Genomic DNA, 56,121 nt, shown 5'->3' with positions numbered 1-56,121 from the left:
CGCCGTCCCGCCGATGGTCGTGAAGCTCCAGCTGGCCAGCCTCGCCGAGACCGGCGCGGTCGTCGGCCGGCTGTCCGGCATCGGGACCCTCGGCGCCATCGCGGCCACCTTCGCCACCGGCTTCGTGCTCATCGCCGTGCTGCCCAGCAGCGTCATCCTGGTCGGCGCGGGCCTGCTCGTGGTCGTCGCCGGCGTCGGCCTGGCGCTGCTGCTGCGGCGCCGCACCCCCGCGGCGAAGCCGCCGGTCGCGCTGATCGTCGCCGCGGTGGGGGTGTCCGCGCTGGCCGCCGTCGCGCCCAGCCGGTGCGAGGAGGAGACCGCCTACCACTGCGCCCGCGTCGTGGCCGACCCGCAGCGGGAGACCGGCCGGGTGCTCATGCTCGACACCCTGCGGCACTCCTACGTCGACCTGGCCGACCCGACGTACCTGGAGTTCCAGTACGTGCGCGCGATCGCCGCGGTGGCCGACGTGGTGGCGCCGCCCGGGCAGCCGGTGTCGGCGCTGCACCTCGGCGGCGGCGGGCTCACGGTCCCGCGGTACCTCGCCGAGACCCGGCCCGGCTCCGACAGCCTCGTGCTGGAGGTCGATCCCGGCGTGGTGGCCATCGACCGGGAGCAGCTGGGTCTGCAGACCTCCGACCGGCTGCGGGTGCGGGTCGTGGACGCCCGGGTCGGGCTGGCCGACGAGCCGGCGGGGGAGCGCGACCTCGTGGTCGGCGACGCCTTCGGCGGCCTGTCGGTGCCCTGGCAGCTCACCACGGTCGAGGCCCTCGAACTGGTCGACGCCGCCCTGACCGACGACGGCATCTACGCCGCGAACCTCATCGACCGCCCGCCGCTCGGGTTCGCCCGCGCCGAGCTGGCGACGCTGCGGGAGGTGTTCCCGCACGTGGCGCTGCTCGCCCGCGCGCCGGTCCTCGCCGGGGAGGACGGCGGCAACGTCGTCGTCCTCGCCTCGCGCTCGCCGTTGCCGCTGGACGCGGTCGAGCGGGCCATGGCCGCCCAGGGCGTCGGGTGGGAGGTGGCCGAGGGCGATGAGCTGAGCCGCTTCATCGGGGACGCCGAGGTGCTCACCGACGACCACGCCCCGGTCGACCAGCTGCTCACCACCACCGCCCGGCCCTGAGGGGGCGTCGGCACCCGGCCTCGGTGGCCTCCGCCGTCGCCAGATCGGGGAAGCGGGGTCCCGGGCGGGCGCGCAGACCCCGAGAACCCCGGTCTCGCGCTCGACCGCTCAGCGGCCGATCGACGCCGTCCGCGCGCGGGTGAGGCTCACCAGCTCCGCGGGCGGCAGCTCCACCTGCAGGCCGCGCCTGCCCGCGCTGACGTAGACGGTCGCGAAGCCCAGCGCCGAGTCGTCGACCACCGTGGGCAGGGCCTTGCGCTGGCCGAGCGGGCTGATGCCGCCGACGACGTAGCCGCTGCTGCGCTCGGCGTCGGCCGGGTCGGCCATGACCGCCTTGCGGCCGCCCACGGCGGCGGCCAGGGCCTTGAGGTCCAGCGACCCGGCGACGGGCACCACCGCCACCGTCAGCGCGCCGTCCACCCGGGCCACGAGGGTCTTGAACACCCGCCGCGGGTCGGCGCCCAGCGCGGCGACGGCCGCCTCCCCGTGCCCCTGGCCGGCGGGGTGCTCGGGGTCGTAGGGGTGGAGGGTGTGCGGCACCCGCGCCTTCTGCAGCACCGTCACCGCCGGGGTTCCCGCCACGGCGGGAAAGCGTAGCGATCACCCGGACGGGGAATCGGTCCCGAGTCGGCGCGGTTGAAGGAGCCGTGAGCAGCACCGTCTCCACCGCCCGTCAGCGGTCCGCAAGCAATCGGCCCCCGGGCCGCCCGGATGCCCCGCGACTAGGATCGACCGACGTGGTCTCCCGCATGCGGGGGTCGCAGAGAGGACGGTCGGTGCCCGAGGAGCCCACCAGCAGCAATCCGGTCGACGAGCAGCACGGTGCCCCGGTCGTGGGCGCCCCGGTGGAGGTCCCGGAGGCCCGGGAGGGCGGCAGCCGCACGCAGGTCGCCGAGACCCGCGAGCAGCGCGACGCCCGCTTCGAGCGCGACGCGCTGCCCTACCTGGACCAGCTCTACCCGGCCGCCCTGCGGATGACCCGCAACCCGGCCGACGCCGAGGACCTGGTCCAGGAGACGTTCGTCAAGGCCTACTCGGCCTTCCACCAGTTCGCCGAGGGCACGAACCTCAAGGCCTGGCTGTACCGGATCCTGACCAACACCTACATCAACAGCTACCGCAAGAAGCAGCGGCAGCCGCAGCAGTACCCCACCGACCAGGTGCAGGACTGGCAGCTGTACGCCGCCGAGGAGCACAGTTCCAGCGGGCTGCGCTCGGCCGAGATCGAGGCGCTGGACCACCTGCCGGACTCCGACATCAAGGAGGCCCTGCAGCAGCTGCCCGAGGACTTCCGGCTCGCGGTCTACCTCGCCGACGTCGAGGGGTTCGCCTACAAGGAGATCGCCGAGATCATGGGCACGCCCATCGGCACGGTGATGTCCCGGCTGCACCGCGGCCGGCGGGGTCTGCAGAAGCTGCTGGCCGACTACGCCCGCGAGCGCGGCTTCGTCCGCGCCGGGGCCGGGGAGGAGGCGAGTTCCAAGTGACCGACGACGCTCACGTGGGCGAGCCGATCGAGATCCACTCCTGCGACGACGTCCTGTCGCACGTGTTCGAGTTCCTGGACCACGAGACCGCCGACTCCCGCCGGGCGGTGATCGCCGAGCACCTCGAGGAGTGCTCGAGCTGCCTGCGCCAGTTCGGCATCGAGCAGGAGTTCAAGGCGCTGGTCCGCCGCCGCTGCGGCGGCGACGTCCCGCCCCCCGGGCTGCGGGAGCGGATCAAGCTGCAGCTGACGACCGTCGCCTTCGAGGAGGACGGCACCCAGGTCACCGTCGAGAAGGTGACCACCGAGGTGGTCCGCGAGCCGGGGGAGCGACCCACGCCCGCCTGAGCGGGGATGAACGCGGAGGGCCCGGCTCCCAGGGGGAGCCGGGCCCTTCTCGGTCCCGTCCGGGTGGACGGGGCCCCCGGTCAGGCGTTGGGCCGCTTGCCGTGGTTGGCCTTGCTGTTCTTGCGGCTGCGACGCTTGCGTCCACGCTTGGACATGGCTGCCTCCTCGGAGTGGGGGTGGTCTCGGCCCGGGTGGACCGCTTCGTCGGTGCGGCCGGGACAATGGCGCCCACGGGGTGTGTGCGGGCGGCCGACCGGCCAAGCTGACAGGACAAGCCTCTCACGGGGAGGTCCGGCGCCGAGCCGGACGGGGCGGCGTTGCGGGGAGCTGGGCGGAGAGATGGACCTGGGGATCGAGAGCGTGCTCGTCGCCGGACGCGGCCCCGCGGCGTGCGCGGCCGTCGCCGCGTGCACCCGGCTCGGGGTCAAGGCGATCGCCGTCCACTCGGAGGCCGAGCGCGGCGCGCGGCACGTCCGGCTGGCCGACGACGCGGTGCTGCTGGGCCCCGCGCCGGCGGCGCAGTCCTACCTCGCGGTCGACCGCATCGTGGAGGCCGCCCTGCGCAGCGGCGCCGCCGCGGTGCTGCCGGTGCCCCCCGCCCTGGCCGGCAACGCCCGCCTCGCCACCGCGGTGCGCCGCGCCGGGCTGATCTGGGTCGGCCCCGACCCCGAGGTCCTCGAGCGGATCGGCGGCGACGGCGTCGAGCCGGCCAGCGAGCGCGGCTTCCTCGCCTGGGTCACCGACGAGGGCTTGCGCTACGTCACGCCGGTGTCCCGCGACCGCGCCGCCGGGATCGCCCGCGTCTCGTGGACGCCGGAGCCGGTCGAGGCGCCGCCCGCCGCCCGCCGCCTCAAGGACGTCGGCTGGCGCGGCCTGGTCACCGTCGGCATCGCCCCGGACGGCGAGCTGGCAGAGGTGGCGGCCGGGTTCTCCCTCGACATGGCGGTGCTCGAGCGGGCGCACGCGGTCGACGCCGTCGAACTGGCGCTGCGCAGCGCCTCCGGCCGCCGGGCGCGGGCGGCCGACCCGCACCCGGGCACGCCGCGGGCGGCGGTGGCCGTGCAGCTGCGGTCCACGCTCCCGCCCGGCACCGCGGGGCGGATCACCGGCCGGCTGCCGGCCAGCGGGCGCACCTCGGTGGCCGGCGCCGACGTCGTCGCGGTCAGCGGCTACGACCCCCGCGACCGGCTCGACGGGTGGTACGACGCGCTGCTGGCCACGGTCAGCGCCGGCGCCGCGGACACCCCGACTGCCGCTCGCGCCGTCAGCGAGGTGCTCTCCGGGCTGCCGGAGACGGGGGTGCCGCACGACGGCGAGGAGATCTGCGCCGTCCTCGAGCGGCTCGCCGCCGGGGCGCCGTCGCCCGCCGGCTGACCCTCGCCGGCCGCCCGGCGTGCCAGGATGTGCTCGACAGCGGACGGCAACTGCGGAGGAGGTCCGGCGTGGCGGTGGAGGAGATCCACGCGGAGATGGTCTCCAGCGTCTGGAAGGTCCTCGTCACCCCGGGCACCGAGGTCGCCGCCGGTGACACGCTGGTCATCCTCGAGTCCATGAAGATGGAGATCCCGGTGCTCACCGAGCGCGCCGGGACGGTCAAGGAGCTGCACGTCAGCGAGGGCGAGGTCCTGCAGGAGGGCGACCTCATCGCCACCGTCGAGGGGTGAGGACCGCCTGCCCCCCTCCGCTCTCACGCTCGGGGCGGGCCCCCGGCAGGGGGCCTCAGAGCTCCAGCGCGTAGGCCATCAGGTGCACGCCGGGCAGCGGTGACCAGTCCCGCTCGGGCAGCCGGGTGAAGCCCAGCCGCTCGTAGAGCCGGTGGGCGGACACCATCTTGGGGTCGGTGGAGAGCACCATGCGCCGCTTGCCGGCCGCCCGCGCCTTGGTCAGGCAGGTGTGCACGAGCAGCTCCCCGACACCGCGGCCCCGCGCGGCCGGGTCGACCACGAGCATGCGGAACGCCGCCTCGTCGGCCGAGTCGGTGATCTCGCCGAAGTCGCCGTCGAGCACCAGCGCCACGCTGCCCACGACCGCGTCGCCGTCGCGGGCGACGAGCAGCTCGGCGCGCTGCGCCCGGCCGGCGACGTCGCGCAGCTCGGCCAGGTACTCCTCGGGCGCGAGCCCCTCGTCGCGGTAGATCCCGGCGGTCAGCTCGGCGATGCGCGGGAAGTCGGCGGGCGTCGCCGCCGCCACGCGCAGGGAGGACGTCTCGACCACGGCTGGCAGCCTAGAGGCGAGCCCCCGGGCGACGCCGCCGGCGGCCCCACCTCCCGCGGCGGGCCGCCCGAGCCCGCTGACCGGAGGGGCGGCCACCTACGCTCGGGGCACCATGAGCAGCCTGTCCGAGCGCCTGCACCGCGGGTCGGCCTCCCACCCCTCCCAGGTCGACCACGCCCGCCGGCTGGTCGCCGACTGGCAGCTGCTGGCCGACCTCGCCTTCGCCGACCTCACGCTGTGGGTGCCGCTGCGGACCGGGAACTGGTGGTGCGTCGCGCAGGTCCGGCCGCTGACCGCGCCGACCAGCCAGCCCGACGACCTGGTCGGCGCCGAGGCCTCGGGGCCGGCCGCCGAGCCGTTCGTCGTCGCCTACCGCGAGGGCCGGCCGGTCACCGAGGGGGAGCCCGACTGGTCGGGCGCCAGCCCCCGCCGGCGCGAGGTGATCCCGGTGCGCCACGACGGCGTCGTCGTCGCCGTCCTGGCCAAGGACACCAACCTCGCCGTCACCCGCTCGCCGTCCACGCTGGAGCTGACCTACCTCGACATCGCCGCCGACCTGTGCCTGATGGTGTCGGCCGGCACGTTCCCGCCGCAGAAGCTGCAGGACGCCGAGATGAGCCCCCGGGTCGGCGACGGCCTGGTGCGCCTCGACGGCGAGGGGCGAGCCACCTACGCCAGCCCCAACGCGCTCTCGGCCTACCGGCGGATGGGCCTGACCGGCGACCTCGTCGGCGCCGACCTGGGCGAGCTCACGCGGTCGGCGGCGGCCGACCGGGTGGCCGGCGAGGCGGTCGCCGCCGGCATCGCCGCGGCGGTCGCCGGCCGCTTCCCCGACCCCATGGACGTCGAGGGCCCCGCCGCCACGATGCTGGTGCGCGCGCTGCCGCTGCAGGCGCCCGGCGCCGAGGCCGGGGCCCTGGTGCTGGTGCGCGACGTGACCGACGTCCGGCGCCGCGACCGGGCGCTCATGACGAAGGACGCCACCATCCGGGAGATCCACCACCGGGTGAAGAACAACCTGCAGACCGTCGCGGCCCTGCTCCGGCTGCAGGCCCGGCGGATGACCGAGCCGGCGGCGCGGGCCGCGCTGGAGGAGTCGGTGCGGCGGGTGGCGTCGATCGCCCTCGTCCACGAGACCCTGGCCGGCAGCCGGGAGGACGTCGTCGAGGTGGACGACGTGCTCGACCGGGTGCTGCCCATGCTCGGCGACCTCACGGTGGTGGGCCCGGCGGCCCGGGCCCGCCGCGTCGGCTCGTTCGGCGAGATGCCCGCCGCCGCCGCGACGCCGCTGGTCATGGCGGTCACCGAGCTGCTGCAGAACGCCGCCGAGCACGCCTTCGGCGACGGCGAGCCGGGCACGATCGAGCTGGTCGCCGAGCGCGACGGCGCTGACCTCGTCGTCCGGGTGCGCGACGACGGGCTGGGCCTGCCCGAGGACTTCGACCCGGCGGCCAGCGACGGGCTGGGGCTGCAGATCGTGCGCACCCTGGTGACCGGCGAGCTCGGCGGCAGCCTGGAGATGGGGCCGCCGGCGGGGAGCGGCCGGGGGACCGAGGTGGTCCTCTCGCTGCCCGGCGCCGGGCTGCCGCGCCGCTGAGGCCGTGTCCCGGCTCGTCCCGGCTCGTCCCGGAACGCCGCGAGGCCGGTCCGGGGATCCGGACCGGCCTCGCGGCGTGGTGCGCGGTGCTGCCGCGCCAGTGGTGCTCGGGTCGGGTGGTACCCGTCAGGCGCTGTAGGCGCGGGTGCGGGCCTGGCGGCGCTTGAGCGCGCGGCGCTCGTCCTCCGACAGTCCGCCCCACACGCCCGAGTCCTGGCCCGAGCGCAGCGCCCAGTCGAGGCACGACTGGACGACCGGGCAGCGCCGGCACACCGCCTTCGCCTGCTCGATCTGCACGAGCGCCGGACCCGTCGTCCCGATGGGGAAGAACAGCTCCGGGTCCTCGTCGCGGCACAGGGCGCGGTGGCGCCAGTCCATGGCGGTGTACTCCTCGGTGTCATCTACGGTTGCGACTAGTCGCACGGCCTCGGTCCGCTCCGCGGGCCGACACCGGTTGCCCAGCGCCGTGGCTCAGCGACTACCTGCTCTTGTTACCGGCAGGTTGCGTTCCTCTCGCGATGTTTTCACGAGCCGGACGCCTGTCAAGCGAATCGAGGTCGTCGTGGACCCCCTCGTGAGCAACCTCACCACGGGCGTGATAGGCGCGCCACTCGACGTGTCCACCACTCCGGCGAAGGCCTTGACCGCAAGGGCCGGTTCTGTGCTAGGAGCCCAGGTCAGAGGCTGTGCGCGGGCTGCGGGAGAACTGTGCGGGACAGGCGTCAGGCGATGACGCGGAGGGCTGCCGGCACGGTGCGCACCCGCAGTCCCGTGGCGGTGCCCAGGTGGTCACCGTCGACCTGCCAGCCCTGCGGGCGGGACGCCGAGACCTCCACCTCCGGCAGGTCGTGCCAGCGGTGCACGCCGCGGCCCCGCGCGTCCGGACGGCGGGCCATGACCTGCCGCAGCGTGTGCAGCATGCGCAGCGGTCCCGTGCGGCCCATGGCGAAGACGTCCAGGCCGGTGTCGAAGGAGGCCTCGGGGCTGGGGTTGACCGGCCGAGCGCCCAGGTAGGTCCACGGGCTGACGTTGGAGAACAGGCAGAGGAACAGGCCGTCGACCGGCGGTTCGCCGTCCACCCGGAGCGTCATCGCGGGCCGCCGGCGCTCCGTGCCGAGCAGGAACGCGCCGGTGGCCTCCCGGACGTACAGCGCGCCCGTGGACCGCCGGCCCCGCGCCCGCTGCGCCTCCACCCGGGCGATGACGTCGGCGTCGAAGCCGAACCCGGCGGCGAAGACGAACCAGCGCGGCGCCGCCCAGCCCGGGTCGGCGGCGGCGTCGGCGGCCGCGACGGCCGGCGCGCTGGCCTCGTCGTGCTGCGTCACCGGTGCGGCGCTCGTGCCGGTCGCGCTCACCGTCCCCAGGGAGACCAGCCGGCTGCGCCCGGCGCGCAGGGCCTCGAGGATCTGCGCGGTGGCCTCGATCGGGCGCCGGGGCAGCCCGAGGGCCCGCGCGAACACGTTGGTCGAGCCGCCGGGCACGACGGCGAGGTCGGGCAGGTGCGGCGCCGGGCCGTGCTCGAGCAGGCCGTTGACCACCTCGTTGACCGTGCCGTCGCCGCCCAGGGTCACCACGACGTCGAACCCGTCGGCGACGGCGCGGGCGCCGAGCTCCCGGCCGTGCCCGCGCCGCTCGGTCTCGACCACGTCGACCTTGAGCTCGCTGGCGAGCGCGCGCACGAGGACGTCGCGGCCCCGCGCGGTCGTGGCGGTCGCCGCCGGGTTGACCACCACGAGCGCACGCATGCCGTCAGGCTAACCAGCGCACCGCCGTCCCACCGGCCGCACGCGCGAGGCGGGGGACAGGTGGGGCGCGCGTAGTCTCGCCGCCGTGACGACCGACCAGCCGCGCGGGCGCAGCCGCGCCGATCGGCTGCTGGGCGCCGCGGCCGAGCCGTCGGCGCCCAAGCCGCCCCGGGAGGAGCCGGAGACCCCGCGCAGCGTCCGCTGGGCGGCCCTGGTGGTGGGGCTCGAGGCGGCGGCCCTCGTCGCCGCGGCCGCCTACATGGCGGTGCGGACCCTCACCGGCGACGCCGACCAGGCGCAGGGCGCCTGGGGCCTGGTGGCGTTCGCGCTGCTCGGCGCGGTCCTGCTCGCGGCGTGCGCGCTGGGGCTGTGGCGGCTGGCCGCCTGGTCCCGCGGGCCGGTGGTCGCCGTGCAGCTGCTGCTCGGCGCCATCGGGCTCACGGCGGCGTTCGAGTACGAGCAGCAGCAGGTCGGCATCCCGATGCTGGTGCCGGTCGCCGTCACGCTCTACCTGCTGGCCACGCCCGAGGCCAGGCTGGCGTACTTCCAGCGCCGCGGCGACTGAGGGACCCGTCCGCCCCCACCGCTCGCAGCGGGCCTAGACGAGGTCGATGACGTCGGCGATCGAGTCGCAGACGCGGCTCGGGCGGAACGGGAAGCGGGAGACGTCGGTGGCGCGGGTGGAGCCCGACAGCACCAGGATCGTCTCCAGCCCGGCCTCGATGCCGGCCACGACGTCGGTGTCCATGCGGTCACCGATCATCACCGTCGACTCCGAGTGCGCCTCGATCCGGTTCATCGCGCTCCGGAACATCATCGGGTTGGGCTTGCCGACGAAGTAGGGCTCGGCGCCGGTGGCCTTGGTGATCATCGCGGCCACCGAGCCGGTGGCCGGCAGCGGGCCCTCGGGGGAGGGGCCGGTGACGTCGGGGTTGGTGGCGATGAACCGCGCCCCGTCGCCGATCAGCCGGATCGCGCGGGTGATGGCCTCGAAGGAGTACGTCCGGGTCTCGCCGAGGACGACGAAGTCCGGGTCGGTGTCGGTGAGCGTGTAGCCGGCCTCGTAGAGGGCGGTGGTCAGCCCGGCCTCGCCGATGACGTAGGCCGAGCCGCCCGGCAGCTGGCTGGACAGGAAGTCCGCCGTGGCCAGCGCCGAGGTCCAGATCGACTCCTCGGGCACGTGCAGCCCCGACCGCGACAGGCGGGCGGCGAGGTCGCGCGGGGTGAAGATCGAGTTGTTGGTCAGCACGAGGAACCGGCGCTCGCACTCCACCAGCCGCTGGAGGAAGTCGGCGGCCCCCGGGAGGGCGTTGCCCTCGTGCACCAGCACGCCGTCCATGTCGGTGAGCCAGCAGTCGGCCTTCTTGCGGTCGGTGGTCACGGGCGTCGAGCCTAGCCGTGGCCGCCGCCGCCCCTGATCAGCCGCAGGTGCGGCCCGGTCTCGACGTCGACCCGCGGATCCGGGACCTCCGCCAGCCCGGCCAGGCGGCGCACGCGGTTCTCGGGGACGCCGAGCGCGCGGGCGAGGGCGACGGCCAGCCGCTCGCTCACCGGGCCGCGGTGCCGGCCGGCGGCCAGCCGCGCGATCGTCTGCGGGGCCACGGCCCAGTGGGCCTGCCGCGAGGCCTGCTCGGGGGTGAGGTCCAGCTCGGTCAGCCGGCGCCGCACGAGCGCCGGCAGGTCCGCGTCCGCCACCCCCGGAAGGCTAGGCCCGCCGGCCGCGGTGCGCCTCCCAGGGCGGCAGGGGGTCGAACCCCGCGCCGCGGTAGGTCCACCACCCCGTCGGGTGCGGCTCCCGGGTGGCCACCGACTCGTCGAGCCAGACGGAGAGGAGCCGCGCCGCGCCCTCCTCCGCCGACAGCGGCTCGCCCCACGCCGCGGACGCGTCCTCGGCCGCGGTCGCCAGGAGCGCGAGCGCCTCCGCCTCGGGGAGGTGCAGCCGCGCGACCCGCGTGCCGTGCCGGACCGCCAGCACGCCGGCCTCGGGGCGCAGCTCGGTCACCTCCGCGTGCGGGCGGCGCACGGTCTCGCGGCGGCCCCCGCCGAGGACCGTCGTCGCGATTTCCTCGCCGCTCTCGATCTCCGCGAGGCGGCGCAGCAGGCCGACGACCCGCGGATCCACGTCAGCGCGGGACGCGGGCGAAGGTGCGCAGGGCGTCGTCGGTGAGCCGGAAGACGGTCCACTCGTCCATCGGGACCGCGCCCTGGGCCCGGTAGAAGTCGATCGAGGGCGTGTTCCAGTCGAGCACTGCCCACTCGAGCCGGTCGTAGCCGCGCTGCACGCAGGTCTCGGCCAGCGTGCGCAGCAGCTCCTTGCCGAGGCCGGAGCCGCGGTGCTCCGGCTGCACGTAGAGGTCCTCGAGGTAGATGCCGTGCGTGCCGCGCCAGGTGGAGAAGTTGAGGAACCACAGCGCCATGCCGACGACGGCGCCGCCGAGGTCGGCGACGTGGCCGAAGAGGGCCGGCCGCTCGCCGAACAGCGACGCGGTCAGCTGCTCCTCGGTCAGCCGGACCTCGTGCAGCGCCTTCTCGTACTCGGCCAGCTCCCGCACCAGGCCCACGACGGCCGGGACGTCGCCCGGCCGGATCGGCCGCACGCTCACGTGAGCACCTCCTTGACCCGGGCCGGTACCAGCCGGCCCAGCGGCGAGAGGAGCGGCACCAGCACCGGTGCCAGCAGGTAGCCGTAGGCGAGGACGACGCCGGTGACCACCGGGACCGTGGCGAAGCCGACGACGAGCAGGACCGCGGTGGCGATCAGGCCGTAGGGCCGCCGGCTCTTGGGGCTGACCAGCGACCGGAACGAGCGGAACCGGATGCGGCTGATCATGAGCAGCGCCGGGACGGCGACGATCAGGAGAACCCACAGCCGGTCACGGCCCTGCATCTCGTCGCCGAAGGCGAAGACCGAGGCCAGCACCACGCCGGCCGCGCCGGGACTGGGCATGCCGACGAAGTACCGCTTGTCGGCGGTCGGGTCGATCGTGGTGTTGAACCGGGCGAGCCGGATCGCCGCGCACGCCACCCACAGCCCGCAGGCGATCCAGCCCAGCGGGTCGAAGGCGTCGTCGCCCTCGGAGAACAGGGTGAACGCCAGCAGCGCGGGGGCCATGCCGAAGGAGACGAGGTCGGCCAGCGAGTCGAACTGCAGCCCGAACGGCGTCACCGCGCCGACCAGCCGGGCCACCGCGCCGTCGGTGATGTCGAAGACCACGGAGAGGCCGACCAGCACGGCCGCCAGGGTGTACTGGCCGCGGATCGACACGAGGATGGCGACGAAGCCGCACATCATGTTGGCCAGCGTGAACAGGCTGGGCAGCGTGGCCAGGGCCCGGCGGCGGGCCCGCCGGCCGGAGCCGCGGACGAACTCGACGGTGGCCGTGCGCCTGGTGGGTGGCATCGGCTCCGCGCCCCCTCAGCGGGTTCCGGGCCAGCGCGCGATGACGGTCTCCCCGCCCCGCACCCGCTGGCCCTTCTGCACCGTGATGGTGCACTCCCGGGGCACGAAGACGTCCATGCGGGAGCCGAACTTCATCAGCCCCATGCGCTCGCCGGTGGCCAGGTGCCGACCCGGCCCAGTGCGGGTGACGATGCGGCGGGCGAGCACGCCCACGATCTGCCGGAAGACCACCGTGCGGTCGCCCTCGCGCAGCCAGATCTCGCTGCGCTCGTTGCGGTGGGCCGACTCCTTGCGGTAGGCGGCCAGGAAGCTGCCCCGGCGGTAGGAGCTCTCGACGACCTCGCCCCGGTACGGCGAGCGGTTCACGTGCACGTCGATCACGGACAGGAACACGCTGACCTGCTGCCAGCCGCCCTCCGGTGCCGGTTCGGGGGCCACGCCCTCCTGCGGCTCGCCGGCGACCATCACGACGCCGTCGGCGGGGGAGAGGACGTCGTCGGGGGGCGGGGGCACGACGTCGCACCGCCGGTCGGGGTCGCGGAAGAACAGCGCCATGTAGGCGGACAGCAGGACGAACGGCCAGCTCAGCAGCCGGGTCCGGCGCCGGCCGGCGACCGCCAGGACGGCGGCGGGGGCGAGCGGCCCGGTGATGAAGGGCCACCCGGCCCGGTCGATGCGCATCGTGGGCAAACGGTACCGGGCGGGACTGCCGCGCACCGCAGCACGCGGCGGGCGGCGACGGCGCCGGCCGACGGGGAGGTCGACCGGCGCCGTCGAGCGCCTCACCGGCCCCGTCCCGGGCCCGCGCCGAGCGGGCGAGGGCGAGGAGGACGGGGTCCCTGCTCAGGCGGCGGCCTTGGTCTCCCAGAAGATCTTGTCGATCTCGGCGATGTAGTCGAGCAGCTTCTGGCCCTCGGCCGGGTCCATGCTGCCCTTGCCGCCGGCCGCACCGGCCTGCTTGGTGGCCTTGTTGAACAGCTCGTGCAGCTGCGGGTACTTCTCGAAGTGCGGCGGCTTGAAGTAGTCGGTCCACAGCACCCACAGGTGGTGCTTGACCAGGTCGGACCGCTGTTCCTTGATCAGGATCGCGCGGGTGCGGAAGGCGGGGTCCTCGTTGGCCTGGTACTTCTCCTGGATGGCCTTGACCGACTCCGCCTCGATGCGGGCCTGGGCCGGGTCGTACACGCCGCAGGGGAGGTCGCAGTGCGCGCTGGCCTCGACGGCGGAGAACATGCGGAAACGCATGGGTGTGCCTCCGGATGACGTGAGATCGGGTCGTCTGCGACCCTACTCGCGGTGATCGGGAGCGACAGCGGGAACGGCGCCGGCCGGCTCCCCTCCGCCTGGGTGTTCGCCCGGGTCAGCGGCCCGTCCATGTCACCCACGGTGCGCCACGGCGACCGGTTGCTGGTGCGCCGGCTGCCCGTCGGCGCCGCGGTGGCGCCCGGCACCGTCGTCCTGGCCCGGTTCCCCGCCCGGCCCGACCTGCTCGTGGTGAAGCGGGTGCTGCGCACCGACCCCGACGGCGCCTGGGTGGTCGGCGACAACCCGCTGGTCACCGACGACAGCCGGGCCTTCGGACCCGCCGTGCCGGTGGGCCGGGTCGTCGCCCGGCTGTGGCCGCGGCCCGGCCGCCTGCCGTCCGCCCCCTAGGACGCCTGCTCGCCGCCGGACCGGTCGGCGCCGGGCGGCTCGCCCGGGTGCATCGCGAAGAACAGCGCCCAGGGTTGCCCGTCGGGGTCGTCGGTGGCGGCGTACTCGTCGAACAGCGCGTACAGGCGGCTGACCAGCTCGCGGCGCCGCTCGTGGTTGAGCGTGGCCCGCAGCCGGATGGCCTGCTCGATCCGCTCCAGGCCGGCCTCGCGGACCTCGCTGAGGAAGGCGTCGAGCATGGCCGCGGTCGGCTTCTCCTCCTCGGTGAGCTCCAGCGCCCAGGACCGGCGGGTGGCCCGGTAGGGGATCTCCACCCCGCCGGCCGGCCGCGGTCGCGCCGGGTCGGCGGCCAGCAGCCCCACCGCCACCAGGCGGCGCACGTGGTAGAGCGCGGTGGCCGGGTCGACGCCGAGCCGGTCGGCCAGCTCGCGGTTGGTCATCGGGGCGTCGAGGGTGAGCCGCAGGATGCGCAGCCGCACCGCCGAGGCGAGCGCGCTGACCTCCTCCGGCGTGGCGCGGCGCCGGCTCGGTTGGAGATCCTCGGCCACCCGCCGGAGCGTACGGGATGCATCGGTGCTGCTCAGCCCGCGGGCGCGTGCATCTCGGTTGACAACCCCTCCAATCGAGCGGTTGCATGCCCGCACCCGACCTGGAGGTGGACGTGACGACCGTGTCACCGCAGACCAGCACCCCCGCGACGAACTCGGCGCGCGGTGCGGCGCACCGGCGCCTCGTGGAGGAGCACCGCGCGGTGCTGCTCGAGCGGCTCCTGGACTACCTGCGCCAGCCCAGCGTGAGCGCGACGGGCGAGGGCTTCCCCGAGGCCACCCACCGGGCGGTGCGCGAGATGGAGCTGGCCGGGCTGACCGCCCGCGTGGTGGACACCCCCGGGCGCCCCGCCGTGGTCGGTCACCGCGACGGGCCCCCGGGTACCCCCACGGTGCTCGTCTACGGCCACTACGACGTCCAGCCCGCGGGCCCGCGCGCACTGTGGCGCAGCGAGCCGTTCGAACCGGTGATCCGCGACGGGCGGGTCTGGGCGCGGGGCGCCGGTGACAACAAGGGCCAGCACCTCGCGCACCTCCAGGCGCTGCGGCTGCTCCTCGAGCGGGACGGCGGCCACCCGTGCGGCGTCACCGTCGTCCTCGACGGCGAGGAGGAGGTCGGCAGCCCGAACCTGGCCGCGGTGGTCGCCCGGGAGCGCGCCGCGCTGGCCTGCGACGTCGTCGTCTGGAGCGACGGGCCGGTCGACGAGTCCGGCCGCTGGCGGCTGCTGCACGGGGTCCGCGGCATCCTCGGCGTCCGGCTCTCCGTGGCCGGTCCGGACCGGGCGCTGCACTCGGGCAACTTCGGCAACGTCGCGCCCAACCCGGCGTGGGCCCTGGTGCACGCGCTGGCCTCGATGCGGGCCCCCGACGGCCGCGTCCTGGTGGAGGGCTTCACCGACGACGTCGAGCCGCTGCCCGCCGCCGACCGCGCGGCGCTGGAGCGGCTGCCGGTCGACGTCGCGGCGGCCCTGCGCGACATCGGCGTCGACGCGCTGGACGACGGGCACGACGAGCTGAGCTGGTTCGAGCGGCTGGCCGCCGTCCCCACCCTGACCATCGACGGCATCGTCACCGGCGACCTCGACCGCACGATCATCCCCGAGTCGGCCACCGCGCGGATCGACGTCCGGCTGGTGGCGGGGCAGGCGCCGGAGCGGGTCTTCGAGCGCATCGTGGAGCACCTGCGGCGGCACGCGCCGCGGGTGACCGCGACGCTCGAGCTGGCCGTGCCGCCGTCGCGCACCCCGCTGGACAACCCGTTCACCCCGGCGCTGGCGCGGGCGGTCGAGGCGGTCACCGGGGAGCCGCCGGTGCTCGTGCCGGCCCTCGGCGGGACGCTGCCCGACTTCGTCTGGACCGCCGTGCTGGGCGTCCCGAGCATCGGCCTGCCGATGGCGAACGTCGACGAGGCCAACCACGGGCCGAACGAGAACCTCGAGGTGGACCGCTACCTGGACGGCGTCGCCATCGCCATGACCGCGCTCGAGGAGCTGGCCGCGCTCGGCCGGCCCACCGGCGAGGACGCGCGGTGAGCCGGGCGCCGTGGCACGAGCGGTTCTCCGCCGAGCGGGCGATCGCCGCCCGGGTCGCCGCCGGCCGCGACCGGGGCGTGGTGACCCTGCAGCGCAGCGACCACCTGGAGCTGGCGGCGTGGGACGTCGCCGCGGGCACCGTGCGCCCGCTCGGCCTGCGCACCGACGGCTTCGACGACTCCTGGTGGCCGGCGCCCGACGGCACCGCGCTGTTCCGGCTGGCCGACGACTCCGGCGAGGAGCTGGGCCACGTGGAGCGGGTCGAGCTGGCCGACCCGGCCGCGCGCCGCGACCTCACACCGGACGAGCCCCGGTACGCCGTCCGCGGCGGGGACACCAGCCGGGACGGCCGGACGGTCGCCGTCGTCGCCGTCGACGGATCGGGCTACCGGCTGCTCGTCGGGCCCGCCGACGGCGGCGGGGCGCCCCGGACGCTGCTGCGCACGCCGCACGAGGCCTTCACCACCCGGCTGTCGGCCGACGGCCGGCTGGTCACGGTGGACACCACCGACCACCGGCCCGGTCAACGCCGGTTCGCCGTCACCGTGCTCGACACGGCCGACGGCACGACCGTCGCCACCTACGCCGACCCCGGCGGCGGCAGCGCCACCGCGGTGCGGTTCGCCCCCGGGGCCGGGGACGCGCGCCTGCTGCTCGCCGTCCGTTCCGAGCCCGACGGCTGGGTCCGGCCGGTGCTGTGGGACCCGCGCACCGGTGCGGCCCGGGTCCTGGCGGGGGCCGGCGACCCGGCCGACGTCGTCCCGCTCGACTGGTCCGACGACGGCGGCGCGGTGCTGCTCGGCCGGCAGGAGATGGCCGTGCAGACGCTGCACGTCCTCGACCTCGCCGACGGGACGGTCGAGCAGGTGCCCGTGCCCGCCGGCAGCGCCTGGCTGCCGATGGTGCGCACGTCCTCCTTCGGCCCCGGCCGGTCGGTGCTGGCCGTCACCGAGACGGCCGGCACGCCGCTGACCGTCCGTTCGTGGACCCCGGGCGCGGAGCCCGAGGTGGTGCTCGCACCCCCTGCCGTGCCCGACGGGCGGCCCGCCCGGTCGGTCACCTTCCCCTCGGCGGACGGCACGCTCGTGCAGGGCTGGCTGGTCACCCCGGCCGGCCCGGGACCCCACCCGGCCGTGGTGCACGCGCACGGCGGCCCGCACTGGCTGGTCCCGGACGCCTACAACCCGGCCGCGCAGGCGTGGGCGGACGCCGGCTACGCGTACCTGACGGTCAACTACCGCGGCTCGACCGGCCGGGGCACCGCCTTCGCCGAGCAGGTCCGCGGCGACGTCGGGCGGCTGGAGCTCGAGGACCTCGCCGCCGCGCACGCGTGGCTGGTCCGGTCGGGCACGGCGCGGGCCGACCAGGTGCTGCTGACCGGTGAGTCCTACGGCGGCTTCCTCACCCTCTACGGCCTCGGCCGGCAGCCCGCGCTGTGGGCCGGCGGCATCGCCGAGGTCGCCATCGGCGACTGGGCGCTGGCCTACCGCGACGCCTCCCCGGCGCTGCAGGGCGCGATGCGAACCTTCCTGGGCGGCGGGCCCGACGAGCGGCCCGACCTCTACCGGGACCGCTCGCCGCTCACCCACGCCGCCGCGGTGCGGGCGCCGGTGATGGTCTGGCAGGGACGGCACGACAGCCGCACCCCGCCGGCCCAGCTCGAGGCCTTCGCGGCCCGCCTCCGCGAGCTGGGCCGGGAGATCACCGTGCACTGGTTCGACTCCGGGCACGGCCTGCCCGGCGGCGAGGAGCACCGGGAGCACCAGGAGCGCTGCCTGGCCTTCGCCGCGGCGGCGCTCGGCGACCGGCGCCGGACGGCCTGACGCCGACCTCCGGTGCCTCGGGGCCCCGGCAGGCCCGGGACTCCCGCCGGCGTGACGCGGGGGTCAGCGGCAGAGCAGCCGGCGCACGGCGTCGGTCAGCACCGTCCGCGGGTCCGCCGCCGCCCGGCGGGCGCGCCAGCCGACCACGCCGTCGGGGCGGACGAGGACCGCTCCCTCGTCGCCGGTCCCGTACGACCGGGGGAAGGAGCCGTCCCGGTCCACGACCGGGCCGTCGGGTGCCAGGCGGTGGGCCCGGAGCGGCGCCGCCGACGTCTCCGCGACCGCGGTGGCCGCGTCCGCCCAGGCCTGCCCGCCCGGGCCGGTGAGCAGCGTGAGGTGGGGACCGAAGAGGTCGAGCACCGACGCCGGGGCGCCGTCGGCCTCGACCCACAGGTGCGGAGCCCGGACGCCGGGTCGTCCCGACGGCTGGCGCGGATCGGCGACGACGGCTCCGTCGTCCGCCGCCTCGTCCGGGACCACGGCCGCCGACCGGTGCACCGGTCCGAGCTCGATGGACGGGTCGTCGAGGGGAGCGGCGAGGCCGTCGCGCGGCAGCGACGGGTCGACCCGCAGCGCGTACCGCGTGTATGCCTGCTCCACGACCATGTCGGCGATCGGTCGGCGCTCGGCGTCGTAGGTCTCCAGCAGGCCCGGCCCCGCGACCCCCTGGGAGACCAGGGCGAGCTTCCAAGCCAGGTTGTGCGCGTCGGCCACGCCGGTGTTGCCGCCGAAGCCGCCGGTCGGCGGCATGACGTGGGCGGCGTCACCGGCGAGGAACACCCGCCGGTCGGCGAACCGGGCGGCATGGGCGGCCGCCGCGGTCCAGCGCTGGACGTTCTCGACCGCCACGTCGACGTCCGGCCGGCCCAGGGCCTTGCGCACGAACTGCACGCAGCGGGCGGTGTCGAGATCGTCGGCGACGTGCGTGTCCCGCGACCCGTCCGGGTTGCGCGTGGAGAACACCGCGAGGAACCCGGAGTCACCGGTGATCGAGAAGCGGAAGAAGCCGAGCAGCTCCGGGTGGTTCACGTAGACGACGCTGAGGTTCCGGTCGCCGATCAGGTCGCGGACGTCGGCCCGGAAGTAGATCGTGACGCACTCGGCGAACGCCCCCCGGCCGTCCATCCCGATGCCGAGGCGGTCCCGGACCCCGCTGTGGGTGCCGTCCGCGGCCACCAGGTACTGGGAGCGCACCGTCTCCTCGCGACCGGCGTCGCGGTCGCGGATCACCGACGTCACGCCGTCCTCGTCCTGCTCGAAGCCGACCAGCTCCGTGCCGAAGCGGTGCTCGGCCCCCTGGTCCCGCGCGCGGTCCCGCAGCAGCGGCTCCAGCCCGATCTGCGTGATGAACAGCCGCGAGGTCGGGCTGAGCTGCTCGACACCCTCGTTGAAGTGGCGGAAGAAGAACGTCATGTCCGGGCTGGCGAGGCTCTCGACCGAGACGATGGCCCCGTTCTGCTGGAACTCCTTCTCCGCCGCTGCCTCGACCGTCTCCTGCAGCCCCACGCTGCGGAAGGTCTCCATCGTGCGCTGGTGGAAGGAGGCGGCCCGCGGGTGGACCGCCGTCCCGCGGTGGCGCTCGACCAGCAGGTGCGGCACCGCCTGCGCGGACAGCAGGAGCGACGTGGTCAGCCCCACGAGGCTCCCGCCGACGACCAGCACCGGTACCTGCACGACAGCCACGACGGCCACCTCCTGGACCCGCAGGGACGACGCGCCGCGGCAGCGCCGGACAGGTGTCCGCATCGCGGTCGGTCGGCTGGGCTCACCCTGTCCCGAGGCCGGACGGTGTGTCAAGGGTCACGGCAGCCGCCGGACGGCGGCGTGCCGGGGAGCGGCGTGCGGCGACGACCCGGAGCCCCGTGGGTGAGGCGGACGGCACCGGATTAGGCTCCCCGTTCCATGGGTGAGCAGCACGGAGGCACCGGTGCGGACGGGTCCGACCGCTTCGCCGACGACCCGGCGTTCGCGGTGCACGAGGGCGGCAAGCTGCAGGTACGCCCCACCCGCTCCATCGACTCCATCGCCGACCTCGCGCTGACCTACACCCCCGGCGTCGCCCGCGTCTCCAGCGCCATCGCCGCCGAGCCGGCCCTGGCGCGCCGGTTCACCTGGGCCCCGCGCGTGGTCGCCGTGGTCTCCGACGGCACCGCCGTCCTCGGCCTGGGCGACATCGGTCCGGCCGCGTCGCTGCCGGTGATGGAGGGCAAGGCCTGCCTGTTCAGCGAGTTCGCCGGGCTCTCCGCCGTCCCGGTGGTGCTGGCCACCACCGACGTCGACGAGATCGTCGAGACGGTCGCGACGATCGCGCCGTCCTTCGGCGGGATCAACCTCGAGGACATCAGCGCGCCGCGCTGCTTCGAGATCGAGGACCGGCTGCGCGAGCGGCTGGACATCCCGGTCATGCACGACGACCAGCACGGGACGGCGATCGTCGTCCTGGCCGCCCTGCGCAACGCCGCCGAGGTCGTCGGGCGGGAGATCGGCGACCTGCGGGTGGTCGTGGCCGGCGCCGGAGCGGCCGGGGTGGCCTGCACGAAGATCCTGCTCGGGGCCGGGATCGGGGACATCTCGGTGGCCGACTCCAAGGGCGTCCTGCACGCCGGGCGCGAGGACCTCACCCCGGTCAAGCGGTGGCTGGTCGAGAACACCAACCGCGCCGGGTACGCGGGCACGATGGTCGACGCGCTCGCGGGCGCCGACGTCTACCTGGGGCTGTCCGGCGGGTCGGTGCCGGAGTCGGCGATCGCCTCGATGGCGCCGAACTGCATCGTGTTCTCGCTGGCCAACCCGATCCCCGAGGTCGACCCGGAGATGGCGGCGAGGTACGCCGCCGTCGTCGCCACCGGGCGCAGCGACCTGCCGAACCAGATCAACAACGTGCTGGCCTTCCCCGGCGTCTTCCGCGGGGCCATCGACGCCGGCGCCACGGCCATCACCGAGGAGATGAAGCTGGCCGCGGCCGCGGCGATCGCCGGCGTCGTGGGCGAGGACCTGCGGCCCGACCACGTGGTGCCCAGCCCGCTCGACCGCCGGGTGGCCGCCGCGGTGGCCGAGGCGGTCGCCGGCTGCGCCCGCGAGAGCGGGGTCACCGCCTGACGCGCAGCGGAGTGCCACGGCGCGGAAAGCGCGCCCGTGGCACTCCGCACGCGCGCGCCAGGACGACGGCGAGGGGCAGCAGCCACAGCGCGCGCGCCAGCAGCCACCCCGCGTCGTCCGGGGCACCGTGCAGCCCGGGCAGCGGACCCAGCGGCAGGGTGACCAGCCACAGCGCGACGAGCACCGGCTGGTGCAGCAGGAAGACCGGCAGCGCCGCCCGGTTGGCCGCGCGCACCAGCGGTCGCTCCCCGGCCCGCGCCAGCAGGGGCGCGGCCAGCCCGGCGAGGCCGGCCTGCGCGAGGGCGAGGCACACCGTCGCCGCCGACGGCGGGGCGAGGTTGGACCCGGCCGTCCCCGGGACCCCCACCGCGGCCGACGGGAACCCGGCGAGCCCCACCAGCAGCACCACCCCGGCGACGCCGCCCACCGCCAGGCCCGCCGCGGCGGCGCGGGGGAGCGGCCGGCGGGCCGTGGCGATCCCGAGCTGCCACGGCACCCACCACGCGGCGACCACGAGCGGGGGAGCGACGACGGCGAGGACGACGGGCAGGACGACGGCCCGGGCGCCGAACCGCCGGTCCAGCGCCACCAGCACCGGCGTCGCGGCCAGCAGGGCCAGGTGCACCCCGAGGAACCACAGCGGGCTCAGCGACAGGGTGACCACCCGCCGCACCAGGCTCTGCGGCGCCCCGCCGAGGGCCAGCGCGGCCGCGACGCAGGCCACCGCGCCGGTCAGCGCGGCGACCGGCGCGACCAGCCGGCGCACCCGACCGGTCCACCACCCCTTCCCGGTCGCGGCCGACCAGCTGCGCGCGGCGCCGAAGCCCGCGACGAGGAAGAACAGCCCCAGCGTCTGCAGCAGCCAGCTGACCGGCGCCAGCTCCGGCATGGCGCGCAGCGGGCTGTCCAGCCGCACGGCGCCGTCGGTGGGCCGCGGTGCGATCGGCGCCGTCACCAGCCAGTGACCCACCACCACGCCGGTGATCGCGATCGCCCGCAGGGCGTCCACGGCGGGATCGCGGCCGGCGGCGGGGGCGGTCACGCGGCGCCCCGGTCCCCGGTCGCGACCGCGGCGACGGCGGCCAGGGCGGCCGAGCCGGGCCGGAAGTAGCCGTCGTGCCCGCGCGCGCCGCCGGTGGGCAGCCGGCGGGCGCCGAAACCCGGATCGGCGGGGTCGGCGCCGTGGCCGAGGTCGCCGACCCGGACGGCCGGCACGCGCCCGATCCAGTCGTCGGGCGCCCGCGCCGCCCACACCCGCGCCTGCGTGCCCAGCTCCGCCGCGGTGCCCGCCCGCGCGCCGGGGCTGCCGAGGAGGACCAGGTCGTCGGCGGCGAGGTCGTCGGCCGCCAGCGCCACGACCACCGCCCCGTAGCTGTGCCCGACGACGGTGACGTGCCCGGCGGCGTCCAGGTCGTCGACGAAGCGGACGAGCGCCGCCGCCCCCGCCCGGGCCAGCCGGCCAGAGGCGGCGTCGACGCCGAGCCCGCGCGGCGTCGGGTAGCCCACCCACAGGACGACGGCGAGCCCGGGGCCGCCCGCCGCGGCCAGCGCCTGCGCCCAGCCGAACGGACGGCGCTGCGGCCGCCGGGCGTCGGCGAGCGTGGCCAGGTCGATGTCGGACCCGGGCACCAGGACCGCGACGTGCGCGGCGGTGGCCGGGTCGCCCAGCGCCACGACGGCCAGCCCCCGCCCGGCCGGGTCGCAGCCGAGCACCCGCACCGGGCCGCCGCCGTCCGGGGCGAGGCGGTCGGTCAGGGCGGCGGCGCACCCGGCGTCGCGGACCACCGGCGGCGGCACGGCCGCCTCGGCAGGCGGCGCCACGACCCCGACGGTGAGCGTGACCAGCGCGCTGACCAGCACCGGCGCGCGCCGAGGGGAGGTGATCACGCCGCCCGACGCTAGGCACGGACGGCGCCCGGGTCGTCACACCGGGGAGCCGTCCTGCACGTGCTACCCCGGTACCTCCCCGCCGGGCGTGACCAGCCCCGTCTCGTACGCCAGGACGACGGCCTGGGCGCGGTCCCGCAGCGCCAGCTTGGCGAACACCCGGCTGACGTGGGTCTTCACCGTCTGCTCGGCCACCACCAGGTGCGCGGCGATCTCCGTGTTCGACAGGCCGCGGGCGACCAGGCGCAGCACCTCGGCCTCCCGGTCGGTCAGCCCGGCCAGCCGCTCGGGCCGGCCCGGCGGCGGCACCACGGCCCGGCGCGCGGCGACGAAGTCGGCGATCAGCCGGCGGGTGACCGCGGGGGTGATCAGCGCGTCGCCGGCGGCCGCGACCCGCACGGCCTGCAGCAGCTCGGCCGCGGGCGCGTGCTTGAGCAGGAAACCGCTCGCCCCGGCCCGCAGCGCGTCGTACACGTAGTCGTCGAGGTCGAAGGTGGTGAGCACGACCACCCTGGGCCCGGGCGCGCCGTCGGCGAGCAGCGTCCGGGTGGCCTCCAGCCCGTCGAGCACCGGCATGCGGATGTCCATGAGCACGACGTCGGGGCCGGTCCCCGCGGCGGTCAGCTCGGCGACGCGGCGCAGCGCCTCCGCGCCGTCCCCGGCGGTGCCGACGACGTCGATGTCGGGCTGGGCGGCGAGCAGCGCGGCCAGCCCCTCGCGCACCATCTCCTGGTCGTCGACCATGAGCACCCGGATCACGCGGTCGCCTCCCCGTCGAGCGGCAGCTCGGCCACCACGGCGAACCCGCCGTCGCCGGTCGGCCCGGCCTCGAGGGTCCCGCCGTGCAGCTCGGCCCGCTCCCGCATGCCCAGCAGCCCCACGCCGGCCCCCGGCGTCCCGGGCGCGCGGCCCGGTCCGTTGGCCACGCGCAGCCGCAGCGCGCCGTCGTGCGGGCACAGCTCCACCCGGACGGCGGCGCCCGGGGCGTGCCGGACGGCGTTGGCCAGCGCCTGCTGCGCGATCCGGTACGCAGACAGGCCCACGCCGGCGGGCACCGGCACCGGCTCGATCTCGGCCGACACCTCGACACCGGCGGCCCGCGTCTCCTCGACCAGCCCGGTGAGGCCGTCCAGCCCGGGCTGCGGGGCGCGCGCGGCCTGCTGGTCGTCGGCGCGGAGCACCCCGAGCAGCTGCTGGAGGTCGGTGAGCGCGCGGCGGGCGGTGCCGGCCAGCTCCGCCAGCTCGGCGCCGGCGGCGGGCGGCAGCCCGGGCAGCCGGTAGGGCGCCGTCTCGCAGCGCACCGCGATCAGCGAGAGCTCGTGGGCCAGGACGTCGTGCATCTCCCGCGCGATGCGGGCGCGCTCGGCGAGGGCGCCGCGCTCGGCCTGCGCCGCCGCCGTCCGCGCCTGCTCCTCGGCCAGCGCCCGGCGGGCGTCCCACCGGGCGCCGAGGCTGGCGCCGACGACGACCGGGACCAGCGCGCCGAGCACCGAGTACACGACGGTGTCGGTCCCTCCCGGCCACGCCAGGGCCGGAGAGAGGACGACCGGCGCCAGCGCCGAGACGACGGCGAGCGCCACGGTGTCGCGGCGGGGCAGCACCCACGCGGCGGCGAAGAGCACCGGCGCCCACAGGAACCACTGCCACGGCTCGAGGAGCACGTCCCAGCGGTCGGGCCGCTCGAGGACGAACGGGACGACCAGCCACGCCGCGGTCACGACCCGCCAGGCGGGGAGCGGCCGCCAGACGGCGAGCAGGACGGCGACGGCCTCCGGGAGCATGATCAGGAACGCCAGGCCGCCGTTCATCCGGCCGACGTCGTTGATCCGGCCGGACGCGGCCGCGACGACGATGACCGCGTACAGCACCACGACGGCCACCAGCAGCCGGCGCAGCCGCCGCCCGAGCAGCAGCCACGGCGGCCGGCCCACGTCCGGGCGGCCCGCCAGCACCGCGGCGACGACCCGCAGGGCGGTCATCGTCGATCGGGCCGGTAGACCAGGTCGAGGACGCCGGCCAGCAGCCGCTCGGCGACCGGGCGGGGGAGCGCGGCGACCAGCGCGTGCACCGGCGCCATGCGCTCGGGCAGCCGTCCGCCGCCGACGCCGGCCACCTCCAGCAGGGCGTCGACCTCGGCGACGGTCAGCGCCGCGGGGTCGATCGTGGCGGCCGCGGCCACCAGGTCGGGGTCGGCCACCGGCGCGGGCAGGGCCGCGGCGGCCTTGGCGGCGTCGGCGAGGTCGGCGAGCAGGGCGTCGACCCGGCCGGCGGTCGCGCCGGTGACCGTGAGGTGCAGCGTCGCGGGCAGGTCGCCGCCGCCGGGCTGGGCGAACGGCGGTTGGGGTTGGAGCAGCCAGCCGCGGGCGGTCATCTCGTCGGCGAGGTTGAGCACGTCCACCCCGTCGGGCCCGTCCTGCGCCACCGCGACGAGGGTGGCGACCGGGCTGCCCACCACCCGCAGCCCGTCGATGCCGGCGACGCCCCCGGCCAGCGCCGTCGTCGCGGCGCGGGTGTCGCGGGCCAGCCGCCGGTAGCCGTCGTCGCCGAGGTACCGGTGCACGGCCCAGGCGGCGGCCATGGGACCGGCGGGCCGGGTGCCGGCCAGCGTCGGGTTGACCACCGGGTAGCCCGGCCAGCCCGCGGTGGAGAACCAGTGGTGCTGCCGCAGCTCGGGCTCGGCGGTGAGCAGCACCGAGACGCCCTTGGGCGCGTAGCCGTACTTGTGCAGGTCGACCGAGAGCGAGCTCACCCCGGGGACGGCGAGGTCGAACGGCTCGGGCACGTCGTCGAGGAACGGCAGCACCCAGCCGCCGATGCACGCGTCGACGTGGCACGGGACGCCGGCGGCGGCCGCCAGCGCGGCGATCGCGCCGACCGGGTCGAGCACGCCGTGCGGGTACGACGGCGCGCTGGCCACGACCAGCGCCGTCCGCTCGTCGAGCGCGGCGCGGACGGCGGCGGGCTCGGCCCGGCAGGTGACCGGGTCGACCGCGACGTCGACGACCTCGAGGCCGAACAGGTGCGCGGCCTTGCGGAAGGCGGCGTGCGCGGTGACCGGCAGCAGCAGGGTGGGGGTCCCGGCGCCGCCGCGCGAGCGCCACCGCTCCCGGGCGGCGAGCACCGCCAGCAGGCAGCTCTCGGTGCCGCCGGAGGTGAGCGTGCCGACGGCGCCCGGCGGGCCGTGCAGGAGGTCGAGCGCGGCGCCGACCAGGTCGTCCTCGATGCGGGCGACGCTGGGGAAGGCGGTCGGGTCGAGGGCGTTCGTCCACAGGAACGCCGCCTGCGCCGCGGCGGCGAGGTCGTCGAGCCCGGCCAGGCCGGAGTCGTAGACGTAGGCCATCGTCGCCCCGCCGTGCGTCGGGACGTCACCGGCCTGCAGCGCGGTGAGCTCGGCGAGCACGTCGTCAGGCGTCACGGGGGGCCTCCAGTCGGTAGCGGGCGAACACCGGCACGGCGGCCAGCACGATGACGGCCGGGAGCACGCTGAACCCGAACCGGACGGCGGTGACCGCGGCGGAGCCCTGCGCCACGTCGTCCCCGGTGGAGGAGACGTAGCCGGCGGCGCCGAGCAGCAGGCCGAGCAGCCCGGGCCCGACGGCGAGGCCGAGGGTCTCGGCGGCGGTCCAGACGCCGGTGAACACACCGGCCCGGCGCTGCCCGGAGGCGGCCTCGTCGGCGGCGATCACGTCGGGCAGCATCGCCAGCGGGAACATCTGCATGCCCGCGTAGCCGATGCCGACGAGCACCACCAGCGGCAGCACCGCGCCGGTGCCGCCCTCGTCGCCGACGGCCAGGGCCGCGGCGCCCAGGGCGAACAGCACCGAGGACATGAGCAGCCCGGCCCGCTTGCCGAGCCGCCGGCTGACCCGCAGCCACAGCGGCATGACCAGGATCGCCGGGCCGACCAGCGCCGCGAACAGCAGCGTGCCGGCGCCCTCGTCGCCGAGCACGTGCTGCGCGTAGTAGGGGACGCCGGCGAGCATCACGCCGATGCCCAGTGCCTGCACCACGAAGCCGACCAGCAGCACCCGGAACGGCCGCGAGCGCCAGGCCAGCCGCAGCGTCGTCCCCAGCCGGCCCTCGCTGCGGACCCGGGTGAGCGTCGGGGCGTCGCGGGTGCCCCAGACCGCGCCGAGCATGCCGAGCGCCAGCAGGACGGCGACGAACGCGGACATGGCCAGGTAGCCGCCCCGGTCGCCGCCGGCCGCGTCGACCACCGCGGGCGCGCCCGCCCCGGCCAGCAGGATGCCGACGGCCAGCGCGGCCACCCGCCACGACATCAGCGTGGACCGCTCGCCGGGGTCGTCGGTGATCTCGGCGGGCTGGGCGACGTAGGGCACCTGGAAGCAGCCGTAGGCGGTGGCGGCGAGCAGGAACGTGACCGCCACCCAGGCCGCCGCCACGCCGGGGGACCCACCGGGCCCGGCGAACACCAGCACGAACAGCGGCGGGAGGGTGAGCCCGCCGGCCAGCATCCACGGCCGCCGCGGGCCCCACCGGCTCTCGGTGCGGTCGGAGCGGCTGCCGATCCACGGGTTGAGCAGCACGTCCCAGGCCTTGGGCGCGAAGACGACGGCGCCGGCCACGCCGGCGGCCACCCCGAGGACGTCGGTCAGGTAGAAGAGCAGCAGCAGCCCCGGCACCGTGCCGAACGCCGCCGTCCCGATCGAGCCCAGCGCGTAGCCGACGTGCGTGCCCCGGCCGAGCCGCGCGGGGGAGGAGACGGCGGTCACGGCCGGAACCGTAACCGCTGGTGAGGGCCTAGTCGCCCTTGACGTTCACCAACTGACGCAGGGTGTGCCGGATCTCCACCAGCTCCTCCGCGTCCGCCATGACGACGTCGATGCTCTTGTAGGCGGCGGGGATCTCGTCGAGGAAGACGTCGCTGTGCCGCCACTCGATGCCCGCCATGGCGGCGTCCAGCTGTGCCCGCGTGAACGTCCGCCGGGCCGCGCCGCGCGAGTACGCCCGGCCCGCGCCGTGCGGCGCCGACTCCAGCGCCAGCGGGTTGCCCAGGCCGGTGGTCACGTAGCTCGCCGTCCCCATCGAGCCCGGGATGAGCCCCTCCTGGCCGCGCCGCGCCTGGATGGCGCCCTTGCGCGAGACCCACAGGTCGACGCCGTCGTGCGTCTCGCGCTGGGTGAAGTTGTGGTGGGCGTTGATCCGCTCGAGCTCGGGCACCTCGTCGGCCCGCATGTGCCGGGCCAGGCAGCCGGCGACCCGGTCCATCATCTCCTCGCGGTTGAGCAGGGCGAAGTGCTGCGCCCACCGCAGCTCGGCGATGTAGCGGTCGAACTCCGCCGTCCCCTCCTCGAGCCAGGCGAGGTCGCGGTCGGGCAGGTCGAGCCGCTCGCGGCGGGCGCGCTCCGCGGCGATCGCGATGTGCCGGGAGGCGATCTTGTTGCCGACGCCGCGGCTGCCCGAGTGCAGGAACAGCCACACCCGCTGCCGCTCGTCGGCGGTGACCTCGATGAAGTGGTTGCCCGAGCCGAGGCTGCCCAGCTGCAGCGGCCAGTTCGGCGCGGTCGCGGTCACCGAGCCCAGGACGCCGAGCTCCTCGCCGTGGCGCTCGAGCTCGGCCACGCGCGCCTTCGCCGTCTCGGTGAGCCGCTTGTTGTACCTGCCGGCCGAGAGCGGCACGGCCCGCTCGATGTCCCCGCGCAGCGGCGCCAGCGGGCCGCGGCCGCGGACCTCGTCGACCGACCACGGCGTGCGGACGGCGATCATGCCGCAGCCGATGTCGACCCCGACGGCGGCCGGGATGATCGCGCCGCGGGTGGGCAGCACCGAGCCGACCGTGGCGCCCTTGCCCAGGTGCGCGTCGGGCATGAGGGCGACGTGCGGGTGCACGAACGGCAGCGAGGCGGTGCGCTCGGCCTGCACCCGGGTCTGCTCGTCGAGGATGCTCGCCCAGTTGAGGAGCTTCTCGGACAGCTGTTCCACGGCGTCGGGCTACCCGCTCGCGCTCCTCGCGGAAACGATCACGGGGTTCGGGACGCGACACCCCGACGTCGGCCGGCGTGTCGCGTCCCGGACCCCGTGATCGCGGGAGAAGGGGGCTAGAAGCTCTCGGTGATCCGTTCCACCACCGGGTCGACCGCGGCCGAGACGCCGGTGTTGAGGTACAGGAAGACGAGGGTCGCCACCAGGAACGCCGGGGCCAGCAGCACCTTCTCCACCGTGGCGCCGGTGCGCAGGTGGATCGGGGAGATCCGGCACTTGCGGACCACCCAGACCACCGGCACCGGGATGCCCTCGCGGGTGAGGAAGTCGCCCACGACGTGCGCCAGCACGCCGACCGCGACCGCGTAGGGCAGCCACGTCGGCGGCGGTGAGTGGTCGAGGAACAGCCACGCCCCGCCCCAGGAGATGACCAGGTTGCCGATCACCGTGTTCTCGGCGCGGCCGGGGATGACGAAGTGCAGCGCCCGCAGCGCCAGGCCGATCGCCAGCGCCAGCACCAGCAGGCTGGTGGGGAACGTCCGCGCCGCAGCCAGCGCGAGGAACCCGAACGCCAGCGGGGCCAGGACGGCGTCGTGCGTGCCCCAGCGGTGGCCGCCGGAGACCTTGTTGATCAGCGCCGCGGGCAGGTCGGTGATCGGCCCCCACATCCGCGAGATCGTCGTCCGCTGCTGGTCGAGGTCGGGCAGCATCGCGAACCCGCCGGCGGCGGCCACCCAGGCGCCCTGGGCCACGGCGCCGTGGACGGGGGCCCAGGGCAGGGTGGCCGCGCCCGCGGCGAGGCCGGAGAGGGCATGTGAGTGACCGAGCACGCACACAGAGTGCCGCTCACCTGCGCCGACGCGTCGAAGGCGCACCGAGCGGCCCCTCCGCAGGGTCCCGCCGCGAGCGTGCGAGCGGTGGGGGGCGGAGGGGTCCTTCTACTCGTCGACGTCGTCGGTGCCGCCGCGGGCCAGCCAGGTGGCCAGCCGCTCGATCGGGACCTCGAAGTCGGGGTGCTGGTCGACGAAGGCCTGGAGCTGGTCGGCCAGCCAGGCGAGGGAGACCTGCTCCTCGCCCCGCCGGTCGACCAGCTCCTCGAGCCCGCGATCGGTGAAGTACACGTCAGCCGGCGAAGGCGGACGCGACCAGCTCGCGCTGCTCGGCGTCGTGCACCTTGGCCGAGCCCACGGCCGGGCTCGCCGACGCCTTGCGGCTGACCCGGCGCAGGGTCCGCCCGCCCAGGTGCTCCGGCAGGTTGATCGCCATGAACTGCCAGGCGCCCATGTTGGCCGGCTCCTCCTGCACCCAGACCAGGTCCTGGGCGTTCGGGTACCGGTCGAGCTCGGCGCGGACCTGCTCGGCGGGCAGCGGGTAGAGCTGCTCGACCCGGACGATCGCGGTGTCGGCCAGGCCCTCGGCCTCGCGGTGGGCGCCGAGGTCGTAGGCGACCTTGCCGCTGCACAGCAGCACCCGGCGGACCGCCGACGGGTCGAGCGGCTCGCCGCCGACACCGGGGTCGCCCAGCACCGGGGAGAAGGTGCCCTCGGTGAAGTCGGCGACCTGGCTCACCGCCGCCTTCGCGCGCAGCAGGGACTTCGGCGTGAAGACGACCAGCGGCCGGTGCACGTCGGAGAGCGCCTGCCGGCGCAGCAGGTGGAAGTAGTTCGCCGGGGTCGTGCAGTTGGCGACCGTCATGTTGTTCTCGGCGCACAGCTGCAGGAACCGCTCGATGCGGCCGCTGGAGTGGTCGGGGCCCTGGCCCTCGAGGCCGTGCGGCAGCAGCAGGACGACGCCGGAGCGCTGCCCCCACTTGGCCTCGCCGGAGCTGATGAACTCGTCGATGACCATCTGGGCGCCGTCGACGAAGTCGCCGAACTGCGCCTCCCACAGCACCAGCGCCTTCGGGTTGGCCACCGAGTAGCCGTACTCGAAGCCCAGCGCGGCGTACTCCGACAGCAGCGAGTCGTAGACGAAGAACTTCGCCTGGTCCTCGGAGAGGTGCAGCAGCGGGGTGTAGTCCCGCGCCGTCTCGCGGTCGATGAGCACCGCGTGGCGCTGCACGAAGGTGCCGCGGCGGGAGTCCTGGCCGGCCAGCCGCACCGGGACGCCCTGCATGAGCAGCGAGCCGAACGCGATGAGCTCGCCCATCGCCCAGTCGACGTTGCCCTCGCTGGCCATGGCCGCGCGCCGCTCGAGCATCCGCTTGAGCTTGGGGTGGACGGTGAAGTCCTCGGGCAGCGAGACGTGCGCGTCGCCGATGGTCTTGAGGACCTCCGGGGTGACCGCCGTCCGCACCGTCGACTCCTGCGGCGTGCGGGGGTCCATGACCGGCTCCGGCTTGGCCGAGTCCTGCGCGTCGTGGGTCTCGGCGAAGGCGCGCTCGAGCTGGCCGCGGTAGTCCTTGAGCGCCTCCTCGGCCTCCTGCAGCGTGATGTCGCCGCGGCCGACCAGCGCCTCGGTGTACAGCTTCCGGACCGAGCGCTTGCGGTCGATGATGTCGTACATCAGGGGCTGGGTCATCGACGGGTCGTCGCCCTCGTTGTGCCCGCGGCGGCGGTAGCAGATGAGGTCGATGACGACGTCCTTGCGGAACGCCTGGCGGTAGTCGACCGCCAGCCGGGCCACCCGCACGCACGCCTCGGGGTCGTCGCCGTTCACGTGGAAGATCGGCGCGCCGATCATCCGCGCCACGTCGGTCGAGTACAGGCTCGACCGGGCGGCGGCCGGGCTGGTGGTGAACCCGACCTGGTTGTTGATGACGACGTGCACGGTGCCGCCGGTGCGGTAGCCGCGCAGCTGGGAGAGGTTCAGCGTCTCGGCGACGACGCCCTGGCCGGCGAACGCCGAGTCGCCGTGCAGCAGGACCGGCAGCACGGTGAAGCCGCTCTCGCCCTTGTCGAGGATGTCCTGCTTGGCGCGGGCGATGCCCTCGAGCACCGGGTTGACGGTCTCGAGGTGGCTGGGGTTGCTGGCCAGCGAGACGTCGATCGAGGCGTCGCGGAACGGGTTGCGGAAGGTGCCCTCGGCGCCGAGGTGGTACTTCACGTCGCCGGAGCCCTGCACGGTCGAGGGATCGATGTTGCCCTCGAACTCGCCGAAGATCTTCGAGTAGCTCTTGCCGAGCACGTTGGCCAGCACGTTGAGCCGGCCGCGGTGGGCCATGCCGATCGCGACCTCGTCGAGGTCGTAGTCGGTGCCGGCGATGAGCACCTCGTCGAGGATCGGGATGACCGACTCGCCGCCCTCGAGGCTGAACCGCTTCTGCCCGACGTACTTGGTCTGCAGGAAGGTCTCGAAGGCCTCGGCGGCGTTCAGCCGGCCGAGGATGTGCTTCTGCTTCTCACGGTCGGGCTGCTCGTGCTTGACCTCGATGCGCTTCTGCAGCCACTCGCGCTCCTCGGGGTCGGTGATGTGCATGTACTCCACGCCGACCGTGCGGCAGTAGGAGTTGCGCAGCACGCCGAGGATGTCGCGCAGGGCCATCGTGCGCTCGCCGGCGAAGCCGCCGACGGGGAAGTGCCGGTCGAGGTCCCACAGGGTCAGCCCGTGCTCGACGATGTCGAGGTCGGGGTGGGTGCGGACCTTGAACTCCAGCGGGTCGGTGTCGGCCATCAGGTGGCCGTTGCGCCGGTAGGCCTCGATGACCTCGATGACCCGGGCTTCCTTGTCGATCTGCCCCTCGTGGACGACCCGCTTGTCGGGCACCCAGCGCACCGGCTCGTAGGGGATGCGCAGCGAGCGGAAGACCTCGTCGTAGAAGCCGTCCTGGCCGAGCAGGAGCTGGTGGATCCGGCGCAGGAAGTCACCGGACTCGGCGCCCTGGATGATCCGGTGGTCGTAGGTCGAGGTCAGCGTGATGATCTTGCTGACGGCGAGCTCGGCCAGCGTCTCGGGGTTCATCCCCTGGAACTCGGCCGGGTACTCCATCGCGCCGACACCGATGATCGCGCCCTGGCCGGCGGTCAGCCGCGGCACCGAGTGGTTGGTGCCGATCGTGCCGGGGTTGGTCAGGCTGATCGTGGTGCCGGAGAAGTCCTCGACGGTGAGCTTGCCCGCGCGGGCCCGCCGGATGATGTCCTCGTACCCGCCCCAGAACTGGGCGAAGTCCATCGTCTCGGCGGCCTTGATGTTGGCGACGACGAGCGAGCGGGTGCCGTCGGCCTTGGGCAGGTCGATGGCCAGGCCGAAGTTGACGTGCTCGGGCTGCACCAGGGTGGGCTTGCCGTCGACCTCGGCGAAGGCGTTGTTCATGTTGGGGAAGTCCCGCAGCGCCCGGACCAGCGCGTAGCCGATCAGGTGCGTGAACGAGACCTTCCCGCCGCGCGAGCGCGCCAGGTGGTTGTTGATGACGATGCGGTTGTCGGCGAGCAGCTTCGCCGGCACCGCGCGCACGCTGGTCGCCGTCGGGACGGTCAGCGAGGCGTTCATGTTCTTCACGACGCTGGCCGCCGCACCGCGCAGCGGGGTGCGCTGGACGCCGGCGGCCTCGCTCCTGGCGGGCGCGGGCCGGGCGGCCGCCGGCTTCGGGGCCGGGGCGGCCGGCTGCTGCTGGGCGGTGCGCTCGGCGGCGCGGTTGACCACCGTGGCCTCGGTGCGCTCGGGCACCGCCGTGGCGCGCGGCGCGGGCTCCGCGGCGCCCGGGGCGGCCGCGGGACCGCTCTGCTGGGTGGCCGAACCCTGCGTCGCCGCCGCCGCGGGGGCGCTCTTCGACGTGGCCGGCGCGGCGGCCGCAGCGGCGGCCGGCGCGGGCGCCGGGCCGTTCGACGCCGCCGGGGCGGGCTGCTCGCGGTCCAGCCCGGAGGAGACCGGGCTGCCCGGCCGGTAGTCGGCGAAGAACTCGTGCCAGGCCTGGTCCACGCTGGACGGGTCGGCGAGGTACTGCTGGTACATCTCCTCGACCAGCCACTCGTTGGTGCCGAAACCCGCCACCGAGGAGGAGTTCGTGGAGGACGGCCGGGATGAGCTCACGCTTGACACGGGGTCGAGTGCCTTCTTCGTCTGTGGACGTCTTCTGACCGGGTGCCGACTCTACGCCGGAGACGTGCCCGTCACCGGCCCGGGACGGCCCCGGTGCGCCCCTGGGGCGGCTGGGTCAGTCGGTGGCGCCGTGCGCCACGAGCAGCTCCGCGAGGGCATCGCTCCGGGTCGCCCGGCGCGCGTCGGCGCTGCGGGAACGGGCCGCCGAGACCCGGCTGATGTCGAGGGCGCTGGCGCCGTCGTTGGTGGTGGCGTTGACGTCGGCGCCGGCGGCCAGCAGGACGCGCACGACCTCGGGCGCGTCGCCGGTGTCGCCGGCGGCCACGGCCGCGTGGATCGCGGTGCGGCCGCTCTCGGGGTCGCGGCGGTCGACGTCCGCGCCGGCGTCGAGCAGCATCCGGACCAGCTCCACGTGCGCCCGGCCGGCCGCCGCGTGCAGCGCGCCGCCGTCGGCGTCGGCGCCGCGGTCGAGCAGCAGCCGGGCGGTCCCCGCGGCGCCGCCGTGGGCGGCGAAGGACAGCAGGTCCACGCCGGTCACCGGGTCGGCGAGGTGGGCACCGGCGTCCAGCTCGCGGGTGAGCTCGTCGACGTCGTCGAGGAAGGCGGCGCTGGCGGCGTCGACGGGGGCGCCGAGCGCGCGCAGGACGGCGACCAGCTGCGGCGCGAACTCCAGGGCGACGTGCAGCGGCGTCCGGTCGTGCTCGGTGACGGCGTGCAGGTCGGCGCCGGCCGCCACCAGCTCGCGGACGATCTCCTCCCGACCCTCGGCCACGGCCACGTGCAGCGGGGTCCAGCCGCTGTGCCCGGCCCGCTCGACCGTGCGCGAGAGCAGCCGCGGGTCGTCGCCGACGGCGGTGCGGACCGCCTCGGCGTCGCCGTCGGCGATCAGCCGGACCAGGCGCTGGGCCGTCATGCGGGTGGTCATGCGCGATCGCCCCGTTCCGGGTCGTCGGTGCTCGGGCGCGGCCGACCCCCGCGGGACGACACCTACACGACGTCGCGCCGGACGGCGAGGAACGTTCCCAGGACGGCCGCCACCAGACCGTAGCCGAGCAGCAGCAGGCCGCCCTGCCAGGGCTCCAGGAGGTCCGGCGCCTGGAAGTCGGAGGTCACGGCCTGCACCGCGCCGCCGGGCAGCCACTTGTAGGCGCCCTGGATGGCGCCGATCGAGGAGACGATCGGCTCGACGACGTACAGGTAGACCAGCGAGCCGACGATCGCGCCGACCTGGTTGCGCAGCAGCGCCCCGACGCCGACGCCGATGACGGTGAAGACCACCAGGACCAGCCCGGCCGCGGTGAGGGTCTGCAGGTTGTCACCGGCCAGGGACGGCGCGTCGCCCCGGGCGCCGGCGTAGAGCAGCACCACGAGCACGTTCACGGCGAGGACCAGCAGCGTGAACGGCACCGCGGCCAGCGCGTAGGCGAGCACCTTGGCCGCGACGACGCGGCCGCGGCGGGGCGTGGTGAGGAAGGTCGGCGTCGCCGTCCGGTGCCGGTACTCCTGCGTCATGCCGATGATGCCGAGGATCAGCAGCAGCACGCTGGCGTTGGCCGCGACCGAGAAGACGAGCTCCTCGTACTGCTCGGTGCCGACCGCGGGCAGCCCGGGCTGGCCGTTCTGCTCCACGCCGGCGAGCCCGGTGAACAGCGCGGCGAACCCGCCGGCCATCACGCAGGCGCCGATCAGCAGGCCGATCCAGACGCGGGTGGTGAACAGCTTGGTCCACTCGGCGCGCACCAGCCGCGTCATCGGGAGGTCTCCTGGGACGTCGTGGGGGTCGTCGTGGGTGTGGAGGCGGCGTACTGCTCCTGGCCGGCGGTGAGGCGGAAGTAGATCTCCTCGAGGCCGCTGCTCTCCGGGCGCAGCTCGTGCAGCTCGACGCCGGCGGTGAACGCCTGGTGGCCGACCGCGGCCGCGGGCAGCCCGGTCACGGTCAGCGTCGCGCCGTCGGCGGCGGTGACGGTGTGGCCGGCGGCGCGCAGCACGTCGGCCAACCGGTGCGCCTCGGGGCTGCGCACGAGCACGGTGCCGGCGCCGTCGGCGCCGGAGCGCAGCTCGGCGATGGAGCCCTCCCGGACCAGCCGGCCGGCGCCGATGATCACCACGCGGTCGGCAGTGTGCTCCATCTCCGACAGCAGGTGGCTGGAGACGAGCACGGTGCGGCCCTCGTCGTGCGCCATGTGCTGCAGGAAGCCGCGCAACCACTGGATGCCCTCGGGGTCCAGCCCGTTGGCCGGCTCGTCGAGGACGAGGACGGCGGGGTCGCCGAGCAGGGCGGTGGCCAGGGCGAGCCGCTGGCGCATGCCCAGCGAGTAGCCGCCGGCGCGCCGGTCGCCGGCGTCGGCGAGGCCCACCTGGTGCAGCGCCTCGTCGGCGCGCGACAGCGGCAGCCCGGCGGCGCGGCAGTAGACGCGCAGGTGGTTGCGGCCCGAGCGCGCGGGGTGGAAGGCGGTCTCGAGGACCGCGCCGACGGTGCGCGTCGGCTCGGGCAGCGCCGCGTACGGGACGCCGTCGAAGGTGGCCTGGCCGGAGTCGGGGGTCTCCAGCCCCAGGACCATGCGCAGCGTCGTCGTCTTGCCGGCCCCGTTGGGGCCGAGGAAGCCGGTGACCGAGCCCGGTTCGACGGAGAACGACAGGTCGTCGACGGCGCGGACGGTGCCGAACGTCTTCGTCAGCCCGCTGACCTCGACGCGCACGCGATCGGCGCGGGGGGCGGTGGCGCTGGAAATGGGGCTCTCCTCGGAATCGGTCCGGCTGGTCCGTGCCATCCAAGCGCACCGGGGGCCGGTTCCGGGGCAGCCCGGGCCGGCACCGTGTCCGCCGACGGCGAACCCTCGGGGAACGCCGGGGGAACGCCCCGTCAGGGGCAGACGTCCGGCACGAAGTGCTGGCTCGACCGGGGCGGCCGGACGTAGTCGTCGCGCACCGGCGGGCGGGGCGGCAGCACCGGCGGCTCGGGCGTCAGGTCCTCGTAGGGCACCTGGGTGAGCAGGTGGCTGATCACGTTGAGCCGGGCGCGCTTCTTGACCTCCGCCTCCACCACCCACCACGGCGCCTCGGGGATGTCGGTCGCGGCGAGCATCGCGTCCTTGGCCCGGGAGAAGTCGACCCACCGGTTGCGCGCCTCGAGGTCCATCGGGCTGAGCTTCCAGCGCTTGGTCGGGTCGTGCAGCCGTGCCTGGAAACGCCGCTCCTGCTCGGTGTCGCTGACCGAGAACCAGTACTTGATCAGCTGGATGCCGCTGCGCACGAGCATCCGCTCGAACTCCGGGCAGGACCGGAGGAACTCCCAGTACTCCTCGTCGGTGCAGAAGCCCATGACCCGCTCGACGCCGGCGCGGTTGTACCAGGAGCGGTCGAACAGGACCATCTCGCCGCGGGCGGGCAGGTGCGCCACGTAGCGCTGGAAGTACCACTGCCCCCGTTCCCGCTCGGTGGGGGCGGCGAGCGCGACGATGCGCGCGAACCGGGGGTTGAGCTGCTCGGTGATCCGCTGGATCGCCCCGCCCTTGCCGGCGGCGTCACGGCCCTCGAAGACCACGACCACCCGCAGCCCCTTCGCGCGGACGTACTCCTGCTGCTTGACCAGCTCCACCTGCAGCCGGGTCAGCTCCTGCTCGTAGTACTTCGTGCTGAGCCGAGCGGCCGGCCGCGGAGCCTCCTCCACCGACGCCTTCGGGTGAGCGGACATGGGCGGGAGCATGGTCCGGCCCCGGTCCGGCGACAACGGGTCCGGGCGTCCCCGCCACCGGCGCCCCGGCCGGTCGTCGCGCTGCGGGTCCTGCCCCGAGCGGGCGGGACGCCGTGACCCGTCCCACACGTGGTACCGCGCGTCACATATACTGCGTGCCGTGAGCGGCACCCCGTACCGGACCGTGGTCGTCGGCACCGACGGCTCCGAGTCCTCGCTGCGGGCGGTCGCGCGGGCCGGCGCCCTCGCCGGGACCTGCGGGGCCACCCTCGTCGTCGCCTGCGCCTACCTGCCCACCGACGCCGACGAGCGGGAGCTGTCGCGCGCGCAGGACGTGCTGGGCGACGAGGCCTACCAGGTCGTCGGCTCGCACCCGGCCGAGGACACCGTGCGCGCGGCGGGGGACCGCGCCCGCCAGGCCGGGGCCGGGGACGTGCGCACCGTCGCGGTGCTGGGCTCCCCGGTCGAGGCGCTGCTCGACGTGGTGCGGCGCGAGCAGGCCGACCTGCTCGTCGTCGGCAACAAGGGGCTCGACGGGATCAAGGGCCGGCTCCTCGGCTCGGTGCCGGCCGACGCCACGCGCCGCTCGGCGGTCGACGTGCTGGTCGTGCACACCACCTGAGAGGCACCATCCACCCCATGGACGATCCCGGGCCGGCCCCGGGGCCCGAGGCGCGCGAGGCGCTGGAGCGGCTGCTGCTCGGAGGCCCGCGCCGCTACACCCGGCGGCAGGTGGCCGAGCTGTCGGGCGTCCCGCTGGAGCGGACCCGGCGGCTGTGGCGCGCGCTCGGCTTCGCCGACTCGCCGGACGACGACCCCGCCTACAGCGACGCCGACGTCGCGGCGCTGGGCGTGCTGACGTCGCTGATCGACTCCGGCTTCGTGGGCCCCGAGACCGAGGCGACCATCGCCCGCGCGATGGGGCAGGCGCTGTCCCGGCTGGCCGACTGGCAGACCGACATGCTCGCCGACGTCCTGGCCGGCGCGGCCGGTCAGGAGGGGCGGGCGGCGACGCCCGAGGAGGCGGTCGAGGCGGCGCGCACGCTGCTGCCCCTGCTGCGGGACGTGCAGGACTACGTCTGGCGGCGGCACCTGGCCGCGAACGCCGACCGGCTGCTGGCGGCCGGCGCGGGCGGCGACCGGCGGGAGCTGGCGGTCGGCTTCGCCGACCTGGTCGGCTACACCTCGCGCAGCCGCGGTATGGGCGGGCGCGAGCTCGGCAGGATGGTCGAGGACTTCGAGAGCACCGCGGCCGAGGTCATCGCCCGGCACGGCGGCCGGGTGGTCAAGACGGTCGGCGACGGCGTGCTGTTCACCGCCTCCTCGGCGGTCGAGGCCGCCGACATCGGCCTCGACCTGCCCGAGCGGTGGGCCGCCCAGGACCGGCCGCCGCTGCGCGTGGGCGCGGCCTACGGGCCGGTGCTCACCCGGCTCGGCGACGTGTACTCGCCCGTGGTGAACCTGGCCAGCCGGCTCACCTCGATCGCCCACCCGCAGTCGGTGCTGGTCGACCGCGAGCTGGCCCGCCGGCTGCGCGGCCTGCCGGCCTACCGGGTGCGGCCGCTGCGCCGTGTGTCGGTGCGCGGCTACGAGCACCTGCAGCCCTGGCTGGTGCGCCGCCGCCCCGCCGACGGCGAGGACATGGCGCTGGAGGCGATGCTCGACGAGATGGCCGACGAGGTGCTGGGTCAGGAGGACGACGGAAACGGCGGGTGAGCCCGCCCCGGGCCCGCTACAGTGGTCGCGTGCTGTGACCCGGTGACCGACGTCGTCCGCCTCGATCACCCCGGGAGCACCCCCCATGAGCGCCACCCTCGTCGCGCGCGGCCTGGCCGCCGGCCACGGCGCCCGCGCCCTCTTCTCCGACCTCGACCTCGTCGTCGCCCCCGGCGACGTCGTCGGCCTGGTCGGGGTCAACGGCGCCGGCAAGTCCACGCTGCTGCGCACCCTCGCCGGCGAGCTGCCCGCCGAGTCCGGCAGCGTCGCGCTGTCCCCGCCGACGGCGACCATCGGCTACCTCCCGCAGGAGACCGAGCGGCCGGCGGGGGAGACGGTGCTGGCCACCCTGGCCCGCCGCACCGGCGTCGCGGCGGCCCAGGCGGCCCTCGACGAGGCCACCGCGGCGCTCAGCGAAGGCCGGCCGGGCGCCGACGACGCCTACGGCGACGCGCTCGAGCGCTGGTTGGCGCTCGGCGGCGCCGACCTGGAGGAGCGGGCGGCCGAGGTGGTGGCCGAGGTCGCCCCCGGGATCGCCCTCGACGCCGAGACCGCCGGCCTCTCCGGCGGGCAGGCCGCGCGCGTGGGCCTGGCCGCGCTGCTGCTGGCCCGCTACGACGTCCTGCTGCTCGACGAGCCCACCAACGACCTCGACCTCGCGGGGCTGGCGCAGCTGGAGCGCTTCGTCGAGCAGGCCCGGGCCGGCATCGTCGTGGTCAGCCACGACCGCGAGTTCCTGGCCCGCACCGTCACCCGGGTCGTCGAGCTCGACCTGGCCCAGCAGCTGGTGCGGGTGCACGACGGCGGCTACGAGAGCTACCTGCTCGAGCGCGAGGTGGCCCGGCGGCACGCGCGCGAGGAGTACGAGGAGTACGCCGAGACGAAGGCCGGGCTCGAGGCGCGGGCCCGCATGCAGCGCAACTGGATGGCCAAGGGCGTCCGCGACGCGGTCAAGAAGCAGAAGGACCCCGACAAGTTCATCAAGGCGCACAACCGCGCCAGCGCCGAGAAGCAGGCGGCCAAGGCCCGGCAGACCGAGCGGCTCCTCGAGCGGCTGGAGGTGGTCGAGGAACCGCGCAAGGAGTGGGAGCTGCGGATGCGCATCGCGGCCGCCCCCCGGGCCGGCGCGGTCGTGGCCACGCTGCGCGGCGCGGTGGTGCGCCGCGGCGCCTTCACCCTCGGCCCGGTCGACCTGCAGGTCGACTGGGGCGACCGGGTGGCGATCACCGGCGCCAACGGCTCGGGCAAGACGACACTGCTCGGCGCGCTGCTGGGGCGGGTGCGGCTGGACGAGGGGACGGCGTCGCTGGGGCCGTCGGTGCGGATCGGCGAGATCGACCAGGCCCGCGGCCGCTTCCTCGGCGGCGAACCGCTGCTGGACGCCTTCTCCGCCGAGGTGCCCGACCTGCCCACCGCGGAGGTCCGCACGCTGCTGGCCAAGTTCGGGCTGGTCGCCGACCACGTGCTGCGCCCGGCCGCCACCCTCTCGCCGGGCGAGCGCACCCGCGCCGGCCTCGCCCTGCTGCAGGCACGCGGGGTCAACGTGCTGGTGCTCGACGAGCCCACCAACCACCTCGACCTGCCGGCGATCGAGCAGCTCGAGCAGGCGCTGGCCGGCTACGAGGGCACGCTGCTGCTGGTCACCCACGACCGCCGCATGCTCGAGGCCGTGCGCACGACGCGGCGGCTGGAGGTCGACGGCGGCCGGGTCGCCGAGACGTGACCGGGGTCCCCGCCCGGGTGCGGTGGGCGGTGCAGCTGCTCGACCCGCGCCCCGACGACGTCGTCCTCGAGGTCGGCTGCGGGCCCGGCGTCGCGGCGGACCTGGTCTGCCGGCGGCTGACGACCGGCCGGGTGGTGGCCGTCGACCGGTCGGCGGTCGCCGTCGAGCGCACCGCCCGGCGCAACGCCGCGCACGTCGAGGCCGGCCGGCTGACGGTGGTGCGCGCGACGCTCGCCGGGCTGCAGCTGCCGGCGCACGGCGTCGACCGGGCCTTCTGCGTCGACGTGAACCTGTTCTGGACCGGCGACGCCGCGGCCGAGCTCGCGGTGCTGCGCCACGTCCTGCGGCCGGGCGGGCTGCTCCTGGTCCTCTACGGCGCCGGCGGCCCCACCCGCGCCGACCGGGTGACCGGCGCGGTGACCGCCGCGCTGGAGCGGCACGGGTTCACCGGCGTCGCCCGGGTGGGCTCCGCCGACGGGGTGGGCGTGCGGGCGGTCAGCCGATCGTGACGGCCTCGGAGGTGCCCACCTGCACCAGCCGCGTGACGCCGGTCAGGGGGTCGAGCACGGCCTCCTCCAGCCAGAACACGTAGACGCCGCCACGGGTCAGCCCGGTCACCGTGACGGTGACCGGCTCGCACCCGGCCGGCTGGGCCGCGGTCTGCCGGAGGGGGTCGGGTTGCGCACCGGGCACGATCGTCTGCGACACCGCCTGGACGCGGTAGCCGACGACCTCGGGCCGGCCGTCGGCCATCCAGCTGATCGTCGCCGTGCCGGGCCCGGGCGTGGCGCCGGGGTTGATCCGCACCGGGTTGGTGTAGCCGCCGCAGACCGCGGGCGGCGGCTCGTCCTCGATGCCGACTCCCCGGGGGACCACCGGCGGCACGAACTCGGGCACGGCGGGGCGGGGGACGACGGGGGAGAGGCCGACCTCGGCGGGCTCGGAGAGGTCGGGGACCGGCGGGACGACGCCTCCGGAGTCCAGGAACCAGGTCTGCCCGGCCGCCTGGCGGGTCGCCGCCGCCGGCGCCACGTCCGCGTCGGCCGCCGCGCACCCGGTGAGGGCCGCCGCGCACAGGACGAGGGCGCCGAGCCGTCGCCGTCCGCCCTCGCGCACCCGCCGCCCTCCGTTCGCACCGGGAGCCGATCCCCCCGGGAAGCGTCGGCAGCCCACGCCCCCGACTTGACCCGAGACGCGGCCAACTACGGTGCGGGCAGCGATGGCCAACGAGAGGGGACACGGGTGAGGGACCGCACGATCCTGGATCTGTTCCGGCTGGACGGCCGGGTGGCGATCGTGACGGGGGCCTCCTCGGGGCTCGGCGTCCACTTCGCGCAGGCGCTGGCCGAGGCGGGGGCCGACGTCGTCCTGGCCGCCCGCCGCGAGGACCGGCTGGGGCACGCCCGCGGCCTCGTCGAGGAGGCCGGCCGCCGGGCGCTCACGGTGCGCACCGACGTGGCGGTGCCCGAGGACTGCCAGGCGCTGGTCGACGCGGCGATGGCCGAGTTCGGCAGGGTCGACGTCCTGGTCAACAACGCGGGCATCGGCACCGCCGTCCCGGCCACCCGGGAGACGCCCGAGCAGTTCCGCCAGGTGATCGACGTGAACCTCAACGGCTGCTACTGGATGGCGCAGGCGTGCGGCCGCGTGATGCGGCCCGGCAGCTCGATCGTCAACATCTCGAGCATCCTCGGCCTCACCACCGCCGGGCTGCCGCAGGCGGCGTACGCGGCGAGCAAGGCCGGCCTGATCGGCCTGACCCGCGACCTGGCCCAGCAGTGGACCGGCCGCAAGGGCATCCGGGTGAACGCGCTGGCGCCCGGCTTCTTCGCCTCCGAGATGACCGAGCAGTACCCCGAGGGCTACATCGAGGCGCAGCTCGGCCGCGTGCTCGTCGGCCGGCCCGGCGACCCCGACGAGCTGGCGGCGGCGCTGGTGTTCCTGGTGAGCGACGCGGGCGCCTACGTCACCGGCACCACGCTGCCGGTGGAGGGCGGCCTGCTCACCAGCTGACGCGGCCCCGGCCGTCGTCGCGGATCGGGGAGTCGACGCGGATCGGGGAGTCGACGCGGCGGGGGCTACGCGCGGTCGTCGTCGGCGCCCGCCGCCATCCGGTCGGCCTCCGCGTCGGCGGTGCCCACCGCCTCGCCGCCGTCGGTGGCGCGGTCGGCGTCCACCCCGGCGTCGAGCGCGCCCTCCTCGACGGTGTCCCGCAGCGGGGTGTCGCGGTCGGCGCCCGCGCGCCGGGCGTCCTCGGCCGCGTCGGCGGCGCCGACGGTCTGGCCGTCCTCGGTGGTGCGGTCGACCAGGTCGTCCGTCCCGTCGTCGGGGGGGACGACGGGCGGGACGGAGCCGGAGCTGGACTGGATGGACATCGTCGGCCTCCTGGGGTTCAGCGGCGACCCCCGGCATACCCGGGGAGGACGGTGCTCAGAACGTGGCGTCGCGGGCGACCTGCTCGAGGCCGCGCGCGGGGTGCCCGGTGAGGTCCGGCACGGCGGTGCTGACGCCGGCCAGCTCGCCGGCGGCGATCGCCGTGTACGTCGACACCCAGGCGTCCACCTGCCAGCCCGGCGCCCCGTAGGCGGCGCGCGAGGCGTACGCCTCCTCGACGGTCTCCCGGACGTAGGAGACGGCGCGCCCGGTGGCGCGGGTGAGCACCTCGGCGACCTCCGCGAGGGTCAGCGCCTCGGGCCCGGTGAGGTCGTAGGTGCGCCCCGAGTGCGCCGCCGGGTCCCGCAGCACCGCGACGGCGGCGTCGGCGACGTCGTCCTGCGCGACCGCGGCGACGCGCCCGTCACCGGCCGGACCGCGCAGCGCGCCGTCGGCGCCGACCATCTGCGGGAAGAAGTCGGCGTACAGGTTGTCCCGCAGGAACGTCCACCGCAGGCCGCGGGCGCGGACGTGCTCCTCGGTGGCCCAGTGGTCGCGGGCGAGGGTGAACGTCGCGTCGGGCGCGGCGCCGTAGAAGGAGACGTAGACCAGGTGGCGGACCCCGGCCGCGGCCGCGGCGTCGACGAAGGTGCGGTGCTGGTCGACGCGGTCGGGGGTCTCCGACGCGGAGACCATCAGGACGGTGGGCAGCCCGGCGAGCGCCGCGCGCACCGCCGCCGCGTCGCCGTACGACGCGGGGACGACGTCCGCGCCGGGCAGCCGGGGCGCGCGGGCCGGGTCGCGCACGAGCAGGCGCTGGGACACCCCGGCCGCGGCGAGCCGGCGGGCGACCCGGCCGCCGAGCCGGCCGGTCGCCCCGGTGACGGCCACGGGAACGGTCATGCCCGGACGTTAGGCGACGGCCGCGGACGGACGGCGGACCGGTCCGCCGGCGGCTCGGACCGGGCCGTCGGGCGGCAGGGCGGCCCGGCAGCCCGCTTGTCTGAACTGCCGGGCCTGGGCCGCGCGCCTGCCGGCCGGCGCGTGACCGTGGGTCCACCCTGCCGGTCGCCGGCGCCGGGCGCAGCCCCTACCGCTGGACCTGCGGCCGCGGACCGGGCAGCGCGCCCGTCCGGCACAGCTCCTCGGCGATGTCGACCACCCGGCGGTTGGTGTGCGACGAGGCCCGGGCCAGCATGGTGAACGCCTGGTCCGCGGGGACCTTGAAGCGTTCCATGAGGATGCCCTTCGCCTGGCCGATCAGGTCGCGGCTGGCCACGGCGGCCCTGAGGTTCGCCTCCTCCCGGGCCCCGGCGAGCGCGATCGAGGCGTGGCTGGCGAAGACCAGCCCGACCGACTCGGACTCCTCGCCGAAGGCGTGCGGTTCGCCGGCGTAGAGGTTGAGCGCACCCATGTTGTCGCCGGTGACGAAGAGCTGGAACGACAGCAGGCTGCCCAGCCCGGCCTCGGCGGCCGCGCGGGGGAAGCGTGTCCAGCGCTCCTCCCGGTCGACGTCGTCGATGCGCACCGTCTGCTGCTCCCACACCGCGTCCAGGCAGGGCCCCTCGCCGAGCTCCTCCTGCAACCGGTCGATGCGGCGCGGCAGGGCGCCCGTGGGGGCGCGGGACTCGACCGTCCGGCGGCCGATCACCAGGGTGATGCCGCACGCGTCGGTGCCCGGGACCGAGGTCACCGCCGCCGCGGTGATGGCATGCAGGGTGGCCTCGACGTCGCCGTGCTCCTGCTGCAGCGCCCGGGCCACCTGCCCCATGACCTCGCCCAGGTGCGACAGCCCGGTCGCCGGGCCGGACCCGGACGCCGGACGCTGCCGCTCCTCGCTCTGGGCCGAGCGACCCGCCCGGTCGGGGATGTGGGACATGGAGCGCACGGTAGGCCACGGGGTGCGGCCCCGGAACGGGCCGACCGCGGAGGTCGGAGTGCCCCCGGCAGGATTCGAACCTGCGCACCCGCCTCCGGAGGGCGGTGCTCTATCCCCTGAGCTACGGGGGCTCGTGTCGGTGGGGCAGGGGAGAAGTTACCAGCCGCCCCCGACCGTCCTGCGCACCGCCCGTCAGGGAGCGGGCAGCGGCGTGCCGCCGAGCGCGGTCAGCATCCCGGCCATGGTCGTCGTCTCGGCGTCCTGGGTCTGGGCGATCGACCGGGCCAGGGACCGCACCGCGGGCTCCCGGGCGTGCTCGGCGGCGTACCGCGCCATGTCGAACCCGCCCTGGTGGTGCCGGATCATCAGCTGCAGGAAGCGGACGTCGAACGCCGTCCCCTCCAGCGACCGCAGCTCGGCGAGCTCGTCCTCGGTCGCCATGCCGGGCATCAGCCCGCCCGGCGCCGCGCCGTGGTCGTGACCGGAGGAGCCCATCCACGCCATGGGCTCGTCGCCGTTCTGCGGCAGACCCCACAGCGACAGCCAGCCCTGCATCCGGCCGGCCTGGTTGGTCTGGGTCGAGGAGATGTCGAACGCCAGCTGCCGGACCTCGGGGTCCGTCGCCCGGTCGAGGGCGAGGTTGGCCATCTCCACGCCCTGCAGGTGGTGGCGGGACATGTCGCGGGAGAAGCCGGCGTCGACCGAGTCGGTCGTGGGCGCCTCGTCCCGGCCGATGCCCAGGGCGACGGCGCCACCGGCACCGAGCAGCACCAGCGCGACGCCGATCACCGCGAGCAGCGCGGCCCGCAGCCGGCGGCCGCTCGGCGCGCCGGCCGGCGGCGCCCCGGCGGTCTCGACGGGCTCGGCGGTCATCGTCATCTCACGGGGTGCCGGTGCTGCCGGCGGTCGGGGTGGTGGCCATGTCGCTGGAGCCGACCGGGGCGCTCTCCTCGCCCGCGACGAGCGGGCTGGCGGCGAACTGCGGGTTCTCGCAGCTGGCGCCGATCTCGGGGTAGGCCAGCTCGTTGCGCTCGTCGTCGTCGCCGTAGGGGGTGGCGTTGAAGGTCATGAGGTCGGCGAACTGCTCGATCCGCTCGTCGCCGGCCGAGTCCACCTTGAGCTGGTGGTTCCACGACTGCAGGCTCACGGCGGAGTCGAGACCCGCGTACGGCGACAGCATCCGGCCCGCCTCGCCGTCGACCAGCTCGGCGAGCCGGTCGATGTCCTCCTGGCCCACCAGGTCGGGGTTGTAGGTGATCCAGACGGCGCCGTGCTCGAGGCTGTGCACCGCGTTCTCGTGCCGGACGTCGACGTCGTAGACGGTGCCGGTGCAGTCGGCCCAGACGCCGTCGTGCGGGCCGCCGACCGGTGGCGACTCCGTGTAGTCGACCGGGGTGGTGACGTGCTGCTGGCCGGCGGCGTACTCGGTGGCCTGCACGCCGTCGATCTGGGTGATCGAGGTGACGCGGTCCTCGTTGGCCCGGTTCACCTGCACCGTCGCGTAGGTGATGACGGCGGCGGCGAAGACGACGACGGCGATGGCGGCGGCGATCAGGCCCCAGGGCTTGCGCTGCGCGGTCACGACCTGCGTCGGCGGGCGGGTGCGGCCGCCCTTGCGCGCGGTGCCGGTGCCGGCCGACCGCGAGCCGTTCGTGCCGCCGGACCGGCTCGACCCCCCGCGGGTCTCGCCGCGCGTCGCGCGGGCGCTGTCGGGCTTGCGGTCCTTGGCCAATGCCACTCCTCGTGCTGGGCGCGTGCGCGCCGCTCCGGTCGGGCGCGGACGCCCCCTTCTCGCGCGGGAGTCTAGGTCGGCGAGCTGTGGGTGCCGCGGAACCGCAGGACCGACGGCGGGGCCGCGGGGAGCGGCTCAGTACGCTCGACGGGTGACACCCGAGCAGCTGCGCGACGTCGTCCGGACCGCTGTGGCCGCGGCCGTCGACCGCGGCGCGCTGTCGGTCGAGGTCCCCGCCGACGTCCTCGTCGAACGACCGAAGAACCCCGAGCACGGCGACTACGCCACCAACGTGGCGCTGCGCCTGGCCAAGGCCGCCGGGCGCCCGCCCCGCGAGGTGGCCGAGGTGCTGGCCGAGGAGCTGCGCGCGCACGACGGCATCGCGTCGGTCGACATCGCCGGTCCGGGCTTCCTCAACCTCGTGCTGGCCAAGGACGCCCTGGGGCAGATCGCCGTGCGCGCGGTGACGGCCGGGGAGGACTACGGCCGCACCGACGTGCTGGCCGGGCAGCGGCTGAACCTGGAGTTCGTCTCGGCCAACCCCACCGGCCCGGTGCACATCGGCGGCAGCCGGTGGGCGGCGGTCGGCGACGCCATCGGCCGGTTGCTGGAGGTCAGCGGCGCCGAGGTCACCCGCGAGTACTACATCAACGACGCCGGCGCCCAGATCGACCGGTTCGCGCGCAGCCTGCAGGCCGCGGCGCAGGGCCGGCCGGTGCCCGAGGACGGCTACGGCGGCACCTACATCGCCGACATCGCCGCGCAGGTGCAGGCCGCGGTCCCCGACGTGCTCGAGCGGGACGACGACGCGCAGCTGCGCGTGTTCCGCGACCGCGGCGTCGCGCTGATGCTCGCCGAGATCCGCCGGTCGATGGAGGACTTCGGCGTCGCCTTCGACGTGTGGTTCAGCGAGAAGTCGCTGGTCGACAGCGGCGCGCTGGAGAAGGCGCTGGCCCGGTTGCGGGAGCAGGGGCACGTCTACGAGGCCGACGGCGCGGTGTGGCTGCGCACCACCGACTTCGGCGACGACAAGGACCGCGTGCTGGTCAAGGCCGACGGCGAGACGACGTACTTCGCCTCCGACTGCGCCTACTACCTCGACAAGCGGGCCCGCGGCTTCGACAAGGCCGTGATCATGCTCGGCGCCGACCACTCCGGCTACGTCGGCCGGTACAAGGCGCTGGTGGCCGCCACCGGCGACGCCCCCGACGAGCACCTCGAGATCCTGCTCGGCCAGCTGGTCAACCTCCTGCAGGGCGGCGAGCCGGTCCGCATGAGCAAGCGGGCCGGCACGATCGTGCTGCTGTCCGACCTGGTCGACGCGATCGGCGTCGACGCCGCGCGGTACGCGCTGGCCCGGGCGTCGGTCGACCAGCAGATCGACATCGACATCGACCTGTGGAGCCGGCAGACCAACGACAACCCGGTCTTCTACGTGCAGTACGCGCACGCCCGGATCTCCTCCGTGCTGCGCAACGCCGCCGACCTGGGGCTGCCGCTCGGCGAGGCCGCCGACGTCGACCCGGCCCAGCTGTCGCACCCGCGCGAGGGCGACCTGCTGCGGGCCATCGGCGAGTTCCCGCGCGTGGTGTCGACGGCGGCCGAACTGCGGGCGCCGCACCGGGTGGCCCGCTACCTGGAGGAGCTGGCCGGCACCTACCACCGGTTCTACGACAACTGCCGGGTGCTGCCGCGCGGCGACGAGGAGGCGACCGCGCTGAACACCGCCCGGCTGTGGCTGTGCGCCGCGACCGCGGTGGTGCTGCGCAACGGCCTCGGGGTGCTGGGCGTGAGCGCGCCGGAGCGGATGTGACCATGCGACCCGCAGGACCGCTGACCGACGGCCGGCCCGCGCGACGGTGCGGGGGCGAGCGGTGAGGGCGCACCCGGCGGGGCCCCTGCACGGGAACCTGCAGCAGCCGACGCCGGCCGGCCCCCCGCCGGCCGACCTCGGCGTCGTCGACCCGCACGTCTGGCCGCGCACCGCCGAGCGGGTCGACGGCGAGCTGCACCTGGGCGGCCGCCCGGTCACCGAGCTGGCCCGCGAGCACGGCACCCCGCTGTTCGTCCTCGACGAGGCCGACTTCCGCGGCCGCGCCGCCGACTTCGCCGCGGCCTTCGCCGGCGCCGACGTGCACTACGCGTCCAAGGCCTTCCTGTGCGGGCAGGTCGCCCGCTGGATCGCCGAGGACGGCCTGCACCTCGACGCCTGCTCGGGCAACGAGCTGGCCCTGGCGCTGGCGGCCGGCTTCCCGGCCGAGCGGATCGCCCTGCACGGCAACAACAAGTCGCTGGTCGAGCTGCGCACGGCGGTCGAGGCCCGGATCGGCCGGATCGTGCTCGACTCCTTCGACGAGGTCGAGCGGCTGGTCCCGCTGGCCGCCGCGCGGGTGGCCGCGGGCGGCGCCCCGGTGCCGGTGCTGGTCCGCGCCACCGTCGGCATCGAGGCGCACACCCACGAGTTCATCGCCACCGCCCACGAGGACCAGAAGTTCGGCTTCTCCCTGGCCACGGGCGACGCCCTGACCGCCGCGGTCCGGGTGATCCGCGAGCCGGCGCTGCACCTGGCGGGCCTGCACAGCCACATCGGCTCGCAGATCTTCGACACCGCCGGGTTCGAGGCCGCCGCGCACCGGGTGGTGGGGCTGCTCGCGCAGGTGCGGCAGGCGACGGGGGAGACCCTCGGGGAGCTGAACCTCGGCGGCGGCTTCGGCATCGCCTACCTCTCCGACGACGACCCGGTGAGCCCGCACGACGTGGCGGGCAAGCTGCGCGCCGTCGTCGCGGCCGAGTGCGCGGCGCTCGACCTGCCGGTGCCGCGGCTGGCCGTGGAGCCGGGCCGCGCGATCGCCGGCCCGGGCACGGTCACGCTGTACGAGATCGGCACGATCAAGCCGGTGCGGCTGGGCGCCAGCGGCACCCCGGGCGCCCCGCTGGTGCGCAACTACGTCTCCGTCGACGGCGGGATGAGCGACAACATCCGCACCGCGCTCTACGACGCGGCCTACACCTGCGTGCTGGCGAACCGGACCTCCGACGCCCCGCCGGCGCTGTGCCGGGTGGTGGGCAAGCACTGCGAGAGCGGCGACATCCTGGTCCGCGACCTGTGGCTGCCCTCCGACGTGCAGCCCGGCGACCTGCTGGCGGTCGCCGCCACCGGCGCCTACTGCTGGTCGATGGCGAGCAACTACAACTACCTGCTGAAGCCCCCGGTGGTCGCTGTGCGGAACGGCACGGCCACGGAGGTCGTCCGGCGTCAGACACTGTCGGACGTGTTCGCCCTCGACGCCGTGCTGGCCGACGTGCCCGCGCCCTCGCCCGCCCTCGACCAGCCGGCACCGGAGCACCCCGTGGGGGTGCGGTCGTGAGGCCGCTGCGCGTGGCCCTGCTGGGCTGCGGGACGGTCGGGTCCGCGGTGCTGCGCCTGATGGAGGAGCAGGCCGAGGACCTCGCCGCCCGGATCGGCCGCCGGGCCGAGGTGGTCGGCGTCGCCGTCCGCCGTCCCGACCACCACCCCGACGTGCCGGCGCACCTGCTCACCACCGACGCCGAGGCGCTGGTCACCCGCGACGACGTCGACCTCGTCGTGGAGGTCATCGGCGGCATCGAGCCGGCGCGCACGCTGCTGCTGGCCGCCTTCGAGGCCGGCAAGTCCGTCGTCAGCGCCAACAAGGCGCTGCTCGCCGAGGACGGCGTCGCGCTGCACGCCGCCGCGGCGAAGGCCGGCGTCGACCTGTACTACGAGGCCGCGGTGGCCGGCGCGATCCCCCTCCTGCGCCCGCTGCGGGAGTCGCTCGCCGGTGACCAGCTGCGCCGGGTCGTCGGCATCGTCAACGGGACGACGAACTACATCCTCTCCCGCATGGCCGAGACCGGCGCGGGGTTCACCGAGGCGCTGGCCGAGGCCACCGAGCTGGGCTACGCCGAGGCCGACCCGACCGCCGACGTCGACGGCTTCGACGCCGCGGCCAAGGCGGCGATCCTCGCCTCGCTGGCCTTCCACACGCCGGTCGCGGCCACCGACGTCTACCGCGAGGGCATCTCCGCGGTGACCGCCAGCGACGTCGCCCGCGCCGCCGAGATCGGCTGCGTGGTCAAGCTGCTGGCCATCTGCGAGCGGGTCCCGGGCCGCGGCGCCGACGACGCGGAGGGCGACTCGGTCGCCGTGCGGGTGCACCCGGCGATGATCCCCACCAGCCACCCGCTCGCCGGCGTGAACGGGGCGTTCAACGCCGTCTACGTCGAGGCGGAGGCGGCCGGGCAGCTCATGTTCTACGGGCAGGGCGCCGGTGGCGAGCCCACCGCCAGCGCCGTCCTGGGCGACCTGGTCGCCGTGGCCCGCAACCGGCTGGCCGGCGCCCCGGGCCCGGCGGTCACCTCCTACGCCGGCCTGCCCGCGCGGCCGATCGCCGAGACGCCGACCCGCTACCACGTCAGCCTCGACGTGGCCGACCGGCCGGGCGTGCTCTCCGCGGTCGCGCACGAGTTCGCCCAGCACGACGTCAGCATCGCCACGGTCCGCCAGGACGGGCACGGGGACGCCGCGACGCTCGTGATCGTCACCCACAGCGCCCCCGACGCCGCCCTCTCGGCGACGGTCGCCGCGCTGCAGGGGATGCCCGCCGTCCGCGGGGTGACCAGCGTGCTGCGCGTGGAGGGGCTGCAATGACAGGGACGCCGGTGCGCGGCGCCGTCTCGCCGTTCTGGCCGGGGCTGATCGAGGCCTACCGCTCGCGGCTGCCGGTGAGCCACACCACCCCGGTCGTCACGCTGCAGGAGGGCGCGACGCCGCTGGTGCCGGCGCCGGAGCTGTCCCGGCGCACCGGCTGCGAGGTCTACCTCAAGGTCGAGGGCGCCAACCCGACCGGGTCGTTCAAGGACCGCGGCATGACGATGGCCATCACCAAGGCCGTCGAGGAGGGCTCGCAGGCGGTCATCTGCGCCTCCACCGGCAACACCAGCGCCAGCGCCGCCGCCTACGCCGCCCGCGCCGGGCTGGTCTGCGCCGTCCTGGTCCCGCAGGGCAAGATCGCCACCGGCAAGCTCGCCCAGGCGCTGGTCCACGGCGCCCAGCTGCTGCAGGTGCAGGGCAACTTCGACGACTGCCTGGCGCTGGCGAGCAAGCTGGCGATCGACTACCCGGTCAGCCTGGTCAACAGCGTCAACCAGTACCGCATCGAGGGGCAGAAGACCGCCTCGTTCGAGGTCGTCGACGTCCTCGGGGACGCGCCCGACATCCACTGCCTGCCGGTCGGCAACGCCGGCAACATCACCGCCTACTGGCAGGGCTACCGCGAGTACGCCGCCGACGGGACGGCGACGAAGCTGCCGCGGATGTGGGGCTTCCAGGCCGCGGGCGCCGCGCCGATCGTCACCGGCAGGGTCGTCGAGCAGCCGTCGACCATCGCGACGGCGATCCGGATCGGCAACCCCGCGTCGTGGACCAAGGCCCTGGCCGCCCGCGACGAGTCCGGCGGCCGCATCGACGCGGTCACCGACCGGGCGATCCTCGCCGCCTACCGGCTGCTCGCGCGCAAGGAGGCGGTGTTCGTCGAGCCGGCGTCGGCCGCCTCGGTCGCCGGGCTGCTGCAGGTCGCCGAGGCGGGGGAGCTGCCGGCCGGCTCCCGCGTCGTCTGCACCGTCACCGGCAACGGGCTCAAGGACCCGGAGTGGGCCATCTCCGGTGCGCCCGCGCCGGTGTCGATCCCGGTCGACGCCGCCGCGGCCGCCGCCCAGCTGGGCCTGTGAGCACCTCCGTCCGGGTCCGGGTGCCCGCGACCAGCGCGAACCTGGGGCCCGCCTTCGACTGCGCCGGCCTGGCGCTGCGGCTGCACGACGTCGTCGAGTTCGCCGAGACCGACGGCGGGCTGTCCGTCGAGGTGAGCGGGGTCGGCGCCGGTGAGCTGCCCGCCGACGGGTCGCACCTGGTGGTCCGCGCGTTCCGGGCCGCCTGCGACGAGCTCGGCTGGGCCCCGCCGGGCCTGCGGGTGGTGGCGGCCAACGGGATCCCGCAGGGGCGCGGGCTGGGCTCGTCGGCGGCCGCGGTCGTCGCCGGCGTCGTCGGCGCCTGGGCGCTGTGCCCCGACGTCGAGGCGATCGACCTCGAGGCCGTCCTCCGGCTCACCACCGAGCTCGAGGGCCACCCCGACAACGTGGCCGCCTGCGTGCTCGGCGGCGCCACGCTGTCGTGGCTGACGGCGCAGGGCGCCCGCGCCGCCACCGTCGACGTCGGCCCGGACGTCCTGCCGGTCGTCCTGGTCCCCGACGCGACGCTGTCCACGCACGTGGCCCGGGGGCTGCTGCCGGAGGCGGTGCCGCACGCCGACGCGGCGTTCAACGCCGGGCGGGCCGCGCTGCTGGTGCACGCGCTCTCCGCCGAACCGGCGTACCTGCTCGAGGCCACCGAGGACCGGCTGCACCAGCGGCAGCGCGGCACGGCGATGCCGGAGTCGCTCGCGCTCGTCGACCGGCTGCGGGAGGCCGGGCACGCCGCCGTGGTCTCCGGCGCGGGGCCGAGCGTGCTGGTGCTGGCCCGGCGCGCCACCGCCGCGGCGGTGAGCGATCTCACCCCGGCGGGGTGGTGGGCGCTGCCGCTCGAGGTGGACCGCGGCGGAGCGCGCGTACTCTCGGAGCGGGCCGAGGTATCGTCCTGATAACGAGGAACACGCCGGGTCCCACCGGTGTTGTCGTGTCCGTGGGTCGCGTCTAGGCTCACGGCGTAGCCGCCCCCAGGGGCGAGCCTCGCGCGGGGCGTTGCTGACGATCCATCCGTCGCCGCTGATCCGCCTCGCACCCATCGGACTCGTTTCCTCTGGCGTCCCCACTTCCCCACGGAGCCGGCGGGAACGGGTCACCTCCTGCGCCAGTGGGCGCAGGTCACCGCAGGGAAGGACCTGTACGTGAGTGAAAGCACAGACCTCGTCGTGACCGGTGCGCAGGACGCCTCCGGCTCGAGCGAGGCACCTGCCGCTTCTGGGACGGCGGGGCGTTCCCGTCGCCGCGGCAGCGGGCTGGCCGGGATGCTGCTGCCCGAGCTGCAGCGGCTGGCCGCCGAACTGGGCATCACCGGGATCGCCCGGATGCGCAAGGGCGACCTGGTCGCCGCCATCTCCGCCCGCCAGGTCGGCGGCGAGGCCAACGGCTCGGTGCCGGCGCCCGCCGCCTCCACCGAGGGCACCGTCAACGGGCGCACCGGCGCCCCCACCTCGGCCGAGCCGCTGGAGGCACCGGTCAGCGGCGGCGCCAACTCCGGCCCCGTCGTGGGCGAGACCGCCGCCCCGGCCCGCCGGCGCCGCGGCGCCAGCCGGCCCGCCGGCTCCCCGACCGCCGAGGGCGGCGCCGAGGCCCCGGCCGCCGAGAGCCCGGCGCCCGCGCAGAGCACCGCACCGGCGGAGAGCGCGGCGCCCGCCGAGAGCGCGGCGTCGACCGAGGCCACCGCGCCGGCGGAGGAGCGCGCCGAGGGCGACCGCCCGCAGCGCGGCCGCAACCGCAACCGTGACGGGCGCGACGGCGCGGAGCGCGCCGAGGGCGACCGCCAGCGCACCCGCGACGGCGGCGAGCGCGCCGAGGGCGACCGCCAGCGCACCCGCGACGGCGGTGACCGCGCCGAGGGCGACCGCCAGCGCACCCGCGACGGCGACCGGTCGGGCAACCGCGCCGACAACCGGGACGGCAACCGTGGCCCCGACCGCGGTGACCGCACCGACCGCGGCGGGCGGCCCGACAACCGCACCGACAACCGCACCGACGGCGGGCGCAACGAGCGCAACGACCGCGACGAGGACGACGACGACTTCGAGGGCGGCCGCGGCCGGCGCGGGCGCCGCTACCGCGACCGCAACCGGCGCGGCCGGGACCGCTTCGAGCAGACCGAGCCGACCATCAGCGAGGACGACGTCCTGCTGCCGGTCGCCGGCATCCTCGACGTGCTGGACAACTACGCGTTCGTCCGCACCTCGGGCTACCTGACCGGGCCCAACGACGTCTACGTCTCGCTGTCCCAGGTGCGCCGCTACGGCCTGCGCCGAGGCGACGCCATCACCGGCGCCGTCCGCCAGCCCCGCGAGGGCGAGCGCAAGGACAAGTACAACGCCCTCGTCCGGCTCGACACGGTCAACGGCCTGGAGCCCGAGCAGGCGCGCCAGCGCCCCGAGTTCCACAAGCTGACCCCGCTCTACCCGCAGGAGCGCCTGCGGCTGGAGACCGAGTCGCACCAGCTGACCACCCGGGTCATCGACCTGGTCATGCCGATCGGCAAGGGGCAGCGCGCGCTGATCGTCTCGCCGCCCAAGGCCGGCAAGACGATGGTGCTGCAGGCGATCGCCAACGCGATCACCCGCAACAACCCCGAGTGCCACCTCATGGTCGTCCTCGTCGACGAGCGGCCCGAGGAGGTCACCGACATGCAGCGCTCGGTGAAGGGCGAGGTCATCGCCTCGACCTTCGACCGGCCGCCGTCGGACCACACCACGGTCGCCGAGCTGTCCATCGAGCGGGCCAAGCGCCTGGTCGAGATGGGCCACGACGTCGTCGTCCTGCTCGACTCGATCACCCGCCTGGGCCGGGCCTACAACCTGGCGGCCCCGGCCAGCGGGCGGATCCTGTCCGGTGGTGTCGACTCGACGGCGCTGTACCCGCCGAAGCGGTTCCTGGGTGCGGCCCGCAACATCGAGCACGGCGGCTCGCTGACGATCATCGCCTCGGCGCTGGTCGAGACCGGGTCCACGATGGACACGGTCATCTTCGAGGAGTTCAAGGGCACGGGCAACGCGGAGATCAAGCTCGACCGCCGGCTGGCGGACAAGCGGGTCTTCCCGGCCGTGGACGTCAACGCGTCGGGCACGCGCAAGGAGGAGATCCTCATGTCGCCCGACGAGCTGGCCATCCTCATCAAGCTGCGGCGGGTGCTCTCAGCCCTGGAGCCGCAGCAGGCCCTCGAGCTGCTGCTCGACAAGCTGCGCAAGACGCGCAACAACGTCGAGTTCCTCATGCAGATCCAGAAGACCACGCTGGGCCCGGGCAACGAGTAAGGACCCTCCTGCCCCCCGACCCGCGCTGACGCTCGGGCCGGGACCCTGCAGGAGGGCCGTTCCAGGACCTCCCCACCGGCGGGCTCCGCGGATCAGGGATACTGGTCGGCCGAGCCCGCCGGGCGGGGGCGGAATGCACCGCCGTCCGCCCGCGTTCCACCCGGTGAACCGCACAGACTTCGCAGAAGAGGCGACTTCATGAAGCCCGACATCCACCCGGCCTACAACGTCACCACCGTGACCTGCGGCTGTGGCAACACGTTCCAGACCCGCAGCACCGCCCCGAACGGTCAGCTGACCGTCGAGGTCTGCTCGGCCTGCCACCCCTTCTACACCGGCAAGCAGAAGATCCTCGACACCGGTGGCCGCGTCGCTCGCTTCGAGAAGCGGTTCGGCAAGCGCACCGCCGGCGCCGGCAAGTAGCGACCCCGACGGCGCCCGTGCCCACCCGAGAGGGTGGGGACGGGCGCCGTCGCCGTGTCCGCACCCGTCCCCGGGGGGTACGGGTCCCGAAGCCCCCCCACCCACCCGGCCCTTTGGTACGGACCCACCCCCCCCCCCACAACCAAAAACACACACCACCCCACCCCGACCCAC

General features: G+C 75.6%; 57 protein-coding genes and 1 tRNA gene (1 of these 58 only partly in view). 23 read left to right on the top strand and 35 right to left on the bottom strand.

Going from position 1 to position 56,121, the window contains the following annotated elements; all coding sequences use genetic code 11:
* On the top strand, window positions 1-1,126 hold the 3' portion of the coding sequence (locus ACI78S_RS18850; RefSeq protein ID WP_456976145.1) for a fused MFS/spermidine synthase. It extends 398 nt beyond the left edge of the window; the window shows 1,126 of its 1,524 coding nt (coding positions 399-1,524); its start codon lies off the left edge, out of view; the stop codon is at window positions 1,124-1,126.
* A gap of 108 nt (window positions 1,127-1,234) precedes the next feature.
* Here ACI78S_RS18850 and ybaK read toward each other — a convergent pair whose 3' ends face one another.
* On the bottom strand, window positions 1,235-1,708 hold the full coding sequence (gene ybaK, locus ACI78S_RS18845; protein WP_456976143.1) for a Cys-tRNA(Pro) deacylase: 474 nt from the start codon (window positions 1,706-1,708) through the stop codon (window positions 1,235-1,237).
* Between the two features lie 194 nt (window positions 1,709-1,902).
* On the opposite strand from ybaK, the gene ACI78S_RS18840 reads away from it, so the two are divergent.
* Both ACI78S_RS18840 and rsrA read left to right on the top strand, forming a co-directional pair.
* Window positions 1,903-2,613, top strand: coding sequence for a sigma-70 family RNA polymerase sigma factor (locus ACI78S_RS18840; RefSeq protein WP_456976141.1), 711 nt, complete (start codon window positions 1,903-1,905; stop codon window positions 2,611-2,613).
* Window positions 2,610-2,960 carry a mycothiol system anti-sigma-R factor gene (gene rsrA / locus ACI78S_RS18835; RefSeq protein WP_456976139.1) on the top strand — a complete coding sequence of 117 codons (351 nt, stop codon included), beginning with the start codon at window positions 2,610-2,612 and terminating at the stop codon, window positions 2,958-2,960. The genes ACI78S_RS18840 and rsrA overlap by 4 nt, the downstream gene beginning before the upstream one ends.
* A gap of 80 nt (window positions 2,961-3,040) precedes the next feature.
* Here rsrA and ACI78S_RS18830 read toward each other — a convergent pair whose 3' ends face one another.
* Window positions 3,041-3,115, bottom strand: a complete 75-nt coding sequence (locus ACI78S_RS18830; protein WP_456976215.1) for a 50S ribosomal protein bL37 — start codon at window positions 3,113-3,115, stop codon at window positions 3,041-3,043.
* Between the two features lie 184 nt (window positions 3,116-3,299).
* Between ACI78S_RS18830 and ACI78S_RS18825 the strand changes: the two genes are divergently transcribed.
* Together ACI78S_RS18825 and ACI78S_RS18820 are read left to right on the top strand one after the other, a co-directional pair.
* On the top strand, window positions 3,300-4,334 hold the full coding sequence (locus ACI78S_RS18825) for a biotin carboxylase N-terminal domain-containing protein (RefSeq protein WP_456976137.1): 1,035 nt from the start codon (window positions 3,300-3,302) through the stop codon (window positions 4,332-4,334).
* A gap of 68 nt (window positions 4,335-4,402) precedes the next feature.
* Window positions 4,403-4,624, top strand: a complete 222-nt coding sequence (locus tag ACI78S_RS18820) for a biotin/lipoyl-binding carrier protein (RefSeq protein ID WP_456976135.1) — start codon at window positions 4,403-4,405, stop codon at window positions 4,622-4,624.
* Between the two features lie 55 nt (window positions 4,625-4,679).
* On the opposite strand, the gene ACI78S_RS18815 is transcribed toward ACI78S_RS18820, so the two are convergent.
* On the bottom strand, window positions 4,680-5,174 hold the full coding sequence (locus ACI78S_RS18815; RefSeq protein ID WP_456976133.1) for a GNAT family N-acetyltransferase: 495 nt from the start codon (window positions 5,172-5,174) through the stop codon (window positions 4,680-4,682).
* A 112-nt stretch (window positions 5,175-5,286) separates the two neighbouring features.
* Here ACI78S_RS18815 and ACI78S_RS18810 point away from each other — a divergent pair, with 112 nt between their 5' ends.
* Window positions 5,287-6,771: a sensor histidine kinase gene (locus ACI78S_RS18810; protein ID WP_456976131.1), complete on the top strand. Its 1,485-nt coding sequence runs from the start codon at window positions 5,287-5,289 to the stop codon at window positions 6,769-6,771.
* A gap of 126 nt (window positions 6,772-6,897) precedes the next feature.
* On the opposite strand, the gene ACI78S_RS18805 is transcribed toward ACI78S_RS18810, so the two are convergent.
* Together ACI78S_RS18805 and ACI78S_RS18800 are read right to left on the bottom strand one after the other, a co-directional pair.
* Window positions 6,898-7,194: a WhiB family transcriptional regulator gene (locus ACI78S_RS18805; RefSeq protein WP_456976129.1), complete on the bottom strand. Its 297-nt coding sequence runs from the start codon at window positions 7,192-7,194 to the stop codon at window positions 6,898-6,900.
* A gap of 299 nt (window positions 7,195-7,493) precedes the next feature.
* Window positions 7,494-8,516 (bottom strand): diacylglycerol/lipid kinase family protein, encoded by a 1,023-nt coding sequence (locus ACI78S_RS18800; protein ID WP_456976127.1) that lies wholly within the window; start codon window positions 8,514-8,516, stop codon window positions 7,494-7,496.
* Between the two features lie 85 nt (window positions 8,517-8,601).
* Between ACI78S_RS18800 and ACI78S_RS18795 the strand changes: the two genes are divergently transcribed.
* Window positions 8,602-9,081, top strand: coding sequence for a hypothetical protein (locus ACI78S_RS18795; protein WP_456976125.1), 480 nt, complete (start codon window positions 8,602-8,604; stop codon window positions 9,079-9,081).
* A 33-nt stretch (window positions 9,082-9,114) separates the two neighbouring features.
* Here the strand turns inward: ACI78S_RS18795 and ACI78S_RS18790 are convergent, their stop codons facing one another.
* The 7 genes from ACI78S_RS18790 to sodN form a co-directional block, all read right to left on the bottom strand.
* Window positions 9,115-9,897 carry an HAD-IIA family hydrolase gene (locus tag ACI78S_RS18790; protein WP_456976123.1) on the bottom strand — a complete coding sequence of 261 codons (783 nt, stop codon included), beginning with the start codon at window positions 9,895-9,897 and terminating at the stop codon, window positions 9,115-9,117.
* Between the two features lie 11 nt (window positions 9,898-9,908).
* A complete protein-coding gene (locus ACI78S_RS18785; protein ID WP_456976121.1) occupies window positions 9,909-10,211 on the bottom strand; it encodes a helix-turn-helix domain-containing protein in 303 nt (100 codons plus the stop codon).
* 10 nt (window positions 10,212-10,221) lie between these two features.
* A complete protein-coding gene (locus tag ACI78S_RS18780) occupies window positions 10,222-10,638 on the bottom strand; it encodes a hypothetical protein (protein WP_456976119.1) in 417 nt (138 codons plus the stop codon).
* 1 nt (window position 10,639) lies between these two features.
* The gene (locus ACI78S_RS18775) at window positions 10,640-11,119 is read right to left on the bottom strand and encodes an N-acetyltransferase family protein (RefSeq protein ID WP_456976117.1); all 480 of its coding nucleotides are present in this window, start codon (window positions 11,117-11,119) and stop codon (window positions 10,640-10,642) included.
* On the bottom strand, window positions 11,116-11,916 hold the full coding sequence (gene pssA, locus ACI78S_RS18770; RefSeq protein ID WP_456976115.1) for a CDP-diacylglycerol--serine O-phosphatidyltransferase: 801 nt from the start codon (window positions 11,914-11,916) through the stop codon (window positions 11,116-11,118). The genes ACI78S_RS18775 and pssA overlap by 4 nt, the downstream gene beginning before the upstream one ends.
* Window positions 11,917-11,931: 15 nt before the next feature.
* Complete coding sequence (locus tag ACI78S_RS18765) at window positions 11,932-12,597, bottom strand: phosphatidylserine decarboxylase (protein ID WP_456976113.1); 666 nt, start codon at window positions 12,595-12,597, stop codon at window positions 11,932-11,934.
* A 162-nt stretch (window positions 12,598-12,759) separates the two neighbouring features.
* Entirely contained in the window at window positions 12,760-13,161 is a 402-nt protein-coding gene (gene sodN / locus ACI78S_RS18760) for a superoxide dismutase, Ni (protein WP_456976111.1), read from the bottom strand.
* A gap of 51 nt (window positions 13,162-13,212) precedes the next feature.
* Here sodN and ACI78S_RS18755 point away from each other — a divergent pair, with 51 nt between their 5' ends.
* Window positions 13,213-13,569 (top strand): S26 family signal peptidase, encoded by a 357-nt coding sequence (locus ACI78S_RS18755; RefSeq protein WP_456976109.1) that lies wholly within the window; start codon window positions 13,213-13,215, stop codon window positions 13,567-13,569.
* Here the strand turns inward: ACI78S_RS18755 and ACI78S_RS18750 are convergent.
* Window positions 13,566-14,117, bottom strand: coding sequence for an ArsR/SmtB family transcription factor (locus ACI78S_RS18750; protein WP_456976107.1), 552 nt, complete (start codon window positions 14,115-14,117; stop codon window positions 13,566-13,568). The genes ACI78S_RS18755 and ACI78S_RS18750 overlap by 4 nt on opposite strands.
* A gap of 86 nt (window positions 14,118-14,203) precedes the next feature.
* Here ACI78S_RS18750 and ACI78S_RS18745 point away from each other — a divergent pair, with 86 nt between their 5' ends.
* Entirely contained in the window at window positions 14,204-15,649 is a 1,446-nt protein-coding gene (locus ACI78S_RS18745) for a M20/M25/M40 family metallo-hydrolase (protein ID WP_456976105.1), read from the top strand.
* Window positions 15,646-17,472 (top strand): S9 family peptidase, encoded by a 1,827-nt coding sequence (locus tag ACI78S_RS18740; RefSeq protein WP_456976103.1) that lies wholly within the window; start codon window positions 15,646-15,648, stop codon window positions 17,470-17,472. Before ACI78S_RS18745 ends, ACI78S_RS18740 begins: the two co-directional genes overlap by 4 nt.
* A 63-nt stretch (window positions 17,473-17,535) precedes the next feature.
* On the opposite strand, the gene ACI78S_RS18735 is transcribed toward ACI78S_RS18740, so the two are convergent.
* Window positions 17,536-19,155, bottom strand: a complete 1,620-nt coding sequence (locus ACI78S_RS18735; RefSeq protein WP_456976101.1) for an FAD-dependent monooxygenase — start codon at window positions 19,153-19,155, stop codon at window positions 17,536-17,538.
* 219 nt (window positions 19,156-19,374) lie between these two features.
* Here ACI78S_RS18735 and ACI78S_RS18730 point away from each other — a divergent pair, with 219 nt between their 5' ends.
* Window positions 19,375-20,571, top strand: coding sequence for an NAD(P)-dependent malic enzyme (locus ACI78S_RS18730; RefSeq protein ID WP_456976099.1), 1,197 nt, complete (start codon window positions 19,375-19,377; stop codon window positions 20,569-20,571).
* Here the strand turns inward: ACI78S_RS18730 and ACI78S_RS18725 are convergent.
* The 14 genes from ACI78S_RS18725 to ppk2 form a co-directional block, all read right to left on the bottom strand.
* On the bottom strand, window positions 20,561-21,613 hold the full coding sequence (locus tag ACI78S_RS18725) for an acyltransferase family protein (protein WP_456976097.1): 1,053 nt from the start codon (window positions 21,611-21,613) through the stop codon (window positions 20,561-20,563). The two genes, ACI78S_RS18730 and ACI78S_RS18725, sit on opposite strands and share 11 nt — an antisense overlap.
* Window positions 21,610-22,458, bottom strand: a complete 849-nt coding sequence (locus tag ACI78S_RS18720; protein ID WP_456976095.1) for an alpha/beta hydrolase — start codon at window positions 22,456-22,458, stop codon at window positions 21,610-21,612. Before ACI78S_RS18720 ends, ACI78S_RS18725 begins: the two co-directional genes overlap by 4 nt.
* A 63-nt stretch (window positions 22,459-22,521) precedes the next feature.
* Window positions 22,522-23,217, bottom strand: a complete 696-nt coding sequence (locus ACI78S_RS18715) for a response regulator (RefSeq protein ID WP_456976093.1) — start codon at window positions 23,215-23,217, stop codon at window positions 22,522-22,524.
* Window positions 23,214-24,437, bottom strand: a complete 1,224-nt coding sequence (locus tag ACI78S_RS18710) for a sensor histidine kinase (protein ID WP_456976091.1) — start codon at window positions 24,435-24,437, stop codon at window positions 23,214-23,216. Before ACI78S_RS18710 ends, ACI78S_RS18715 begins: the two co-directional genes overlap by 4 nt.
* Entirely contained in the window at window positions 24,434-25,873 is a 1,440-nt protein-coding gene (locus ACI78S_RS18705) for a pyridoxal phosphate-dependent decarboxylase family protein (protein ID WP_456976089.1), read from the bottom strand. The genes ACI78S_RS18710 and ACI78S_RS18705 overlap by 4 nt, the downstream gene beginning before the upstream one ends.
* Window positions 25,863-27,191: an MFS transporter gene (locus ACI78S_RS18700; RefSeq protein WP_456976087.1), complete on the bottom strand. Its 1,329-nt coding sequence runs from the start codon at window positions 27,189-27,191 to the stop codon at window positions 25,863-25,865. Before ACI78S_RS18700 ends, ACI78S_RS18705 begins: the two co-directional genes overlap by 11 nt.
* Before the next feature lie 28 nt (window positions 27,192-27,219).
* Window positions 27,220-28,401, bottom strand: coding sequence for an RtcB family protein (locus tag ACI78S_RS18695; protein WP_456976085.1), 1,182 nt, complete (start codon window positions 28,399-28,401; stop codon window positions 27,220-27,222).
* Between the two features lie 116 nt (window positions 28,402-28,517).
* Entirely contained in the window at window positions 28,518-29,231 is a 714-nt protein-coding gene (locus ACI78S_RS18690) for a metal-dependent hydrolase (protein ID WP_456976083.1), read from the bottom strand.
* Window positions 29,232-29,339: 108 nt separating this feature from the next.
* A complete protein-coding gene (locus tag ACI78S_RS18685) occupies window positions 29,340-29,522 on the bottom strand; it encodes a DUF6104 family protein (protein ID WP_456976081.1) in 183 nt (60 codons plus the stop codon).
* Window position 29,523: 1 nt separating this feature from the next.
* A complete protein-coding gene (locus ACI78S_RS18680; protein WP_456976079.1) occupies window positions 29,524-33,369 on the bottom strand; it encodes a multifunctional oxoglutarate decarboxylase/oxoglutarate dehydrogenase thiamine pyrophosphate-binding subunit/dihydrolipoyllysine-residue succinyltransferase subunit in 3,846 nt (1,281 codons plus the stop codon).
* Window positions 33,370-33,493: 124 nt separating this feature from the next.
* On the bottom strand, window positions 33,494-34,303 hold the full coding sequence (locus ACI78S_RS18675) for an ankyrin repeat domain-containing protein (protein ID WP_456976077.1): 810 nt from the start codon (window positions 34,301-34,303) through the stop codon (window positions 33,494-33,496).
* Window positions 34,304-34,365: 62 nt separating this feature from the next.
* Entirely contained in the window at window positions 34,366-35,130 is a 765-nt protein-coding gene (locus ACI78S_RS18670) for an ABC transporter permease (protein ID WP_456976075.1), read from the bottom strand.
* Complete coding sequence (locus tag ACI78S_RS18665; RefSeq protein WP_456976073.1) at window positions 35,127-36,077, bottom strand: ABC transporter ATP-binding protein; 951 nt, start codon at window positions 36,075-36,077, stop codon at window positions 35,127-35,129. The genes ACI78S_RS18670 and ACI78S_RS18665 overlap by 4 nt, the downstream gene beginning before the upstream one ends.
* Window positions 36,078-36,241: 164 nt before the next feature.
* Window positions 36,242-37,072: a polyphosphate kinase 2 gene (ppk2, locus tag ACI78S_RS18660; RefSeq protein ID WP_456976071.1), complete on the bottom strand. Its 831-nt coding sequence runs from the start codon at window positions 37,070-37,072 to the stop codon at window positions 36,242-36,244.
* Between the two features lie 160 nt (window positions 37,073-37,232).
* On the opposite strand from ppk2, the gene ACI78S_RS18655 reads away from it, so the two are divergent.
* The 4 genes from ACI78S_RS18655 (at window position 37,233) to ACI78S_RS18640 (ending at window position 41,020) form a co-directional block, all read left to right on the top strand.
* Complete coding sequence (locus ACI78S_RS18655; protein WP_456976069.1) at window positions 37,233-37,694, top strand: universal stress protein; 462 nt, start codon at window positions 37,233-37,235, stop codon at window positions 37,692-37,694.
* 17 nt (window positions 37,695-37,711) lie between these two features.
* Window positions 37,712-38,788, top strand: coding sequence for an adenylate/guanylate cyclase domain-containing protein (locus ACI78S_RS18650; RefSeq protein WP_456976067.1), 1,077 nt, complete (start codon window positions 37,712-37,714; stop codon window positions 38,786-38,788).
* An 85-nt stretch (window positions 38,789-38,873) separates the two neighbouring features.
* Window positions 38,874-40,511: an ABC-F family ATP-binding cassette domain-containing protein gene (locus ACI78S_RS18645; protein WP_456976065.1), complete on the top strand. Its 1,638-nt coding sequence runs from the start codon at window positions 38,874-38,876 to the stop codon at window positions 40,509-40,511.
* Window positions 40,508-41,020: a class I SAM-dependent methyltransferase gene (locus ACI78S_RS18640; RefSeq protein WP_456976063.1), complete on the top strand. Its 513-nt coding sequence runs from the start codon at window positions 40,508-40,510 to the stop codon at window positions 41,018-41,020. Before ACI78S_RS18645 ends, ACI78S_RS18640 begins: the two co-directional genes overlap by 4 nt.
* Here the strand turns inward: ACI78S_RS18640 and ACI78S_RS18635 are convergent.
* The gene (locus ACI78S_RS18635) at window positions 41,007-41,627 is read right to left on the bottom strand and encodes a hypothetical protein (protein WP_456976061.1); all 621 of its coding nucleotides are present in this window, start codon (window positions 41,625-41,627) and stop codon (window positions 41,007-41,009) included. The genes ACI78S_RS18640 and ACI78S_RS18635 overlap by 14 nt on opposite strands.
* 126 nt (window positions 41,628-41,753) lie before the next feature.
* Between ACI78S_RS18635 and ACI78S_RS18630 the strand changes: the two genes are divergently transcribed.
* Window positions 41,754-42,524, top strand: a complete 771-nt coding sequence (locus ACI78S_RS18630) for an SDR family NAD(P)-dependent oxidoreductase (protein WP_456976059.1) — start codon at window positions 41,754-41,756, stop codon at window positions 42,522-42,524.
* 65 nt (window positions 42,525-42,589) lie between these two features.
* On the opposite strand, the gene ACI78S_RS18625 is transcribed toward ACI78S_RS18630, so the two are convergent.
* The 6 genes from ACI78S_RS18625 to ACI78S_RS18600 form a co-directional block, all read right to left on the bottom strand.
* Complete coding sequence (locus tag ACI78S_RS18625) at window positions 42,590-42,886, bottom strand: hypothetical protein (RefSeq protein WP_456976057.1); 297 nt, start codon at window positions 42,884-42,886, stop codon at window positions 42,590-42,592.
* Between the two features lie 55 nt (window positions 42,887-42,941).
* A complete protein-coding gene (locus ACI78S_RS18620; protein WP_456976055.1) occupies window positions 42,942-43,787 on the bottom strand; it encodes an SDR family oxidoreductase in 846 nt (281 codons plus the stop codon).
* Window positions 43,788-43,974: 187 nt separating this feature from the next.
* Complete coding sequence (locus ACI78S_RS18615; RefSeq protein WP_456976053.1) at window positions 43,975-44,763, bottom strand: GAF and ANTAR domain-containing protein; 789 nt, start codon at window positions 44,761-44,763, stop codon at window positions 43,975-43,977.
* Between the two features lie 59 nt (window positions 44,764-44,822).
* Window positions 44,823-44,894, bottom strand: a tRNA-Arg gene (locus ACI78S_RS18610).
* A 61-nt stretch (window positions 44,895-44,955) separates the two neighbouring features.
* Window positions 44,956-45,636, bottom strand: coding sequence for a DUF305 domain-containing protein (locus ACI78S_RS18605; protein ID WP_456976051.1), 681 nt, complete (start codon window positions 45,634-45,636; stop codon window positions 44,956-44,958).
* Window positions 45,637-45,643: 7 nt separating this feature from the next.
* Complete coding sequence (locus ACI78S_RS18600) at window positions 45,644-46,501, bottom strand: DUF3105 domain-containing protein (RefSeq protein ID WP_456976049.1); 858 nt, start codon at window positions 46,499-46,501, stop codon at window positions 45,644-45,646.
* A 145-nt stretch (window positions 46,502-46,646) separates the two neighbouring features.
* Here ACI78S_RS18600 and argS point away from each other — a divergent pair, with 145 nt between their 5' ends.
* The 7 genes from argS (at window position 46,647) to rpmE (ending at window position 55,947) form a co-directional block, all read left to right on the top strand.
* Window positions 46,647-48,308 carry an arginine--tRNA ligase gene (gene argS, locus ACI78S_RS18595; RefSeq protein WP_456976047.1) on the top strand — a complete coding sequence of 554 codons (1,662 nt, stop codon included), beginning with the start codon at window positions 46,647-46,649 and terminating at the stop codon, window positions 48,306-48,308.
* A 61-nt stretch (window positions 48,309-48,369) separates the two neighbouring features.
* Window positions 48,370-49,863 carry a diaminopimelate decarboxylase gene (lysA, locus tag ACI78S_RS18590; protein ID WP_456976045.1) on the top strand — a complete coding sequence of 498 codons (1,494 nt, stop codon included), beginning with the start codon at window positions 48,370-48,372 and terminating at the stop codon, window positions 49,861-49,863.
* On the top strand, window positions 49,860-51,164 hold the full coding sequence (locus ACI78S_RS18585) for a homoserine dehydrogenase (protein WP_456976043.1): 1,305 nt from the start codon (window positions 49,860-49,862) through the stop codon (window positions 51,162-51,164). The genes lysA and ACI78S_RS18585 overlap by 4 nt, the downstream gene beginning before the upstream one ends.
* On the top strand, window positions 51,161-52,243 hold the full coding sequence (gene thrC / locus ACI78S_RS18580; RefSeq protein ID WP_456976041.1) for a threonine synthase: 1,083 nt from the start codon (window positions 51,161-51,163) through the stop codon (window positions 52,241-52,243). Before ACI78S_RS18585 ends, thrC begins: the two co-directional genes overlap by 4 nt.
* Window positions 52,240-53,148, top strand: coding sequence for a homoserine kinase (gene thrB, locus ACI78S_RS18575; protein ID WP_456976039.1), 909 nt, complete (start codon window positions 52,240-52,242; stop codon window positions 53,146-53,148). Before thrC ends, thrB begins: the two co-directional genes overlap by 4 nt.
* Before the next feature lie 366 nt (window positions 53,149-53,514).
* Entirely contained in the window at window positions 53,515-55,524 is a 2,010-nt protein-coding gene (gene rho, locus ACI78S_RS18570) for a transcription termination factor Rho (RefSeq protein WP_456976038.1), read from the top strand.
* Between the two features lie 198 nt (window positions 55,525-55,722).
* Window positions 55,723-55,947, top strand: a complete 225-nt coding sequence (rpmE, locus tag ACI78S_RS18565) for a 50S ribosomal protein L31 (RefSeq protein ID WP_456542908.1) — start codon at window positions 55,723-55,725, stop codon at window positions 55,945-55,947.
* Window positions 55,948-56,121 lie beyond the last annotated feature (174 nt).

The organism is Geodermatophilus sp. SYSU D00815, from assembly GCF_054050035.1.
Note: the sequence above shows the minus strand (reverse complement) of the source record. Positions and strands in the feature narration are given on the sequence as shown.

Excerpts from the sequence above, each read along its gene's own strand:
- ACI78S_RS18825 (WP_456976137.1), top strand. The coding sequence starts at position 3,300 with ATGGACCTGGGGATCGAGAGCGTGCTCGTCGCCGGACGCGGCCCCGCG.
- ACI78S_RS18810 (WP_456976131.1), top strand. The coding sequence starts at position 5,287 with ATGAGCAGCCTGTCCGAGCGCCTGCACCGCGGGTCGGCCTCCCACCCC.
- ACI78S_RS18800 (WP_456976127.1), bottom strand. The coding sequence starts at position 8,516 with ATGCGTGCGCTCGTGGTGGTCAACCCGGCGGCGACCGCCACGACCGCG.
- pssA (WP_456976115.1), bottom strand. The coding sequence starts at position 11,916 with ATGCCACCCACCAGGCGCACGGCCACCGTCGAGTTCGTCCGCGGCTCC.
- ACI78S_RS18765 (WP_456976113.1), bottom strand. The coding sequence starts at position 12,597 with ATGCGCATCGACCGGGCCGGGTGGCCCTTCATCACCGGGCCGCTCGCC.
- sodN (WP_456976111.1), bottom strand. The coding sequence starts at position 13,161 with ATGCGTTTCCGCATGTTCTCCGCCGTCGAGGCCAGCGCGCACTGCGAC.
- ACI78S_RS18745 (WP_456976105.1), top strand. The coding sequence starts at position 14,204 with ATGCCCGCACCCGACCTGGAGGTGGACGTGACGACCGTGTCACCGCAG.
- ACI78S_RS18730 (WP_456976099.1), top strand. The coding sequence starts at position 19,375 with ATGGGTGAGCAGCACGGAGGCACCGGTGCGGACGGGTCCGACCGCTTC.
- ACI78S_RS18710 (WP_456976091.1), bottom strand. The coding sequence starts at position 24,437 with ATGACCGCCCTGCGGGTCGTCGCCGCGGTGCTGGCGGGCCGCCCGGAC.
- ACI78S_RS18675 (WP_456976077.1), bottom strand. The coding sequence starts at position 34,303 with ATGACCACCCGCATGACGGCCCAGCGCCTGGTCCGGCTGATCGCCGAC.
- ACI78S_RS18670 (WP_456976075.1), bottom strand. The coding sequence starts at position 35,130 with ATGACGCGGCTGGTGCGCGCCGAGTGGACCAAGCTGTTCACCACCCGC.
- ppk2 (WP_456976071.1), bottom strand. The coding sequence starts at position 37,072 with ATGTCCGCTCACCCGAAGGCGTCGGTGGAGGAGGCTCCGCGGCCGGCC.
- ACI78S_RS18650 (WP_456976067.1), top strand. The coding sequence starts at position 37,712 with ATGGACGATCCCGGGCCGGCCCCGGGGCCCGAGGCGCGCGAGGCGCTG.
- ACI78S_RS18645 (WP_456976065.1), top strand. The coding sequence starts at position 38,874 with ATGAGCGCCACCCTCGTCGCGCGCGGCCTGGCCGCCGGCCACGGCGCC.
- ACI78S_RS18625 (WP_456976057.1), bottom strand. The coding sequence starts at position 42,886 with ATGTCCATCCAGTCCAGCTCCGGCTCCGTCCCGCCCGTCGTCCCCCCC.
- ACI78S_RS18620 (WP_456976055.1), bottom strand. The coding sequence starts at position 43,787 with ATGACCGTTCCCGTGGCCGTCACCGGGGCGACCGGCCGGCTCGGCGGC.
- ACI78S_RS18615 (WP_456976053.1), bottom strand. The coding sequence starts at position 44,763 with ATGTCCCACATCCCCGACCGGGCGGGTCGCTCGGCCCAGAGCGAGGAG.
- ACI78S_RS18605 (WP_456976051.1), bottom strand. The coding sequence starts at position 45,636 with ATGACCGCCGAGCCCGTCGAGACCGCCGGGGCGCCGCCGGCCGGCGCG.
- thrC (WP_456976041.1), top strand. The coding sequence starts at position 51,161 with ATGACAGGGACGCCGGTGCGCGGCGCCGTCTCGCCGTTCTGGCCGGGG.
- rho (WP_456976038.1), top strand. The coding sequence starts at position 53,515 with ATGCTGCTGCCCGAGCTGCAGCGGCTGGCCGCCGAACTGGGCATCACC.
- rpmE (WP_456542908.1), top strand. The coding sequence starts at position 55,723 with ATGAAGCCCGACATCCACCCGGCCTACAACGTCACCACCGTGACCTGC.